At 67.1% G+C, this 56,429-nt stretch carries 53 protein-coding genes, 1 tRNA gene and 1 pseudogene (2 of these 55 only partly in view); 28 read left to right on the top strand and 27 right to left on the bottom strand.

The annotated features are described in order from the left end of the window. Window positions 1–350, bottom strand: the start of a protein-coding gene (locus VPH46_RS01595) for a FadR/GntR family transcriptional regulator (RefSeq protein WP_416608296.1). Its footprint begins 409 nt before the window's first position; only the first 350 of its 759 coding nucleotides appear in the window; the start codon lies at window positions 348–350; its stop codon lies beyond the left edge, outside the window. 103 nt (window positions 351–453) lie between these two features. Here VPH46_RS01595 and VPH46_RS01590 point away from each other — a divergent pair, with 103 nt between their 5' ends. The 3 genes from VPH46_RS01590 (at window position 454) to pncB (ending at window position 4,506) form a co-directional block, all read left to right on the top strand. Beyond that, window positions 454–2,019 carry an aldehyde dehydrogenase (NADP(+)) gene (locus VPH46_RS01590; RefSeq protein ID WP_416608294.1) on the top strand — a complete coding sequence of 522 codons (1,566 nt, stop codon included), beginning with the start codon at window positions 454–456 and terminating at the stop codon, window positions 2,017–2,019. A gap of 48 nt (window positions 2,020–2,067) precedes the next feature. After that, complete coding sequence (araD1, locus tag VPH46_RS01585) at window positions 2,068–3,060, top strand: AraD1 family protein (protein WP_239435601.1); 993 nt, start codon at window positions 2,068–2,070, stop codon at window positions 3,058–3,060. A gap of 141 nt (window positions 3,061–3,201) precedes the next feature. Continuing rightward, window positions 3,202–4,506 (top strand): nicotinate phosphoribosyltransferase, encoded by a 1,305-nt coding sequence (gene pncB, locus VPH46_RS01580; RefSeq protein ID WP_416608291.1) that lies wholly within the window; start codon window positions 3,202–3,204, stop codon window positions 4,504–4,506. 63 nt (window positions 4,507–4,569) lie between these two features. On the opposite strand, the gene VPH46_RS01575 is transcribed toward pncB, so the two are convergent. The 4 genes from VPH46_RS01575 to VPH46_RS01560 form a co-directional block, all read right to left on the bottom strand. After that, on the bottom strand, window positions 4,570–4,752 hold the full coding sequence (locus tag VPH46_RS01575) for a hypothetical protein (protein WP_239435603.1): 183 nt from the start codon (window positions 4,750–4,752) through the stop codon (window positions 4,570–4,572). Window positions 4,753–4,790: 38 nt separating this feature from the next. Next, a complete protein-coding gene (locus VPH46_RS01570; RefSeq protein WP_416608289.1) occupies window positions 4,791–5,309 on the bottom strand; it encodes a ferritin-like domain-containing protein in 519 nt (172 codons plus the stop codon). A 118-nt stretch (window positions 5,310–5,427) separates the two neighbouring features. Then, complete coding sequence (locus VPH46_RS01565) at window positions 5,428–6,588, bottom strand: diguanylate cyclase (RefSeq protein WP_416608287.1); 1,161 nt, start codon at window positions 6,586–6,588, stop codon at window positions 5,428–5,430. Window positions 6,589–6,708: 120 nt separating this feature from the next. Continuing rightward, window positions 6,709–6,798 (bottom strand) — tRNA-Ser (locus tag VPH46_RS01560). Between the two features lie 114 nt (window positions 6,799–6,912). Between VPH46_RS01560 and VPH46_RS01555 the strand changes: the two genes are divergently transcribed. The 10 genes from VPH46_RS01555 to mazG are packed head-to-tail and all read left to right on the top strand — an operon-like array spanning window position 6,913 to window position 15,758. After that, complete coding sequence (locus tag VPH46_RS01555) at window positions 6,913–7,935, top strand: lytic murein transglycosylase (RefSeq protein WP_416608285.1); 1,023 nt, start codon at window positions 6,913–6,915, stop codon at window positions 7,933–7,935. A gap of 10 nt (window positions 7,936–7,945) precedes the next feature. After that, window positions 7,946–8,794: an SPOR domain-containing protein gene (locus tag VPH46_RS01550; RefSeq protein WP_416608283.1), complete on the top strand. Its 849-nt coding sequence runs from the start codon at window positions 7,946–7,948 to the stop codon at window positions 8,792–8,794. 21 nt (window positions 8,795–8,815) lie between these two features. Continuing rightward, the gene (locus VPH46_RS01545) at window positions 8,816–9,985 is read left to right on the top strand and encodes a D-alanyl-D-alanine carboxypeptidase family protein (protein WP_416608281.1); all 1,170 of its coding nucleotides are present in this window, start codon (window positions 8,816–8,818) and stop codon (window positions 9,983–9,985) included. Further along, complete coding sequence (gene tmk, locus VPH46_RS01540) at window positions 9,982–10,605, top strand: dTMP kinase (protein ID WP_416608279.1); 624 nt, start codon at window positions 9,982–9,984, stop codon at window positions 10,603–10,605. The genes VPH46_RS01545 and tmk overlap by 4 nt, the downstream gene beginning before the upstream one ends. Further along, complete coding sequence (locus tag VPH46_RS01535) at window positions 10,602–11,612, top strand: AAA family ATPase (protein ID WP_416608277.1); 1,011 nt, start codon at window positions 10,602–10,604, stop codon at window positions 11,610–11,612. Before tmk ends, VPH46_RS01535 begins: the two co-directional genes overlap by 4 nt. A 9-nt stretch (window positions 11,613–11,621) precedes the next feature. Then, window positions 11,622–13,178: a methionine--tRNA ligase gene (gene metG / locus VPH46_RS01530; protein WP_416608275.1), complete on the top strand. Its 1,557-nt coding sequence runs from the start codon at window positions 11,622–11,624 to the stop codon at window positions 13,176–13,178. Beyond that, window positions 13,175–13,954: a TatD family hydrolase gene (locus VPH46_RS01525; protein ID WP_416608273.1), complete on the top strand. Its 780-nt coding sequence runs from the start codon at window positions 13,175–13,177 to the stop codon at window positions 13,952–13,954. The genes metG and VPH46_RS01525 overlap by 4 nt, the downstream gene beginning before the upstream one ends. Continuing rightward, window positions 13,951–14,715 (top strand): MBL fold metallo-hydrolase, encoded by a 765-nt coding sequence (locus VPH46_RS01520; RefSeq protein WP_416608271.1) that lies wholly within the window; start codon window positions 13,951–13,953, stop codon window positions 14,713–14,715. The genes VPH46_RS01525 and VPH46_RS01520 overlap by 4 nt, the downstream gene beginning before the upstream one ends. Then, a complete protein-coding gene (locus VPH46_RS01515) occupies window positions 14,712–14,960 on the top strand; it encodes a hypothetical protein (protein ID WP_416608270.1) in 249 nt (82 codons plus the stop codon). Before VPH46_RS01520 ends, VPH46_RS01515 begins: the two co-directional genes overlap by 4 nt. A 51-nt stretch (window positions 14,961–15,011) precedes the next feature. Continuing rightward, a complete protein-coding gene (gene mazG / locus VPH46_RS01510) occupies window positions 15,012–15,758 on the top strand; it encodes a nucleoside triphosphate pyrophosphohydrolase (RefSeq protein WP_416608268.1) in 747 nt (248 codons plus the stop codon). 17 nt (window positions 15,759–15,775) lie between these two features. Here mazG and hflX read toward each other — a convergent pair whose 3' ends face one another. The 7 genes and pseudogenes from hflX to dusB form a co-directional block, all read right to left on the bottom strand. Next, window positions 15,776–17,062: a GTPase HflX gene (gene hflX / locus VPH46_RS01505; protein ID WP_416608266.1), complete on the bottom strand. Its 1,287-nt coding sequence runs from the start codon at window positions 17,060–17,062 to the stop codon at window positions 15,776–15,778. Then, window positions 17,059–17,610, bottom strand: a pseudogene (hfq, locus tag VPH46_RS01500) (RNA chaperone Hfq); the annotation flags it as partial. The pseudogene hfq and the gene hflX, both read right to left, overlap by 4 nt. Window positions 17,611–17,647: 37 nt before the next feature. Continuing rightward, complete coding sequence (locus VPH46_RS01495; protein ID WP_416608264.1) at window positions 17,648–19,030, bottom strand: sigma-54-dependent transcriptional regulator; 1,383 nt, start codon at window positions 19,028–19,030, stop codon at window positions 17,648–17,650. Continuing rightward, window positions 19,027–21,258, bottom strand: coding sequence for an ATP-binding protein (locus VPH46_RS01490; protein ID WP_416608262.1), 2,232 nt, complete (start codon window positions 21,256–21,258; stop codon window positions 19,027–19,029). The genes VPH46_RS01495 and VPH46_RS01490 overlap by 4 nt, the downstream gene beginning before the upstream one ends. Before the next feature lie 89 nt (window positions 21,259–21,347). Next, window positions 21,348–22,790, bottom strand: a complete 1,443-nt coding sequence (ntrC, locus tag VPH46_RS01485; protein ID WP_416608259.1) for a nitrogen regulation protein NR(I) — start codon at window positions 22,788–22,790, stop codon at window positions 21,348–21,350. After that, complete coding sequence (locus tag VPH46_RS01480) at window positions 22,787–23,878, bottom strand: two-component system sensor histidine kinase NtrB (RefSeq protein ID WP_416608257.1); 1,092 nt, start codon at window positions 23,876–23,878, stop codon at window positions 22,787–22,789. Before VPH46_RS01480 ends, ntrC begins: the two co-directional genes overlap by 4 nt. 11 nt (window positions 23,879–23,889) lie before the next feature. Beyond that, window positions 23,890–24,888, bottom strand: coding sequence for a tRNA dihydrouridine synthase DusB (dusB, locus tag VPH46_RS01475; RefSeq protein WP_416608255.1), 999 nt, complete (start codon window positions 24,886–24,888; stop codon window positions 23,890–23,892). Window positions 24,889–24,980: 92 nt separating this feature from the next. On the opposite strand from dusB, the gene VPH46_RS01470 reads away from it, so the two are divergent. Genes VPH46_RS01470 through VPH46_RS01460 form a run of 3 tightly spaced genes read left to right on the top strand, consistent with a single transcriptional unit; the run spans window position 24,981 to window position 27,197 of the window. Beyond that, a complete protein-coding gene (locus tag VPH46_RS01470; RefSeq protein WP_416608254.1) occupies window positions 24,981–26,141 on the top strand; it encodes a bifunctional 2-C-methyl-D-erythritol 4-phosphate cytidylyltransferase/2-C-methyl-D-erythritol 2,4-cyclodiphosphate synthase in 1,161 nt (386 codons plus the stop codon). Next, a complete protein-coding gene (locus VPH46_RS01465) occupies window positions 26,138–26,656 on the top strand; it encodes a hypothetical protein (RefSeq protein ID WP_416608252.1) in 519 nt (172 codons plus the stop codon). Before VPH46_RS01470 ends, VPH46_RS01465 begins: the two co-directional genes overlap by 4 nt. 4 nt (window positions 26,657–26,660) lie before the next feature. After that, window positions 26,661–27,197 carry a CinA family protein gene (locus VPH46_RS01460; protein WP_132883859.1) on the top strand — a complete coding sequence of 179 codons (537 nt, stop codon included), beginning with the start codon at window positions 26,661–26,663 and terminating at the stop codon, window positions 27,195–27,197. Here VPH46_RS01460 and VPH46_RS01455 read toward each other — a convergent pair. Together VPH46_RS01455 and lipA are read right to left on the bottom strand one after the other, a co-directional pair. Then, window positions 27,122–27,619: a type II toxin-antitoxin system RatA family toxin gene (locus tag VPH46_RS01455; RefSeq protein ID WP_239434773.1), complete on the bottom strand. Its 498-nt coding sequence runs from the start codon at window positions 27,617–27,619 to the stop codon at window positions 27,122–27,124. The genes VPH46_RS01460 and VPH46_RS01455 overlap by 76 nt on opposite strands. A 5-nt stretch (window positions 27,620–27,624) precedes the next feature. After that, window positions 27,625–28,551, bottom strand: coding sequence for a lipoyl synthase (gene lipA, locus VPH46_RS01450; protein WP_132883857.1), 927 nt, complete (start codon window positions 28,549–28,551; stop codon window positions 27,625–27,627). 140 nt (window positions 28,552–28,691) lie between these two features. On the opposite strand from lipA, the gene VPH46_RS01445 reads away from it, so the two are divergent. Next, window positions 28,692–29,321 (top strand): carbonic anhydrase, encoded by a 630-nt coding sequence (locus VPH46_RS01445; RefSeq protein WP_125959639.1) that lies wholly within the window; start codon window positions 28,692–28,694, stop codon window positions 29,319–29,321. A gap of 3 nt (window positions 29,322–29,324) precedes the next feature. Here the strand turns inward: VPH46_RS01445 and VPH46_RS01440 are convergent, their stop codons facing one another. Next, window positions 29,325–30,098 carry a polyphosphate kinase 2 family protein gene (locus VPH46_RS01440; RefSeq protein ID WP_416608248.1) on the bottom strand — a complete coding sequence of 258 codons (774 nt, stop codon included), beginning with the start codon at window positions 30,096–30,098 and terminating at the stop codon, window positions 29,325–29,327. Between the two features lie 75 nt (window positions 30,099–30,173). Then, window positions 30,174–32,003, bottom strand: coding sequence for an aspartate--tRNA ligase (aspS, locus tag VPH46_RS01435; RefSeq protein ID WP_416608246.1), 1,830 nt, complete (start codon window positions 32,001–32,003; stop codon window positions 30,174–30,176). Between the two features lie 166 nt (window positions 32,004–32,169). Here aspS and rnd point away from each other — a divergent pair, with 166 nt between their 5' ends. Together rnd and VPH46_RS01425 are read left to right on the top strand one after the other, a co-directional pair. Continuing rightward, entirely contained in the window at window positions 32,170–33,345 is a 1,176-nt protein-coding gene (rnd, locus tag VPH46_RS01430; protein ID WP_416608244.1) for a ribonuclease D, read from the top strand. Then, a complete protein-coding gene (locus VPH46_RS01425) occupies window positions 33,342–33,647 on the top strand; it encodes an I78 family peptidase inhibitor (protein ID WP_416608242.1) in 306 nt (101 codons plus the stop codon). Before rnd ends, VPH46_RS01425 begins: the two co-directional genes overlap by 4 nt. On the opposite strand, the gene VPH46_RS01420 is transcribed toward VPH46_RS01425, so the two are convergent. From VPH46_RS01420 to VPH46_RS01405, 4 genes are read right to left on the bottom strand one after another with little or no spacing between them, the layout of a single operon-like run. After that, the gene (locus VPH46_RS01420; RefSeq protein WP_416608240.1) at window positions 33,625–35,154 is read right to left on the bottom strand and encodes a Ppx/GppA family phosphatase; all 1,530 of its coding nucleotides are present in this window, start codon (window positions 35,152–35,154) and stop codon (window positions 33,625–33,627) included. The two genes, VPH46_RS01425 and VPH46_RS01420, sit on opposite strands and share 23 nt — an antisense overlap. A gap of 3 nt (window positions 35,155–35,157) precedes the next feature. Next, window positions 35,158–37,281, bottom strand: coding sequence for an RNA degradosome polyphosphate kinase (locus VPH46_RS01415; RefSeq protein ID WP_239434765.1), 2,124 nt, complete (start codon window positions 37,279–37,281; stop codon window positions 35,158–35,160). Window positions 37,282–37,283: 2 nt separating this feature from the next. Continuing rightward, window positions 37,284–37,925, bottom strand: a complete 642-nt coding sequence (locus VPH46_RS01410) for a chromosomal replication initiator DnaA (protein WP_132883851.1) — start codon at window positions 37,923–37,925, stop codon at window positions 37,284–37,286. Continuing rightward, window positions 37,922–39,142, bottom strand: a complete 1,221-nt coding sequence (locus VPH46_RS01405; RefSeq protein WP_416608237.1) for a heavy-metal-associated domain-containing protein — start codon at window positions 39,140–39,142, stop codon at window positions 37,922–37,924. Before VPH46_RS01405 ends, VPH46_RS01410 begins: the two co-directional genes overlap by 4 nt. A 106-nt stretch (window positions 39,143–39,248) precedes the next feature. On the opposite strand from VPH46_RS01405, the gene purM reads away from it, so the two are divergent. Genes purM through VPH46_RS01390 form a run of 3 tightly spaced genes read left to right on the top strand, consistent with a single transcriptional unit; the run spans window position 39,249 to window position 41,836 of the window. Continuing rightward, a complete protein-coding gene (gene purM, locus VPH46_RS01400; RefSeq protein WP_416608235.1) occupies window positions 39,249–40,355 on the top strand; it encodes a phosphoribosylformylglycinamidine cyclo-ligase in 1,107 nt (368 codons plus the stop codon). Further along, the gene (gene purN / locus VPH46_RS01395; RefSeq protein ID WP_416608233.1) at window positions 40,348–41,196 is read left to right on the top strand and encodes a phosphoribosylglycinamide formyltransferase; all 849 of its coding nucleotides are present in this window, start codon (window positions 40,348–40,350) and stop codon (window positions 41,194–41,196) included. The genes purM and purN overlap by 8 nt, the downstream gene beginning before the upstream one ends. 10 nt (window positions 41,197–41,206) lie before the next feature. Beyond that, entirely contained in the window at window positions 41,207–41,836 is a 630-nt protein-coding gene (locus VPH46_RS01390) for a hypothetical protein (protein ID WP_416608231.1), read from the top strand. Window positions 41,837–41,904: 68 nt separating this feature from the next. On the opposite strand, the gene ndk is transcribed toward VPH46_RS01390, so the two are convergent. The 3 genes from ndk to VPH46_RS01375 form a co-directional block, all read right to left on the bottom strand. Then, window positions 41,905–42,327 carry a nucleoside-diphosphate kinase gene (ndk, locus tag VPH46_RS01385; RefSeq protein ID WP_125959627.1) on the bottom strand — a complete coding sequence of 141 codons (423 nt, stop codon included), beginning with the start codon at window positions 42,325–42,327 and terminating at the stop codon, window positions 41,905–41,907. 96 nt (window positions 42,328–42,423) lie between these two features. After that, window positions 42,424–42,864 (bottom strand): DNA polymerase III subunit chi, encoded by a 441-nt coding sequence (locus tag VPH46_RS01380; RefSeq protein ID WP_416608229.1) that lies wholly within the window; start codon window positions 42,862–42,864, stop codon window positions 42,424–42,426. Window positions 42,865–42,882: 18 nt separating this feature from the next. Beyond that, on the bottom strand, window positions 42,883–44,355 hold the full coding sequence (locus VPH46_RS01375) for a leucyl aminopeptidase (protein WP_416608227.1): 1,473 nt from the start codon (window positions 44,353–44,355) through the stop codon (window positions 42,883–42,885). Between the two features lie 175 nt (window positions 44,356–44,530). On the opposite strand from VPH46_RS01375, the gene VPH46_RS01370 reads away from it, so the two are divergent. From VPH46_RS01370 to rsmA, 4 genes are read left to right on the top strand one after another with little or no spacing between them, the layout of a single operon-like run. After that, the gene (locus tag VPH46_RS01370; protein WP_416608225.1) at window positions 44,531–46,774 is read left to right on the top strand and encodes an LPS-assembly protein LptD; all 2,244 of its coding nucleotides are present in this window, start codon (window positions 44,531–44,533) and stop codon (window positions 46,772–46,774) included. Window positions 46,775–46,833: 59 nt separating this feature from the next. After that, a complete protein-coding gene (locus VPH46_RS01365; protein ID WP_416608223.1) occupies window positions 46,834–48,222 on the top strand; it encodes a peptidylprolyl isomerase in 1,389 nt (462 codons plus the stop codon). 11 nt (window positions 48,223–48,233) lie between these two features. Next, on the top strand, window positions 48,234–49,256 hold the full coding sequence (pdxA, locus tag VPH46_RS01360) for a 4-hydroxythreonine-4-phosphate dehydrogenase PdxA (protein ID WP_416608221.1): 1,023 nt from the start codon (window positions 48,234–48,236) through the stop codon (window positions 49,254–49,256). Window positions 49,257–49,261: 5 nt separating this feature from the next. Then, window positions 49,262–50,089 carry a 16S rRNA (adenine(1518)-N(6)/adenine(1519)-N(6))-dimethyltransferase RsmA gene (gene rsmA, locus VPH46_RS01355; RefSeq protein ID WP_416608219.1) on the top strand — a complete coding sequence of 276 codons (828 nt, stop codon included), beginning with the start codon at window positions 49,262–49,264 and terminating at the stop codon, window positions 50,087–50,089. A gap of 6 nt (window positions 50,090–50,095) precedes the next feature. Here rsmA and VPH46_RS01350 read toward each other — a convergent pair whose 3' ends face one another. The 4 genes from VPH46_RS01350 to VPH46_RS01335 all read right to left on the bottom strand — a co-directional run bounded on the left by VPH46_RS01350 (window position 50,096) and on the right by VPH46_RS01335 (window position 54,157). Further along, window positions 50,096–50,617 (bottom strand): tetratricopeptide repeat protein, encoded by a 522-nt coding sequence (locus VPH46_RS01350; protein ID WP_125959620.1) that lies wholly within the window; start codon window positions 50,615–50,617, stop codon window positions 50,096–50,098. Window positions 50,618–50,651: 34 nt separating this feature from the next. Then, window positions 50,652–51,833, bottom strand: a complete 1,182-nt coding sequence (locus tag VPH46_RS01345) for an RsmB/NOP family class I SAM-dependent RNA methyltransferase (protein ID WP_416608217.1) — start codon at window positions 51,831–51,833, stop codon at window positions 50,652–50,654. Window positions 51,834–51,854: 21 nt separating this feature from the next. After that, entirely contained in the window at window positions 51,855–53,312 is a 1,458-nt protein-coding gene (guaB, locus tag VPH46_RS01340; RefSeq protein WP_416608215.1) for an IMP dehydrogenase, read from the bottom strand. Between the two features lie 65 nt (window positions 53,313–53,377). Further along, window positions 53,378–54,157, bottom strand: a complete 780-nt coding sequence (locus VPH46_RS01335) for an ATP-grasp domain-containing protein (protein ID WP_416608213.1) — start codon at window positions 54,155–54,157, stop codon at window positions 53,378–53,380. Between the two features lie 127 nt (window positions 54,158–54,284). On the opposite strand from VPH46_RS01335, the gene VPH46_RS01330 reads away from it, so the two are divergent. After that, window positions 54,285–56,102, top strand: coding sequence for a DUF885 domain-containing protein (locus VPH46_RS01330; protein WP_416608211.1), 1,818 nt, complete (start codon window positions 54,285–54,287; stop codon window positions 56,100–56,102). Window positions 56,103–56,199: 97 nt separating this feature from the next. Next, a protein-coding gene (locus VPH46_RS01325) for a response regulator (RefSeq protein ID WP_416608209.1) crosses the window boundary here: on the top strand, window positions 56,200–56,429 show its 5' end (the start). 478 nt of this gene lie beyond the right edge of the window; the window shows 230 of its 708 coding nt (coding positions 1–230); its start codon is at window positions 56,200–56,202; its stop codon lies beyond the right edge, outside the window.

The raw sequence follows: 56,429 nt of genomic DNA, 5'->3' as shown, positions 1-56,429 counted from the left end.
AACTGGATGTCCGGACTGCCTGCGAAAGCCCAGGCGACGACATCCGGATCCAGGAGGTTCCAGCGGTTGCGCGGCAGGACGCGGGTGCCCGCCTTGGGGCGGCTCTCTACCAGCCCCTTTGCCGTCAGGACCTGCACCGCCTCGCGATAGGCGCTGCGGGAAACGTCCAGCGCCTCCGAGAAGGCGATCTCCCCCGAAAGGGTGTCGCCCGGCGCATACTCGCCCGAGACGATCGCCAGGCCCAGCTTGTGTGCGATCGCGCCGCGCAGCCGGCGCCCGGTGCCGCGCGGCTGTCGCGCCGGCGTCTTTGCGCTCTCCGGCGCATCAGCCTCGCCCTTCGCATTGGTCATCCCTATCTCCCCCGCTAAGGCTGTGGTCGCGTTTTGAATGCCGAACGAACGATTGCCAAGCCGGCACCGCTTTAATATGTCCGAGTAAATAAGGAGCCACCCCATGACCAACGACACTGCAACCCTGAACCGGGCGAGTGACGCCGGCTTTCGTTCGATCTCGGCCGACACGGGCGAGCCCTTTGGAGAGCCGTTTGCCGTTCATGGTCCGGCCGACGTCGACGCGGCCTGCGCCGCGGCAGAAGCTGCGTTCGACGCGTATCGCTCGACGGACCGTGAGACGCGCGCCGCGTTCCTGGAAAAGATTGGCGAAGAGATCCTGGCGATCGGCGACGAGCTGATCGAGACGGCGATGCGCGAGAGCGGCCTGCCGCGCGCCCGCTTGGAGGGTGAGCGCGGCCGCACCGTCGGCCAGCTCAAGATGTTCGCCGGTGTCGTCCGCAAGGGTGGCTGGCTCGGTCTGCGCATCGATCCGGCACTTCCGGATCGCCAGCCGCTGCCGCGTCCGGACCTGCGCCTGCGCATGATCCCGCTCGGCCCGGTCGCAGTGTTCGGTGCCTCGAACTTCCCGCTCGCGTTCTCGACTGCTGGTGGCGACACGGCCTCGGCGCTCGCCGCCGGTTGCCCGGTCGTTGTGAAGGGCCACCCGGCGCATCCGGCAACGGGCGCGTTGGTCGCAGAGGCGATCCGTCGCGCGGTCGCCGCCTCCGGTCTGCCGGAAGGCGTGTTCTCGCACCTCGTCGGCCCCGGCAACGAACTCGGGTCGCAGCTGGTGCAGGACCCGCGCATCACCGCAGTGGGCTTCACCGGCTCGCGTGGCGGTGGCTTGGCGCTGATGAAGCTTGCACAGGCGCGTGAAGTGCCGATCCCGGTCTATGCCGAGATGTCGAGCATCAACCCCGTTCTGCTGATGCCGGAAGCGCTGAAGGCGCGCGGCGCGGCGCTGGGTACGGCCTTCGTCGGCTCGCTGACGATGGGCGCGGGCCAGTTCTGCACGAACCCGGGCCTGTTGCTCGCGATCGAAGGCGAGGGGCTGGATGCATTCGTCGAGGCGGCGAAGACCGCGCTCGTCGAGGCAGGCGCCAGCACCATGCTGACGCCCGGCATCCACAAGGCATATTCGGAGAGCGTCGAGAACCTTGCGTCGCATGCGCAGGTCGAGACGGTCGCGCGTGGCAAGGTGGGCGAGGGCGTGACCCAGGGTCAGGCCGCGTTCTTCTCGACCACGGCGGAGGCATTCCTGGCCGACAAGGCGCTGGGGCATGAGGTGTTTGGCGCCTCGTCGATCCTGGTACGTTGCCGCAACGAGGAAGAGCTGCGCCAAGTGCTCATGGCCGCCGAGGGACAGCTCACCGCCACGCTGCACATGGACGCGGGCGACGCGGAGCTTGCGGCGCGGATGGTACCGGTGCTGGAGCGCAAGGCAGGCCGCATCCTCGCCAACGGTTGGCCGACGGGCGTCGAAGTGACGCATGCGATGGTCCATGGCGGGCCGTTCCCGTCGACCTCCGACGGTCGCACGACCTCGGTCGGCAGCCTGGCGATCGACCGCTTCCTGCGGCCGGTGTCGTACCAGAACCTGCTGCCGGAGCTGCTGCCCGCAGATCTGCGCGACGGGGCGCAAGCAGGCCTGCCGCGTCTGATCGACGGCCAGCTCCACAACGATTGATCAATCCCGGCGACCGCAAACGCGGCGTTCAACTGGGGAGGAATTAGGATGACGTTGCGTTTGTTGCAGCATCGGGCGCCGGACGGCACGCGATCGGTGATCGCGGCCCAGGGCGACCGGGCGGCATTCGTGCCGGGGGTCGATAGTGTGCGGGCGCTCGCCGCCCGCGCCATCGCCCAAGGCACCAGCCTGGCGGATGCGGTCGCCGCATGCGGGGAGGGGGCTACCGTCGACCTCGCCGCGGAGTTTGAGGCCGGTCACCTGATCGCGCCGATCGACCATGAGGATCCGGCGCACGTCGTGATGACGGGCACCGGCCTCACGCACCTCGGCTCGGCCGAGGGGCGCGATAAGATGCACCGCGAGGCGGCCGCCGTCGAAAAGCAGACGGACTCCATGCGGATGTTCCTGGAAGGCGTCGAGGGCGGCAAGCCCGCAGCCGGCCAGGTCGGCCAGCAGCCGGAGTGGTTCTACAAGGGCGACGGATCGCAGCTGGTCGCGCCGGGCGCCCCGCTGTCGATGCCCGCCTTCGCCCAGGACGGCGGCGAGGAGCCGGAGCTTGCAGGCATCTATCTGATCGGTCCGGACGGTACGCCGTTCCGCCTGGGTCTCTGCCTCGCCAACGAGTTCAGCGACCATGTGACCGAGCGCCACAATTACTTGTGGCTCGCGCACTCGAAGCTGCGCCAGGCGTCGCTTGGGCCGGAGATCGTCGTGGGCACGCCGCCGTCGGACGTGCGCGGCAGCAGCCGCATCCTGCGCAACGGCGAGGTTCTTTGGGAAAAGCCGTTCCTGTCGGGTGAGGACAACATGTCCCACAGCCTGGCGAACCTGGAGGCGCATCACTTCAAATATGCGCTGTTCCGCCGCCCCGGCGACATTCACATCCACTTCTTCGGGACGGCCACGCTGTCGTTCACCGACGGCGTGAAGACGGAAACCGGCGACGTGTTCGAGATCGAAGCGGCGCCGTTCACGCTGCCGCTGCGCAACCCGCTCGCCCGCGACGCCGAGGCGCCGGTGACCGTTCGCGCACTCTGATCCAGCCTGCCCGGCCTCCGCGCTACCGCGGGGCCGGGCAGCCACTGCCGGTCGTCCAAAGGGCTTGCAGTCCGGGCGGTCAGCAGCGACGAGGGATGCAGCCCGCGCGGTATCGGTCGCGCCCTTGCACAGGATCCTTCGATGGTCGTCACGGACATCGCAACCCGCACGTACGACCATAATTTTCGGCTCGACCCGATCGTCCGCAGCCTGCTCGACACGGACTTCTACAAGCTGCTGATGCTGCAGATGATCCGGCACGTGCATCCGGACGTCGACGCGACCTTTTCCGTAATCAATCGCACCCACTCGGTTCGCCTGGCGGAGGTGATCGACGAAGCGGAGCTGCGCGCGCAGCTAGACCATGCTCGCACCATTCGCTTTGCGAAGAAGGAGTTGATCTGGCTCGCCGGCAACAGCTTCTACGGCACGGCACGGATGTTCAGCCCAGATTTCATCCGCTGGCTGGCCGAGTTCCAGCTGCCGCCCTATGTGCTGGAGAAGCACGACGGCCAGTATGCGCTGCATTTCGAAGGCCCTTGGACCCACACGACGATGTGGGAAATCCCAGCGCTGACCATCATCAACGAGCTACGCGCTCGCGCCGCCATGCGCGACAGGGGGCGGTTTGCACTCGACGTGCTCTATGCGCGCGCCAAGGCGAAGCTGTGGCAGAAGGTCGAGCGGCTGCGCGCGCTCCCCAATCTGGTTCTGTCCGACTTCGGAACCCGCCGTCGCCACGGCTTCCTTTGGCAACGCTGGTGCGTCGACGCCCTCAAGGAGGGACTCGGCGACCGGTTCATCGGCACGTCCAACGTGTTGCTGGCGATGGATGCCGACCTGGAGGCGATCGGGACCAATGCGCATGAGCTTCCCATGGTGGAGGCAGCCTTGTCAGACAGCGATGCGGAACTCGCCGGAGCGCCCTATCGCGTCCTCGAGCAATGGCGGCAGCATTATGGCGGCAACCTGCTGGTGGCATTGCCGGACGCGTTCGGAACGACGGCGTTCCTGGCGAACGCACCCGGCTGGGTAGCGGACTGGACAGGCTTCCGTCCCGACAGCGCCCCCCCGATCGCGGCCGGGGAGCAGATCATCGCCTGGTGGCAACGCCACGGCGTCGATCCCCGCAGTAAGTTGCTGATCTTCTCGGACGGCATGGACGTGGACACGATTGAGCAGGTCTACGGCCACTTCCACGGGCGCGTGCGGATGAGCTTTGGCTGGGGCACCAACCTCACCAACGACTTCCGGGACTGCGATCCCGATGGCGCGCACGGGCTCGAGCCGATCTCGCTGGTGTGCAAGGTCACGCGAGTAAACGGGCGGCCCGCGGTGAAGCTCTCCGACAATCCCGAGAAGGCGACCGGCGAGCCGGACGAAATCGCGCGCTACCTGCGCGTGTTCGGCGGGGCGGACCGCGTCGCGAGCGCGGTGGAGGTCTAGGCTGGGGCGCTGAGCCGTTCGCGTGCCGGACCCTCGGTGGAGGGAGCCGGCACGCGTGGCATGCTATTGCGCTTGCGCTGTATTCGAAGGCGCGATCTGGCCCGAAGGTCCTTCCTCGCTCATCTGCTTCGCGTGGTGGATGTTGTACCCCACGAAGATGATCGCCCAGATCGCCGCGATGATCAGCAGGATGATCGCGAGGCGCCGGAGGGGCGGTCCTTTTCGAGGATCGGGCGGCACGGGCATGATGAAGTCCTTCGGATCGGTAGGCGCAGGGGCGAGTCTTAGTGGCTGGCGTCCTCGCCGGCAGCGCGAAGGTCGACAAAGGTGCGCATCACCTTCGGGATACCGCCGATCACGAACGAAGCCATCGACTGCTCTTCAGCCAGCGACTGCTCGAGCAGCGCGGTGACGCTGCCAAACCCGCCGTCTTCGGCCAGGGTGATAAGACCGGTGTAGCTTGCGATTTCGAAGTTCTCGAACGCGAAGTTCGCAAAGCTGTTCTTGATGATCTCGTCGCCAGCCACCGTATGGCTGAGCGCTGCCAGATTGCCGGAGATGCTGAGTCCCAGGTCCTTCAGGTTGGAATGGCTTTCTCCGAGATCGGCAAGGATCTGCTCGACGCGGGAGATCTGCTGCTCGGTCTCGGCCCGGTGGCTGCGCAGCCGGGCTTCGATCTCGGGATAATGCGCGAGACGATCGAGCTGGCGGTCGATCAGCGCCAGAGCCTGATGCTCGACTGCGTGCACGTCGCGCAGGCCGGTGATGAACAGCGGACGGATGATCTTATTGACAGTTGCCATGGGCGTCTCCTCTCGGTTGCGCCTTCAAAGCGCGCGGGAGGAAGGAGAGGTTCCCTGGACCTGGGGCGAGTATGGTGCCGGAAAGCATTGGAACCCGCCACCGACGCCGACGATCGCGTCAGGCGCTGGCGAGAAGCGGAAGTGGCCGGGCGAACTCGATCCGGTTCCGACCCAAGGCCTTGGCCGAATAGAGCGCGCGGTCCGCGGCGGAGAGCAGGCTGGGCAGGTCCACGCCGTCGGCGCCCAGTTCCGCCAGTCCGACGCTCACCGTGGCACGGATGTTGCCGCTCTCGCCATGGACGGTGCCGGCAAAGCGTCGCGCTACCGCTTCGCCGATCTCGCTTGCCCGACTGCCATTCTGTCCCGGCAGCAGCGCCGCAAATTCCTCGCCGCCCAACCGCACCAGCAGGGTCCTGCTCCCGATCGTTTCCTGCGCGATCGCAGCAAAGGACTTGAGGACCTGGTCCCCGGCAGCGTGACCATAACGATCATTGATGGACTTGAAGTGGTCCAGGTCGAACGCGAGCAGCGAGGCGCACGTGCTGTCGGTCAGCATGGCAGCCCCGTCCTCGAAGAAGCGCTGCCGGTTGCCGAGTCCCGTGAGAAAGTCGGTGCGCGAGATTGCAAGGAGCTTGGCCTGCGCCTCTTCGCGGACGAGCGCCAGCAGTGCCATGGGCATCGCCATCGAGTAGAGCACGCCCTCGTACAGCGTCGCTTCCGCCAGCGACGGCAGGATCTCGTCGCCATAGATGCTCGCCAGCACCGGGAGCACGAGCGCTCGGAACGCGTAGAAGAGGGCATGCCCTCCGGCGATCGCGACCGGAATAGGGAGCGATCGGAGTGGCCGCAGCGTGTGGCTGCGCGCGAGCCGCCATGCGGTCAGCCCGCAAACCAGGGCAATCGGCAGCGCGGAGCAATAGTTCCAGAAGATCGATCGGGCGTCCGAACCGACGCTTGCCCATGCGACAGCGACGAACAGAAGAAGCGCCACGGACTTGCGCGCGTAGCGATGCCCGTCCAGTCGCTCTACGCCGTTCAGGACCAGCAGATATCCGGACAGGATGACGAGGTTGCTGAGCGCCCAGCCTATAGCACCCGGGAGATGGGTTCGCCCGATCGCGAGCCCGCACCCGACCGCCAGAACCGCGTACCCCGCAGCCCAGGTGCCGAGTTCGGCAGACCGCTCCGCCCTAGCCTGTCGTTCCCAAAGGGTCATCCCCGCACCGACGAGCAGCGTGCCGATCGCCAGACCGTAAAGGGTGAGAAGGTCCAATTGCATCTCGATACAGCCCCCTGAAGGCTGCAATAGCGCAATCGAGATGAAATTTCCACGCCCGTGGAACCGGATGGTCGCTGCCGCGTTTCGCGCGCCCGTCGGCATTGTTGCCGCCGTACATCGTGGCGGAGAGGGTGGGATTCGAACCCACGGTGAGCGTGAACCCACGGCGGTTTTCAAGACCGCTGCCTTAAACCACTCGGCCACCTCTCCGCACACAGCGCGCTTACGGCGGCTGGTCGGGTTTGTGCAAGCCTCTCGACGCTTAGGGGTTTCGCCCGGGCTCTCCGCTGTGGCACAGAGCCGCTTCACGTGCGGGAGCCGAGTATGCGTAGATGGGGCAAGGGGCTGCTCGCCCTTGCGGCGATGATGTCGATCAGCAGTTCGGCGGCAGCCCAGGACGAGGCGGGGTTCCAGGCCTATCTTCAGGGAGTGGCAGCAAAGGCACGTTCCCAGGGTGTGAGCGAGCGCGCGATCAGCGCCGTCCTGAACGGGCTCACCTACAATCCGCGGGTCGTGGAACTGGACCGCGGTCAACCCGGTGGGACCAGCAACAGCGTTCCCGCCTTTGCTCCGTACAAGGCCCGTCATGTCGACGCCGTCCGCATCAACCGCGGGCGCGAGGCGTATCGCGCACAGCGCCCGAAGCTGATGCGGATCGAGCAGGAGACCGGCGTACCCGAATCGATCATGGTCGCGATCTGGGGCCATGAGACCAACTACGGCGGCTACACCGGCAACTTCGACCTGCCGCGCTCGCTCGCGACCCTCGCCTATGAGGGGCGTCGTCGCGCGCTGTTCGAGCCGGAACTGATCGCGACCATGAAGATGGTCGACCGCGGGGTTCCGCGCGATAGCCTGAAAGGCAGCTGGGCAGGGGCGACCGGCTATCCGCAGTTCCTGCCGTCGATCTACCTTCGCCTCGCACGCGACGGCGACGGTGACGGCCGGGCGAACATCTGGACCAGCGCAGCCGATGCTCTGGCCTCGATCGGCAATTACTTCGTCAATGCCGGCTGGCGCCCCGGACAGCCCTGGGGTGTCGCGGTGAACGTTCCCGCCAACCTGAACCGGGGGTCGCTCACCTCGCCGACGCGGTCGCCGCGGTGCCCCCGCGTGCATGAGCGGCACACGCGCTGGCGGAGCATGGCCGAGTGGCGGCGCCTGGGCGTCGTCCCGCAATCCGGCCGCTGGCCCGACGACACCATCCAGGCGACGCTTCTCGAACCGGACGGTCCGGGGAACACCGCCTATCTCCTGACCGGGAACTACCGGGTGATCCTGGATTACAACTGCTCGAACTTCTACGCGCTGTCCGTGGGGCTGCTTGCCGATGAAGTCGCACGCTAGCGCGTTGGGAGTGCTGCTGCTGGCGGGGTGCGCGGCGAACACGCTGCCGCCCGCGCCGCAGCAGCCCCCAAGCGACCCCACGTTCTCTGCCACGCCGTCGACCTCCGAGGCTCGCTACGATGCTGTGGGCTGGACGAATACGACGGCCGCGCCGGATGTCGACGGCGCCGTGTTCGTCGTCCATCCGACGCTCGCTGCGGGCAGCTTCGTCGAGCTCACGCTGCTCGACGGCGGCCGCACGACGGTGATGAAGGTTGGCCGGAACGCCCCGGTGGCTCCAGGCTATGTCCTGGCCCTCTCGTCGGTTGCTGCACAAGCGCTCGGCGTCGGATCGGCGCCGGCGGCCGTGCGGGTAAGGGAGGTCGTGCCGCCAGCCCACGAGCGTGCCGCAGCCGAAGGGGGGAGCCTGACGCGGATGGATGCGCCACAGGTGCTGCTGACGGCGCTGCGCAAGCGTCTTTCGCCAGTGCCGGCCGCGGGATCCACGCCCGTGATCGGCGCGGTGACTCAGGCGCCGATATCCCCACAACCGCCGTCGCGTCCCGGGCCCAAGCCGATCGAGATCGTCGAGCTGCCGCCGAGCCAGGTTTCGCCGCTGCCCGCAGCGCCGGTTGCTCCGCCACCTACACCCGCCTCCAGCGTGCCCGCGACCGGCGCCTGGGCCGTTCAGGTGGCTGCGCTGTCGAACGCGACCCGCGCCGAGGCGCTGGCGCGCGAGCTGGGCGGCTTCACGCGACGTACGGGGGCGCTGGTCCGTGTACGCATGGGGCCGTATTCAACCAACGCGGCCGCCGAACGCGGGCGTGCGCAAGCCGCTGCGCGCGGCTATGGTGACGCAAAAGTTATTCGCAACGACTGACCTAAGGCCCTGGACCCTACGATGAAGAAGCTGCTTACCGCCGTCCTGCTTTCCGCCGTCGCCGTCACGCCGTCGGTCGCCGCTGCGCCCCCGTTCGAGACTCCGGCGCCCGTCGCCTATCTCCAGGACCTGTCATCGGGCGCCATCCTTTATGCCAAGGATGCAGACCGCCGCATGCCGCCGGCGTCCATGGCCAAGATGATGACCGCCTATGTGGCGTTCGACCTCATCAAGAAGGGCGAGCTGAAGCTCGACCAGAAGTTCCAGGTGCGCCCCGAGACCTGGCAGCGCTGGCACGGCCCGGCTGCGGGCTCGACCATGTTCCTGTCCGTGAACGAGCAGGTCAGCGTCGACGACTTGCTGAAGGGGATCATCACCCTGTCCGGCAACGATGCTTGCGTGGTCCTGGCCGAAGGCGTCGCGGGGACCGAAGAGGCGTTCACGAGCCTGATGAACCAGCGCGCCAAGGAGCTGGGGCTGACCAACAGCCACTTCGGCACGTCCAACGGCTGGCCGGATGAAGGCCGCACCTATGTCAGCGCGCGGGACCTGGCGACGCTTGCATCCGCGACGATCCAGAAGTTCCCCGACCTCTACAAGCGCTTCTATTCGCTGGAGAGCTTCACCTGGGGCAAGACGCTGGGCGCGGGCAGCGACATCACCCAGGCGAACCGCGATCCGCTGCTCGGGCGCGTCGCCGGCGCCGACGGCCTGAAGACCGGCCACACCGAGGAAGCCGGCTATGGTTTCACCGGTTCTGCCGAACAGAATGGGCGACGCCTGGTGATGGTGCTGGCAGGGCTGACGAGCTTCAACCAGCGCATTTCCGAATCGGTCCGCTTTATGGAGTGGGGCTTCCGTGCATGGCGTGCCCGGCCCATCGCGAAGAAGGGGAAGCTGGTCGAAGCCGCCGATGTCCAGCTGGGTGACAGCAGCACGGTTGGCCTTGTCGCGCCGCGCGACCTGACCGTCACGGTTCCGGCGGGCGCCGCCACCGAACTTGCAGGCACGGTAGTATATCAGGGCCCGATCAGGGCGCCGATCAAGGCCGGCCAGCATATCGCCGATCTCGTCATTTCGTCGCCGGGCATGGAGCCGCAGCGGCTGCCGCTGGTGGCCGAGAAGGACGTGGACGAGGCCGGCTTCTTCGGTCGCGCCTGGGCGGGCCTGATGGCGCTGTTCGGCGCTTGAGCGGTCTGTTCATCTCGTTGGAGGGCGGCGAGGGCGTCGGCAAGTCGACCCAGACCGCCCGCCTGGCTGCCGCGTTGGAGGCGCGGGGCCTGCACGTCGTGGTCACGCGCGAGCCGGGCGGCAGCGAGGGCGCGGAAGCGATCCGCGGCCTGCTGATGCAGGGCGAGGTGACGCGCTGGAGCCCGCATGCCGAGGCGCTTTTGTTCGCTGCCGCGCGGGCCGATCACGTCGAAAAGCGCATCCGTCCCGCGCTCGAGGCGGGGCAGTGGGTGTTGTGCGATCGATATATCGACAGCACCCGCGCGTATCAGGGCGGGCAGGGGATCGACGACGCGGCGATCCTCGCGCTGCATGCCTTTGGGTCGAAGGGGCTGCTCCCGGATCGTACCCTGCTGCTGTCCCTGCCCGAAGGGGCGGGGGAGGAGCGTGCGCTCGCGCGGGACCGTGGCATCGCGGATCGCTTCGGTGCCAGGGGACCCGAGTTCCACGCCCACGTTGCGGCGGCCTTTGAACGGATCGCTGACGGCGAAGCCGCGCGTGTCCGCCGTGTCGACGCGACGGGGGCGCCCGAAGCCGTGACGGCCCGCCTGATGGATGCGCTCGCCGACATCCTGCCATGATCGAACTCGTCGGGAATCGGGCCGCGCACGACGCCTTCTTCACGGCGGCCGAGCGGGGCGGGCTGCACCACGCCTGGCTCCTGGCGGGGCCGGAGGGGGTGGGGAAGGCGAGCTTCGCCCGCGTGGCGGCGAGCCGCCTGCTTGCGCATGCGCTCGATCCCCGGGTGCCGGTTCGCGGAGGCGCGCTTTCCGAAGAGGACCGAACCGCAGCGCTGATCGCGGCGGGGTCTCACCCGGACTATCGCGAGATGGCCCGCCAGCCAAAGGACCCGGCAAAGCCCGACGAGAACCTCGCCCGCAGCATCCCGATCGCGCAGGTGCGTGCACTCCAGCCGATGTTCGCGACCAAGCCGTCGCTCTCCGAACGGCGCGTGGTGCTGATCGACGCAGTCGACGACCTGGAGACAGCAGCTGCCAACGCGCTGCTGAAGAACCTTGAGGAGCCGCCCGCCGGCACGATCTTCCTGCTCGTCAGCCATGCGCCCGGCCGCCTGCTCCCGACGATCCGCTCGCGCTGCCGGATGCTCCGCTTCGAACGGCTTTCGGATGCGGAGGTGGCGACCGTCGTGCGGGCAGCGATGCCGGACGTGAGCGATCTCGAATGCGACGCACTGGTCCGCGGGGGCGAAGGATTGCCCGGTCGCGCGCTCGCCTTCGCCGGCCTCGACGTCGCAGCCCTGGAGCGTGCGATGGCGGCGATCGCCCGCGACGGCGATCCAAGCAACGCGCTGCGCGGCAAGCTCGCCAAGGCACTCGGCGGCAAGGCCGCGCAGCACCGGTACGAAGCGTTCCTGGAACGCGCCCCGAGCTTCATCGCCGCCAGAGCGCGTGAGCGCAGTGGCGTCGCCTTGCGCACGGCGCTGGGCGCCTATGAGGCGGCACGCGCACTCGCGGCGGCAGCGCCGGGCCTCTCGCTGGACGCACAGGCAACGGTGTTCGAGATGGGCGGCATTCTTGCGCGTCTCGCAGAGCAGGACGGGCTTCAATCGCGCGGAGCGATGCACTAGGGACACGGCATGGCCGAGCCCTATTACATCACCACCGCGATCCATTATCCCAACGGTAAGCCGCACATCGGCCACGCCTATGAGATGATCGCCGCCGACGCGATCGCGCGTTTTCACCGCCAGGCGGGCCGCGACGTCCGCTTCCAGACCGGGACCGACGAGCACGGCCTCAAGATGGTGCAGACCGCACGCAAGCGGGGCATGGAAGTGCGCGCGCTTGCCGACGAGATGTCGAGCCATTTCCATGAGATGGCGGACAAGCTTGACATCTCCTATGATCGTTTCATCCGGACTGTGGAGCCTGCACACTATGCGGCCAGCCAGGCGATCTGGCAGGCAATGGCCGATGCCGGCGACCTGTACCTGTCGCGCTACGAGGGCTGGTACTCCGTTCGCGACGAGGCGTTCTACGAAGAGAAGGAACTGACCGATGGGGAAGGGGGCGTTCGCCTCTCGCCCCAGGGCACACCCGTCGAGTGGACCGCCGAGGAGACCTGGTTCTTCCGGCTTTCCAAGTACCAGCAGCCGCTGCTCGATTTCTATGCGACGCATCCGGAGTTCATCCAGCCCGAGAGCCGGCGCAACGAGGTGCTGCGCTTCGTCGAGGGAGGGCTTGCCGACTTGTCGGTGTCGCGTACCAGCTTCGACTGGGGCGTGCCGGTGCCGGGTAGCCCCGGTCACGTCATGTACGTCTGGGTCGATGCACTGACCAATTACCTCACGGGCGCCGGCTATCCGGATGGTGGGGACATGGCGCGCTTCTGGCCCGCGGACCTCCACCTGATCGGAAAGGACATTGTCCGGTTCCACGCGGTCTATTGGCCTGCCTTCCTGATGTCGGCCAAGCTCGCGCTGCCGCGGCAGGTATTCGGCCATGGCTTCCTCCTCAACCGCGGGGAGAAAATGTCCAAGTCGACCGGCAACGTCATCGACCCCATGGCCCTTGCGGGGCTGTATGGTGTCGATGCGCTGCGATATTTCCTGCTGCGCGACATCAGCTTCGGCCAGGACGGGACCTTCTCGGACGAGGCGATCGTCACGCGTGCCAACGCCGATCTCGCAAACAGCTTCGGGAACCTCGCCCAGCGCACCTTGTCGTTCATCGCCAAGAACCTCGACGGCGTGCTGCCGTTGCCCGGCCGCAGTGACCCCGCCGACGACGCCTTGCTCGCCCAGGTGGCGGAGGCAGGCGCCGCATTCCGCGAAGAGTTCGCCGCCCTTTCCTTGGGCCAGGCACTGGAAAGCTGGATGCGGGGAGTGTTTGCCTGCAACCAATATATCGACGCACAGGCGCCCTGGTCGCTGCGTAAGACCGACCCCGAGCGGATGCATGCCGTGCTCGGTACGCTGGTGCGGGCCATCCGCGATCTCGCGATCCTGGTATGGCCGGTGATCCCCACCTCGGCTGGTCGTGTCCTCGACCAGTTGGGCCAAGATGCGCGCGATCATGCCGCGCTCGCTGACTTCGATTGGTATATCCGTGCGGCGGACGCGGGGTTACGCATTGCTCCGCCCGCACCGATCTTCCCGCGGCTCGTCCTGGAAGAGGCTGCGGTATCCGCATGAAGCTCGCCGACAGCCACTGCCACCTGAACTACAAGGGTGTCTTCGAGCAGCAGCCGGAGGTGCTGGCGCGCGCGCGGAACGCCGGCGTGGTGGCGATGCTCAACATCTCGACGCGCGAGAACGAGTGGGACGCAGTGATCGCCACTGCCGAGCGTGAGTCGGACGTCTGGGCGACCATCGGCATTCACCCGAACGAAGCGGACAGCTACCCGGAGGTCGATACTGAGCGGCTTGTTGCCCGTGCCGCCCATCCTCGCGTCGTAGGCATCGGGGAGACCGGGCTGGATTACTACTACGAGCACTCGGATCGTGCGCGGCAGCAAGCGAGCTTCCGCAGCCATCTTGCCGCCTGCCGGCAAACCGGCCTTCCGGTGGTGGTGCACACGCGGGATGCCGAAGCGGATACCGCGGCGATCCTGACGGAAGAGCTGGGGAAGGGGAGCTTCCCCGGCGTGATCCATTGCTTTACCGGCACTGCCGAGTTCGCGCGCCAAGCGCTAAACCTGGGCTTCTACATCTCCATCTCCGGCATCGTGACGTTCAAGAATGCGCGCGATCTCCAGGAAACGGCGCGCTGGCTGCCGCGCGAGCGCCTGCTGGTGGAGACCGACGCGCCGTTCCTGGCGCCGGTGCCGCATCGCGGACGCCCCGGCGAGCCCGCCTATGTCGCGGACACCTGCCGCTTCCTTGCGGAACTGCGCGGAGAGGACGTCGAGGGGCTGGCAGATACCACCCGCGCGAACTTCCACGCGCTGTTTGCGAAAACGATCGCGTGAAGATCCGCATCCTGGGCTCCGGCACTTCGTCGGGCGTGCCGCGGCTTGGCGGAGACTGGGGAGCATGCGATCCGACGGAGCCCCGTAACCGGCGCACACGCGTGTCGGCACTGGTCGAGACGGACACCACGCGCATCCTGATCGATACCGGTCCCGACATGCGGCAGCAGCTGCTCGACGCCGAGGTGACAGACGTTGATGCGGTGCTCTGGACCCACGACCATGCCGATCACTGCCATGGCATCGACGACCTGCGGCAGCTGTTTCATCTGCGCGGACAGCCGGTACGCGGCTATGCCCGTCCTGAGACACTGGCAGTGCTGCGGGAACGCTTCGGCTACGTCTTCTTCGGCCGCAATGGCTACCGGGCAACCGTCGACGCGCAGGAGCTCCCGGACCGGCTGCGGATCGGCGACATCGACATTTCCGTGACCGATCAGCCGCATGGGGCGATCCGGTCCGCAGGCCTTCGCTTCGAAAGTGGTGGTCGTTCCGTCGTTTACGCGACGGACTTCAACGAAGTGACAGACGCGATGCTTGCGCTTTACCGAGGGTGCGACCTGATGGTCGTCGATGCGCTGCGGGATGCACCGCATCCGACCCATCCGACGGTGGACGAGGCGCTGGCGCTGATAAAGGCGTGCGGTGATCCGCGAGCGGTGTTGATCCACATGGACCACAGCCTGGATTACCGGGCGCTGCTATCCCGGCTGCCTGCGCACGTCGAGCCCGGCTTCGACGGCTTGGAACTGGCCGCTTGAGCCTGGAGAGCAGCGCCGAGCTGCTCTGGGGCATCGGAGCGCTGGTGCTTGCTGTATCCGCGCTGATCGCCCGCCGGCCGAGCAGAGGTACGATTGTGCGCTCGTTGTTGGCGTGGCTGCTCATCGGCGCACTGATCGTTCTGGCGGTGGTGAGTGTGCACCATCTCAGTGGTACGGCTGAGGAGAACGAGGGCAGCACAGGCTCCGGTAGCGCAGCACTCGTTCTATATTCAGCCGCGCGTTAACATAATGCAGATTACCGGTCTGATGTATTCTTCGGAAGTGGGGTCGTTTTGATGATCGAGCGGTTGGTCAGGATCATGGCACGCCTTCGGGATCCTGAGCATGGCTGCGAATGGGATCGCGCTCAGACCTTCGCCACGATCGCGCCGTACACGATCGAAGAAGCCTATGAGGTTGCGGACGCAATCGCCCGCGGCGACGTCCCGGACCTAAAGGAAGAGCTCGGCGACCTGCTGCTGCAGGTCGTGTTCCACAGCCGCATTGCCGAGGAAGCCGGCCAATTCGCCTTGCCTGACGTGGTTGCGGCGATCAGCGACAAGATGGAGCGCCGTCATCCGCATATCTTCGGCGACGCCACGGCGAGCCCCGGCTGGGAAGCCATCAAAGCTGCGGAACGCGGCGCAAAGAAGACGAACGAAAGTGGCGGCGCGCTGGGCGGCGTTGCGCTCGGCCTGCCGGCGCTCAGCCGCGCCGAAAAGCTCCAGAAGCGGGCCGCACGCGTCGGCTTCGACTGGCCGGATGCGAGCGGTCCCCGTGCGAAGATCGACGAGGAACTGCTTGAAATCGAAGGTGCTCCGCCGACGGAATTGGAAGAGGAAGTCGGCGACCTGCTCTTCGCCGTCGTGAACTGGGCCCGGCACCTCGGAGTCGATCCTGAGGCAGCGTTACGGAGCGCAAATGCCAAGTTCGAGCGCCGCTTCGCTGCCATGGAGGCACATGCAGGACCGTCGTTTCCAGACCTGACCTTGGACGAAAAGGAAGCGCTCTGGGCCGCCGCCAAGACCGCTGAGCGCTCGTAAGTGAGACGGTTCCTCACTCAGCGTGTGAGGAACCGCTCATAGTCCGTTGGCGCCATGCGGACATCGTACAAGGCGCTTGAACCCTCCATCCAATGGTCGATTACCTCGCCATGGGCGTGCAGCCACGCCGCGCTGGCGCCGTCTTCCGGGGCCAGGGCGATGCGATAGCGCCGATGTCCTTGGGTCAGGCGATCGGCGATGGTGCGAAGGAGCGTGTCCACCCCCTCCCCGGTCAGCGCTGAGATTGCGACGACATCGTCGCGGCGCGACGCCTCGCCTTCAAGCTCCGTGCGGTCGTCGGCCTCCAGAAGGTCCAGCTTGTTCCAGGCTTCGATCCTGGGCGTGGCTTCGTCCACGCCGATCTCGGAGAGCACCGCCTCGACATCGTCCGCTTGAGCTTGGGTGTCCGGATGCGCGATGTCGCGGACGTGGACGAGCAGGTCGGCCGAAACGACCTCTTCCAGGGTCGCCTTGAACGCTGCAACGAGTTGAGTCGGCAGCTCCGAGACAAAGCCCACCGTGTCCGACAGGATCACCTTGTCCACGCCCGGCAGCGAGATTTGCCGAAGCGTTGGATCGAGCGTCGCGAACAGCAGGTTCTCTGCCATCACCTCCGCCCCGGTCAGCCGGTTGAACAGCGTAGACTTGCCGGCGTTGGTATAGCCGACCAGCGCGACGACAGGCCAAGGCGCCCGCTGCCGGCGATCCCGGTGCAGCCCGCGGGTGCGCGACACGCTCTCCAGCTCGCGCCGCAGCCGCGCCATGCGGTCGCGGATCAGGCGGCGGTCGGCCTCGATCTGCGTCTCACCAGGACCGCCCAGGAAGCCGAAGCCGCCCCGCTGCCGTTCGAGGTGGGTCCAGCTGCGAACAAGGCGGCCGGCCTGATAGTCCAAGTGGGCAAGCTCCACCTGCAGGCGTCCCTCGGCCGTGCGCGCACGTTCACCGAAGATCTCCAGGATCAGGCCGGTGCGATCGATGACCTTGCAGCCAAGGCCCTTCTCCAGGTTCCGCTGCTGGATCGGGGTGAGGGCGGCATCAAATACCGCGAGCTGCAAGTCCTGGTCGCGGACCGTTTCGGCGAGCGCGTCGACCTGCCCACTGCCGATCAGCGTGGCGGCGCGCGGTTGTCGTACGCGCAGGGCCACGCGCTCTTGCACTTCGACCCCGATTGCCAGCGCGAGCCCCGCCGTCTCCGCGAGACGAGCGTCGGCATCGCGCGCCGATCCACCCATGTCCGGGAGCACGATCAGCGCACGCGCGCCGCGCGAAAACTCCTCGACGTCGCGTTCGAACCCGCCGCTCAATCTGCGTCCGATCCGGCCTGTTCCTCGGCCAAGTTCAGCGGATGCGCCGGCTGGATCGTCGACACGGCATGCTTGTAGACCAGCTGCGAGACACCGTCGCGCTGCAGCAGCATGCAGAACAGGTCGAAGGCTGCAATCTGCCCCTGCAGCATCACGCCGTTGACCAGGAACATGGTAACGCTCTCGTGGTTCTTCCGCACCGCGTTCAGGAAAATCTCCTGAAGCAGCGCGTTGCGAGAGCTTTGCTCCGCAGCGGCAGCTACGATCGGGTCAAGATCGACCTGCCCTGCGGGCATGATGGTGGAAATGGCGTGCTTGTAGATCAGCTGCGACTGTCCGTCGCGCCGCAGCAGCACCGAGAAATTATCGAACCACGTGACGATGCCCTGCAGCTTTACGCCCTTCACGAGGAACATCGTTACTGGTGTCTTGGAGCGCCGAAGCGCGTTGAGGAAGAGATCCTGGAGCGAGCTCTGCTTCTCGGCCATGTCCTGCCCTTTGTTTTTGGCGGGTTCTCCCGCATTGCCCCGTCCCCGCGACGGTGCGGGGCTGACTTAGGACGCGGAAGCGGCCGCGTCCACCATGCTACTCGTCGCCGCGGGTTTCGGTGATCCCAAGCAACTTCAGTTTCCGGTGAAGCGCGGAACGCTCCATGCCGATGAAGCTCGCAGTGCGCGAGATGTTCCCTGAGAAACGCCGGATCTGCACCCGCAGATATTCCCGCTCGAACGACTCCCGGGCCTCGCGGAGTGGCGCCCCCATGATGGCATTGGCACCCAGTCCGCCGCTCCCCTCGCCGGGCGTACCGAGCACTTCCGGAGGAAGCAGGTCCACGTCGATCCGGCCAATGCGGTTGCCGGGAGCAAGGATCACGGTACGTTCGACGACATTGCGCAGCTGGCGGACGTTGCCCGGCCACTCATAGGATTGCAGCGCCACCATCGCATCGGGAGCGATCTCCGGCGTCGGCACCCGCCGCTCGGAGGCGTAGTGCGCCACGAAATGCTCCACCAGCGCCGGTATGTCCTCGCGGCGCTCGGTGAGCGCCGGGATCACGACCGGAACGACGTTGAGGCGGTAGTAGAGGTCTTCGCGGAAACGGCCCTCCGCAATCTCGTCCTGCAGGTTCCGCGCGGTGGCTGAGACGACCCGCACGTCCACCTTGACGACGCGCTGGCCTCCGACGCGTGTGAAGCTCTGATCGGTCAGCACCCGCAGGATGCGGGCCTGGGTCGCGATCGGCATGTCGGCGATCTCGTCCAGGAACAAGGTGCCGCCATGCGCCTGCTCGAGCAGACCCGGGCGGACGAGCTCACCGCCCTCCTCCACCCCGAACAGCTCTTCTTCCACGCGCTCGGGCGTCATCCGCGCGGCGCTCACGATCACAAAGGGCGCAGCGGCGCGCTGGCTCCAGCCATGAAGCAGGCGGGCCGCGACTTCCTTGCCGATGCCGGGGCCGCCGGTGATCAGCACGCGGCTGCCGGTGGAGGCCACGCGCTTGAGCGTCGCGCGGACGGTATTGATCGCCGCGGAACTGCCGGTGAGGTCGTCCTCACGACCTGCCGAAGCACGCAGCGAGGCGACCTCGCGGCGCAGCCGCTCGGTTTCGGTCGCGCGTTCTACCAGGAACAGCAGGCGCTCTGCCTCGAACGGCTTCTCGATGAAGTCGACGGCACCGCGACGGATCGCCGCCACCGCAGTGTCGATGTTGCCGTGGCCGGAGATCACCAGCACAGGAAGCGTGGGGTCCCGCTCTTTGATGACGTCGAGCAGTTCGAGCCCGTCCAGCCGCGAACCCTGCAGCCACACGTCTAGCAACACCAGTGACGGACGCCTTGCGGCGATCGCCTCCAGCGCTGCATCGCTATCGGCAGCACCCCGCGTTTCATAGCCCTCGTCTTCCAGCACACCGGAGACGAGATCGCGGATGTCGGTTTCGTCATCGACGACAAGAATATCGAGCTTCATGAGCGGAGTGTTCCGTTACGGGTAAGCATTGCCTGGCGTTGAGACTCTTCGGGGGCGGTATAGCCCGAAGCTGCCCCCTCTCCCTCCAGTGCTGCAAGGACGTTCAGGTCGAGTGTGATGGTGACGACGGTGCCGCCCCCGGGACGATCGCCGAAGCTGATGCTGCCAAAATGCTCCTCGACGATCTTCTTGACGATGGCGAGGCCGAGGCCCGTGCCCCGTGCACGCGTGGTCATGTACGGCTCGACGATCCGATCCCGCTCCACCGGAAGGCCGATCCCGTTGTCGCTGACCGTCAGCTGCAACTGATCAGCGCCGATTTCCTGGAGGCTGACGCAGACCTCCCCCTTGGGGGAGTTTTCCGGCCGCCCCTCAACCGCTTCGACGGCATTCTTGACGATGTTCGTGAGTGCCTGGCCGAACTGGCGGCGATCGCAGACAACGGGCGGAAGTCCCTCCTCGGCGACCAGGGTGAAGGTGATGTCGGGATGGGCAACTTCGTGCAGGAACACCGCTTGGCGCGCGATGTCGAGCATCGACTCTTCATGGAAGACGGGCTTGGGCATGCGGGCAAAGGACGAGAACTCGTCGACCATCCGACGCAGATCGCCCACCTGCCGCACGATCGTATCGGTGAGCTTTGCGAAGGTGCCGTCGTCATTTTCGATCTGCCGGCCATATCGCCGCTTGAGCCGCTCGGCGGCGAGCTGGATCGGGGTGAGCGGGTTCTTGATCTCGTGCGCGATGCGGCGCGCCACGTCCGACCAGGCGGCGCGCCGCTGGTCCAGCAACTGCTGCGTGATGTCATCGAAGGTCAGGATGAAGCTGCCATCGTCCCGCGTGATCTTGACGGCCAGCGTCTTCGCCTCTCCCCGCGCCTGCAGCTGGACGATCGCCTCCCGGGCGTCCCCCGCGAGCGTCGCATCGAGTTCGGCAGCCACGGCAGCAAGCGGTTTTCCGACTGCCGCGGCCGCATCGACCCCCAGCAGATTGGCAGCAGAGGCGTTGATCACCCGGATGGCGCGATCGGGCCCGACCGAGATGACGCCGGCGCTGACGCCGGACATCACCGCCTCAATGAGGGCGCGTCGGCTGTCGATCTGTTCGTTCGCCTTCACCAACGCGCTCGTCTGCTCGTTCAGCCGCTGGGTCATCAGGTTGAAGGCGGTTGCGAGGGTGCCGATCTCGTCCATCCGCCGCGGAATGGCGACGCGCGCGGTCAGGTCGCCGCCCGCAACCCGGTCTGCGGCTTGCACCAGTTCGCCAACGGGGCGCACGAGGCGATCCGCCACGACCAGCGCCACCCACACCGCGAGCCCCACGATCATCAGTGAGATGACGAACAGCGAGATATTGAACCGCAACTGGATCGAGCCGGATCGGCCGAGAAATGCCTGGTAACTCTTCAGCATCGTCTCCGCACGACCGGACAAGGCCAGATATTTGGTCATGTCCCACTCGCGCCCGCCGTACAGGTACAGGTTGTCGACGCCGGGGATGCGAGTGACCGACCGCGAACGACCGTTCTTGATGTCCGTGATGGCGTCGCTGTTCGACAGCGCGCGGACCCGGCTCATGTCGAACTCCGTCGAGAGATCGCGATCCGTGGGGTTGTAGAAGAGCTGTGTCTGGAGTTCTCCCTTGGGAGAGATGGAGAAGATGACCGCTTCCGACAGGTTCCGGTAGTAGGCCTGCTGCGCAAAGAACTGCTGCACCTCCAGCTGGTCCGTCGGATACTCCCGGAGGACCGGGCCGAGGTCACCCGCCATGGTCACGACTTCGTTGCGAACGTAGCTGAGGATCTGCCGGTAGCTTTCCTGCGTCAGCGCGCGGGCATCGACCAGCATGCTGCGCGCCTGGTCGGAGAACCAGAACTCCACGCCCGTCTGGAACAGCAGCGATGCGAAGATGGTGACCAGCAGCATGGGGACGCTTGCCAGCAACGAGAACATCGCGACGAGGCGCACGTGCAGCGCGCCGCCGCCTCCGATTGACGCTGCGCGCTTCTTGGCCGCGCGACGCCCCAGCAACACCAGCAGCGCCATGCAAGGCAGCAGGTTGGAGACGAGGAGCAGCGCCATCACCGGAGGGGTGAGCAGATGCTGCCGCTCGCCTCCGGACAAGACGAAGTAGCTGCCGACACCCACCGCAATGGCGATTGCCAGAACGCCGAACTCTATGGCTGGAACGAAGCGCGTCGGGAGCGTGAAGCTCCGCCTGTTCTCCATCCTCGCGCCATTGACCATCCGCCATGGCGTACAACGTTACTGTTGCCGAGAAAACACATATTCGTCCGCGTCGGACGGATGGAGGCTGCTCAGCGGGGGAGCGTTCGGGCCATCCCCGGCTCGATCGCCAGGTCATCCAGGCGCTTGCGCAGCGTGTTGCGGTTGATGCCCAGCGCCCGCGCAGCCCGCAACTGGTTGTTGCCGTGCCGCTCCAGCATCGCCTCGATCAACGGACGCTCGACCTCCGCGATCACCCGATCGTAAAGGGTGCCGTCGTCCAGCGCCTGCGGGCTATCGTTGGCGAGGCGCCGGAGAAAGGCGCGGACCGCCCCGTCGATCGCCCCTTCCCCCTCGGCAGGCGCAAGGCTGCGCGTACCGTCGCCGAAGGAACCGCGGAGTTCGTCGGCGCTGATCCGCTCGTCCCGTCCCAGCACTGCGCAGCGCCGCATCAGGTTCTCGAGCTCGCGAACGTTGCCCGGCCAATCATGCCCCTCCAGCGCGGCGACGGCGTCTGCGGAAAGGGACCGGCGCGGAAGTCCTTCCTCCGCTGCGCGATTCAGGAAATGCCGAGCAAGCAGCGCTATGTCCTGCCGCCGCTCCCGCAGCGCCGGCAGGGCAACCGGCACCACGTTCAGACGATAGAACAAGTCTTCGCGGAACGCATTCGCCTGCACCAGGGACGCAAGATCCCGGTTGGTTGCCGCCACGATGCGAACGTCGGCGCGGATGGTCCTGGCACCGCCGACGGTCGTGAACTCACCCGATTGCAGCACGCGCAGGAGGCGCGTCTGCGCCTCCATCGGCATGTCGCCGATCTCGTCGAGAAACAGCGTACCGCCCGCGGCCCGCTCGAACTTGCCAGCGACGCGCTGAGCAGCGCCGGTAAAGGCACCGCGCTCATGCCCGAACAGCTCCGCTTCGATAAGCTCTCGCGGGATCGCCGCCATGTTGAGCGCGATGAAGGGCGCCCGACGTCGCGGTCCGAGGTCGTGCAGGGCGCGGGCGACGAGTTCCTTGCCCGTTCCCGACTCGCCGGAGATCAGCACTGTCAGGTCGCTGGAAACCACCCGGGCGATCACCCGATATACGTCCTGCATCGCGGGCGAGCGCCCGATCAGCGGGAGATTGGCGTCGATGGCCTCGCCCGGATCCGCGGGTGCGCTGGTACGCCGAGCGAGCGCCGCCTTCACCGCCATTCCGAGCACGTCCAGGTCGAAGGGCTTGGGAAGATAGTCGAAGGCACCGGCCTCGTTCGCCCGCACCGCCGTCGTCAGCGTATTCTGCGCAGAGAGCACGATGATCGGCAGGCCGGGGTGCTCGGCCCGCAGCTTGGTCGCCATCTCCAGCCCGTCTCCATCCGGCAGGACGACATCGGTGATCAGCACGTCCGGCAGCGCAGCCCCGATCTCCGCCCGAAGCTGCGTGAGGGAGGCAGCGGCCGAGACCCGATAGCCGTCGCGCCGCAGCGCCTGCGCGATGACGGTGCGAATGCTCGCGTCATCGTCCACGACCAGAACGGAGGCGTCGATCATGCGTCGGGTGCTCTCGGCAAGAGGATACGGAAGACGGTGGAGGGCGGCTCGCCTTCGCGTGCGTAGCGGATCACGCCGCCGAGCTCGCCGACCAGTTTCTCCACCAGCGGCAGCCCGAGTCCACGTCCCTCCCGCTTTCCGGAGACAAAGGGTTCGAACAGATGCTCCGCGAGATCGGGAGGCGCGCCAGGACCGTTATCGATCACGCACAACTCGATCGGCAGCGGCCGGCTTGGTTTGCCGCGCCCCCCGCTCACGGAAACGCCATGCCGGTATGCCGTCGCCAGCGTGATCCGGGGTGCCGCCGTCTCGCCTAGCGCCTCGGCAGCGTTCTTCAGGAGGTTGAGCAACAACTGCACAAAGGCGTCGCTCTCGAGCAGCACGTCGGGAAGCGAGGGATCGAACCGCTCCTCGATGAGAATCCTGCTCGCGAACCCGGCGGCAGCGATCTGCCGCGCATGCGCGATCAACGGATAGATGTTGCGCGCTTCGAGTGTCCGAGGCCGCTGGTCGGTGAAGTCCTCCATCCGATCGATCAGAGCGGCGACCCGGTCGACCTCCGCCGTGATCAGGCTGGTGAGCTCCCGCCGCTCGTCCTCCTGCCCCACCTGCGCAAGCAACTGCGCGGCGCCCCGGATCCCCGAAAGCGGATTCTTGATCTCGTGCGCGAGCATCGCGGCAGCGCCGATTGCCGCCCGGGCTCCACCTCGGTCCCCCGCACTGGCAAAGCGGCGCGACGCCCCTTCCGGATGGATGGTGACGATGCGCCAACCCGGCTGCTCCGGCAGTGCCCCCTCGACATAGTCGGCGCGCACCGGCCCTGTGCGATCGAGCACGAGTTCAACGTCATATGCGGCGAATCCGTGCCCGTCGCGGCGTGCCGCGGGTTCGGCCGGGAGGCGGACAAGCAGATCGACCGGCTGGCCCTGCATCGCGCGTTCCGAATGGTTCAGCAGGCTCTCGCAGGCGCTGTTCGCATGCGCAACGGTTCCATCCGGTCGCACCACCAGCGCCGCCACCGGCAACGCCGCGAACCAGTCCGCCGGACCCGGCTCTCCGATGGACGGTGCGGCAGTGCCGCTTGTCATGTCGATACGGCTCAAGCAGCCGCGCGAGAGCGCCAGGGGGCGTAGAACTCGGCCAGCATCCGCCGGACGACGGCCGGATCCGCCTCTTGGTTCACCTTGTTGCGGAACTCGGCAGACCCATGCAGGCCGCGCGTGTACCAACCGATGTGCTTGCGCATCATGTTTACACCCACTTCGGTGCCATAATGCTCCAGCATCATCTCGTAATGCTCTGCAATCAGGAGATATTGCTCGTCGAGCGTCGGATCCGCCCGCTCGGTTCCGTCCGTCAGCGCGTCCATCGCCTGCCGAAGGAGCCACGGGCGTCCATAGGCGCCGCGACCGATCATCACGCCATCGGCGCCGGACTGGTCGAGCGCCTTTCGCGCATCCTCGACGGAGCAGATGTCGCCGTTCGCGATCACCGGGATCGACACGGCGTCCTTCACGCTGCGGATGAACGCCCAGTCCGCCTCGCCCTTGTACATCTGGTTGCGGGTGCGGCCGTGGACCGTCACCATCCGCGCGCCGAGATCCTGGGCAATCCGGGCGAGTTCCGGCGCGTTGAGGCTGCTGTGGTCCCAACCCATCCGCATCTTGACCGTGACGGGCAGCTTCACCGCCTTCACCGTCGCGTCGATGAGTGCCGCGGCGAGCTTCAGGTCGCGCATCAACGCCGATCCGGCGTCGCCGTTCGTCACCTTGCGAACCGGGCAGCCCATGTTGATGTCGATGATCGCCGCGCCACGCTCCTCGCTGAGCTTCGCGGCTTCGGCCATCTCCGCGGGCGTGCAGCCGACCAGCTGCATCGACACCGGCTCTTCGGCCGGATCCCACGCTGCCTTCTGGATCGACTGGCGAGTCTCGCGAATGGCCGCCTGGCTGGCGATCATCTCGGTGACGTTGAGACCGGAGCCGTATCGGCGCACAATACGTCGGAACGGCAGATCGGTCACGCCCGTCATGGGCGCGAGGATCACCGGCGCGGAGACGGTCACGGGACCGATCTGGATGGGAGCGAGGGTCTGCATCGGATGTGCCTGAAAAACGGGCAGCCTGTACGCGACTGGGCCGCACTAGGCAAGGCTGGCGGCGCGCAGCCGCTTGCGCTAACCGGCGCCGCATGAACGGCCATCGCACGGTCGCGCTGATCGTCGCCGCAGGTCGTGGCGAACGGTCCGGCAGCGCGCTTCCCAAGCAATTCGCATCGGTCGCCGGTCGGCCGATGGTGGCGCACAGCCATGCCGCCCTCGCCGGCCACCCTGCTATCGATCACGTTCTGGTGGTGACCGGTGCCGATCAGGTGGAGGCGCTGGAAGCCGCTCTCGGCCCGGTGCCCCACGTCGAAGGCGGCGCCACGCGCCGTCTGTCGGTGCTCGCAGGTTTGGAGGCGATCGCGGCAACGGGGGGCGCCGACCGGGTGCTGATCCACGATGCGGCGCGTCCGTTTCTGAACGCCGACGTCATCGACCGGCTGCTGAGCGCGCTGAATGCTGCGCCGGGGGCGGTGCCGGTGCTGCCGGTGGCGGACACCGTCGCACGGGCCGTCGGCGATGCACTAGGCGAGGTCGTACCGCGCGAAGAACTGGTGCGTGTCCAGACACCGCAGGCATTCGCCTTTTCCGCTATTCTCGCGGCGCACCGCGGCTGGGCTGCGGAGGTCGAGCCGACAGATGACGCACAACTGCTGCGCGTCGCCGGAGGCAAGGTCGTGCCGGTGATGGGAGATATCATGCTCGAGAAAGTCACCTATCCCGGCGACTTTGCCGCGGCCGAGGCGCGCGCTGCGGTCCGCTTCCGCGTCCGCAGCGCCACCGGCTACGACGTCCATCGACTCGAGGCGGGCGAGGAACTGTGGCTCGGCGGCATCCGGATCCCGCACGATCGCGGCCTCTCCGGCCACAGCGACGCAGACGTGGGGCTCCATGCCCTCACCGACGCGCTGCTGGGGACGATCGGTGCCGGCGACATCGGCACGCACTTTCCCCCCAGTGACCCGCAGTGGAAGGGGGCTGCATCCGACCGTTTCCTGGTTCATGCCGCCGACCTGATCCGCGCGAAGGGCGGGATCATCGACTTCGTCGACCTGACGCTGATCTGCGAGGCTCCGAAGATCGGACCGCTTCGCGAGGCGATCCGCACCCGGATCGCAGACCTGCTGGTGCTTTCCGAGGACCAGGTGAGCATCAAGGCAACCACCACGGAGCGGCTGGGCTTCACCGGCCGCGGCGAGGGCATCGCCGCCCAGGCGATCGCCACCGTCCGGATCCCGGAGGCAGGATGAAGCCCTTTTTCTCAGCGGCGCTGGCTGCGCTACTCGCGACGGCAGGAGCCGCGCAGGCGCAGACCAACGCCTGTGTCACCCGCGCCGAAGCGGAGGCGCTGGTACTGTTCGTCGCCCCCGACCTGATCCGACAGACGGGGCAGCGTTGCGCGGCCGCGTTGCCGGCGACGGCCCTGCTGCGGCAGACGAGCGGTGCGCTTCTCTCGAAATATGAGGCCGAGTCCGAGCGTGCGTGGCCGGAGGCTCGCAAAGCGCTGCTCAAGATCGCTGGTCCGGACGTGAGCCAGATGCTCGACTCCGCCTTTGCCAAGCCAATGATCGGAGCGCTGGTCGCGCCCCTCGTCACGGGCGACCTGAAGGCGAAGGACTGCCCCACCGTGGAACGGGCGCTGACGCTGGTGCAGCCGCTCCCGGCTCGTAACACCGCCGCACTGCTCGTGCTGTTCGCGCAGGCCGACGCCGCAAGCCCGCGCCCGATGATGCGCTTGCCGGTCTGCCCGGCCGGCAAGGAATAAGAAGATGGATACTATTCTCCCCTCCCCGCTCGTTGAGGCCGCGCGCCGCGTGGTCGAGGAAAACCGTGCTGCCGGCCGCCGCATTGCCGTTGCGGAAAGCTGCACCGGCGGCCTCGTCTCTGCGGCGATCACCGCCATTCCCGGCTCCTCCGAAGTGTTCGAGGGCGGGCTGGTTACCTATTCCAACGAACTGAAGGCGAAGGTGCTGAACGTCAGCACCGACGTTCTGGAGACGTTCGGCGCCGTGTCGATCGCGACCGCCTGGAGCATGGCACAGGGTCTGATCGAAGTGACCGACGCCGATGTCGGCGTGGCGATCACCGGTGTCGCCGGGCCCGGCGGCGGAACGGAGAAGAAGCCGGTGGGAACGGTGGTGTTCGCACGCGCCGAGCGCGGCGGCGATCCCCAACACGTGATGGCGGACTCGCGCCATTTCCCCGCGGCAGACCGCGGGGACGTGCGGCTTCAGGCAGCGCTGTGGGCGCTTGAGCTGCTGCTGCCGGGCGTCGGGCTCGAGGAGGAACTGCCCCCCGCGCCGTAAAGCACGGCGGCGCGTTCCTCGAAGGCGCCGATCATCTTGCGAAGCGCACGATCGAACACCTGCCCGGCGAGAAGTTCAAACATGCGGTTCTTGAACGCGAAATCGACGCAAAAGTCGACCAGCGTGCCGCCCTGCCCGTCCGACCGGAACTTCCAGTCGTTGTTCAGATACTTCAACGGCCCATCGAGATAGTCGACGCGGATGTGGCCCGGCCGCTCCTTGGAAACCTTCGAGGTGAAGGTCTCACGCAGGCCCTTGAAGCCGACGACCATGTCGGCGACCATCTCGCTTTCGCTGTTCGAGCGGACACGCGTCGCGCTCACCCAGGGCAGGAACTCGCCGTAGCGACCAACGTCGGCGACGAGTTCGAACATCTGTTCCGGCGTGTAGGGCAGATGGCGCGTTTCAGAATGGCGCGGCATCGCGTTCAGCCCCGCGCCACGCCGAGCTTGGCCTCGCGTGCGGCGCGCATCTTCTCGAAGTCGTCGCCCGCATGATAGCTCGACCGCGTGAGCGGCGAAGAAGCGACCAGCAGGAATCCCTTCGCGCGCGCGATCGCGGCATAGGCGTCGAACGCCTTTGGCGTCACGAACTCAGCCACCTTCGCATGCCGCGGCGTCGGCTGGAGGTACTGACCCATGGTCAGGAAATCGATGTCGGCCGAACGCATGTCGTCCATCACCTGGTGGATCTCCAGGCGCTCCTCGCCCAGTCCCAGCATCACGCCCGACTTGGTGAAAATCGACGGATCGAGCTTCTTCACGCTCTCCAGCAGCCGCAGCGACGCGTAGTAGCGCGCGCCCGGGCGGATCGTCGGATAAAGCCGCGGCACCGTCTCCAGATTGTGGTTGTAGACGTCCGGCCGGGCGGCAACGATCGCCTCGACCGCCGCCTCATGCTTGTTGCGGAAGTCAGGCGTCAGGATCTCGATGGTCGTCGTGGGGTTGGCGTTGCGGATCGCCTCGATCACCTTCACGAACTGCTTCGCACCGCCATCCGGCAGGTCGTCGCGATCGACCGAGGTGATGACGATGTGGTTCAGCCCCATCTGAGCGGCGGCATCGGCGACGTTCTGCGGCTCCATCGGATCGACGGCGCGCGGCATGCCGGTCTTCACGTTGCAGAAGGCGCAGGCCCGGGTGCAGGTGTCGCCCAGGATCATCACCGTCGCGTGCTTCTTGGACCAGCACTCGCCGATGTTCGGGCACGCCGCTTCCTCGCAGACGGTCGTCAGGCTCTTGGACCGCATCAGCGCGCGCGTCGCGGCGAAACCGGCCGAAGTCGGCGCCTTGACGCGGATCCAGTCGGGCTTGCGTTCGCGGGGCGGGCGGGCGAGCGGCGTCATCTCGTTCATGGGCGCCAGATAGCGCTCGCGGGGCGCTCCCACAACCGCCGAGCGCCGCAAGTGAGCTTGCCCTGGGCGCACGCGAAAGGCCGCGCGCAGAAATCGTTTGTTACTCGCCTCGCCCCGCGGGCTTTGATAGTCCGGCCCCTATGACACGCATGACCGACCTCATCGAAGGCTATTACCGCTTCCGCGGCGGTGAATGGCAGGAAGAACGCGAGCGCTGGGCGGAGCTCAAGACGGGCCAGTCCCCGCGGGTGATGATCATCGCCTGCTCGGACAGCCGAGTCGATCCGGCGACCGTGTTCGGCACCCGGCCCGGCGAAGTGTTCGTGGTCCGCAACGTGGCGAACCTGGTGCCGCCGTTCGAAGTCGGCGGCGGCCGCCACGGCGTTTCCGCGGCACTCGAATTCGCCGTGACCAAGCTCGAAGTCGAAGAAATCCTCGTCATGGGCCACGGTGCCTGCGGCGGCGTCAACGCAGCGCTTACCCGTAGCCTGGAGCATGCTGCGCCCGGCGAAGGCGGCTTTGTCGCTCACTGGATCGACCTCCTCGACGAAGCCCGCGACCGCGTTCTCGCGCAATATGGTGACGGCCCTGAGGGCCAGGCCGCGCTGGAGCAGGAAGGCGTCCGCGTCTCCATGGCCAATCTGATGACCTTCCCGTTCGTCAAGGAACGGGTCGAAGACGGCCGCCTGAGCATTCATGGCGCAGTGTTCGCGATCGCCGACGGCAAGCTGCGCGTCCGCGACGAGAACGACGTCTTCTCGGCAGCCTGACCGTTAACCGCCGGCGAGTTGGTCCCTGAGGGTGGCCAACTCGCCGGTCAGCGGCGGCGGGTCCATTGGGACCGCCCTTTCCAGTCGCTCGGCGATCGCGGTGAGTGCCGCGATCCGAGCGGCTTTTTTGTTGTTTCCGTCGATCGCGATCCATGGCGCCTGCGGGGTGTCGGTGCGGGCGAACATGTCCGCCATTGCCTCCAGATAGTCCGCGCGCCGGCTGCGGTTGTGGAAATCGTCTGGCCCCGTTTTCCAGCGTTTCCAGGGATCATCGATCCGGGCGCGCAGCCGCTCGTCCTGCTCCTCCTGCGTCACATGCACGAAAAGCTTCACCAGCGTAGTGCCGGACGCGACCTGCTGCGCCTCGAACGCGTTGATCTCGCCATAGGCGCGCTGCCATGCGTCGGGGGTAGCGAGCCTCTCCACCCGCTCCACCAGCACGCGTCCATACCAGCTGCGATCGAACAGCGCGATCGAGCCCACCGGCGGAAGATCGCGCCAGAACCGCCAGAGGAAATGGCGGGCGCGCTCTTCGTCGGTCGGAGCCGCGACGGGATGGACCCGAAAGTGCCGAGGGTCCCAGCGGGCCGTCAGCCGCTGGATGATCCCACCCTTGCCCGCAGCATCCCAACCTTCGAACATGACGATAGCGGAGCGGCCATGCACGATGTGCGCGACCTGGATGTGCTGGAGCCGCTTCTGAAGCGCCTTCAAATCCTCGTCATAGTCGCCATGGTATTTGGCGCCGGTCTCGTGATCGGAAAGGCAGAGGGTCATGCCGCTACAAGCGCGCGAGCCCCCGTGCCGTTCCGCACGCCCGCCGGCGCACCATACGCGCCGGCGAGCTCGAGATCAGCCTGCCGCCTTCGGCGCCACGACTTCGGCGGTGTCCTTCTTCGCCGTGTCCGCGGTCACCCGGATGTTGAGCTCGCGCAGCTGCTTGTTCGAGACGAAGCTCGGCGCGCCCATCATCAGATCCTCGGCCTTCTGCGTCATCGGGAAGGTGATGACCTCGCGGATGTTCGGCTCGTCGGCCAGCAGCATGACGATGCGATCCACGCCCGGTGCCGAGCCGCCGTGCGGCGGGGCGCCATACTTGAACGCGTTGATCATGCCCGCGAAGTTCGCGTCGACGTCCGCCTGCGAATAGCCGGCGATCTCGAACGCCTTGTACATGATTTCCTGACGGTGGTTCCGGATCGCGCCCGACGACAGCTCGATGCCGTTGCAGACGATGTCATACTGATAGGCGAGGATGTCGAGCGGGTCCTTGCTCTCCAGCGCCTCCAGCTCGCCCTGCGGCATCGAGAAGGGGTTGTGGCTGAAGTCGACCTTCTTGGCGTCCTCGTCATACTCGAACATCGGGAAGTCGACGATCCAGCAGAACTCGAAGCGGCTGTCGTCGATCAGGCCGAGCTGGTCGGCGACGCGGGTGCGGGCAAGGCCCGCGAGCTTGGCGGCCTGCGCTTCCTTGCCGGCGGCAAAGAACACGCCGTCGTCCAGCCCGAGGCCCAGCGCCTCGGCGATCTTGGCCATGCCTTCCTCGCCGTGGTTCTTGGCGATCGGGCCGCCCCACTCGCCGCCCTTGCGGGTGGCATAGCCCAGACCGGCGAAGCCCTCCGACTGGGCCCAGCTGTTCATGTCGTCGAAGAACTTGCGGCTCTTTTCGGCCGTGCCCGGTGCCGGCACCGCGCGCACCACGTCGCCCGCTTCCACGATCGACGCGAAGCGGCCGAAGCCCGAGCCCTTGAAGAGCTCCGACACGTCGGTGATGATCAGCGGGTTGCGAAGGTCGGGCTTGTCGTTGCCGTACTTCAGCATCGATTCGCGGTACGGGATGCGCTTGAACGGCAGCGCGCTGACGGTGCGGCCCTTGCCCTGCCAGTCGGCGAATTCCTCGAAGACGCCGTGCAGCACCGGCTCGATGGCGGCGAACACGTCGTCCTGCGTGACGTAGCTCATCTCGAAGTCGAGCTGGTAGAACTCACCCGGCGAACGGTCGGCGCGGGCATCCTCGTCGCGGAAGCAGGGCGCGATCTGGAAATAGCGGTCGAAGCCGGCGACCATCAGCAGCTGCTTGAACATCTGCGGCGCCTGCGGAAGCGCGTAGAACTTGCCCGGGTGGACGCGGCTCGGCACCAGATAGTCGCGCGCACCTTCCGGCGACGAGGCGGTGAGGATCGGCGTCTGGAACTCGGTGAAGCCCTGGTCGATCATGCGACGGCGAAGCGACGCGATCACCTGCGCGCGCAGCATGATGTTGGCGTGCACCTTCTCGCGACGCAGGTCGAGGAAGCGATAGCGCAGGCGGATGTCCTCGGGATATTCCGCGTCGCCCGCCACCGGCATCGGCAGTTCCTGGGCCATCGACTGGACGGTCACGGCGCGCGCGAACACCTCGATCTCGCCGGTGGCGAGGTTCGGGTTCACAGTCGCCTCGCTGCGGCGCTTCACGACGCCGTCGATGGTCACGACCGATTCCGCGCGCAGCGACTCGAGCGTCGGCAGCGCCGGCGAATCGCTGTCCGCGACGATTTGGGTGATGCCGTAATGGTCGCGAAGGTCGATGAAGAGCACACCGCCGTGGTCGCGCTTCCTGTGCACCCAACCCGACAGGCGGACTTCCTGGCCGTCGTTGTCGGCGTCCAGCTGGCTGCAGTTGTGCGTACGATAGGCGTGCATAGTGCAATCTCTAGATTGCGCCGCCCAGCGTGAGCCGGGATTTCGCAAGCACGACGCTCTGAACGCGAAATCCCCGGCCCATGCTGAAACGGCGAGGAAAGGCAGGCCCGCCGCTTCCCTCCCCATCCCCCTTTTGTCAACCCGCAGCACCGCCTATGGGCATGCGATGCACATCCATCCGTTGATCACCGACAGCGCCGCCCTTGCCGATCTGTGCGCACGTCTCGCCACTGCCGACTATGTCTGCGTCGACACCGAGTTCATGCGCGAGAACAGCTATTATCCAGAGCTGTGCCTGATCCAGATCGCCGACGACAAGGAAGCCGCCGCGGTCGACCCGATGGCGCCGGGCATCGACCTCAAGCCCCTGCTCGACCTGCTGGTCGAGAACGAGGACGTGCTGAAGGTCTTCCATGCTGGCGGGCAGGACCTGGAGATCGTCTACAACCTGACGGGCAAGACGCCCCACCCGCTGTTCGACACGCAGGTCGCGGCGATGGCGCTCGGTCAGGGCGAGCAGGTCGGCTACTCCAATCTCGTCGACGCCTATCTGGGCATCACCGTCGACAAGGGCGCGCGCTTCACCGACTGGAGCCGCCGTCCGCTCGACAGCCGGCAGCTGGATTACGCCATCGCCGATGTGACGCACCTGTCCAAGATCTTTCCCAAGATGCTCAACCGCCTCCGCAAGACCGGGCGCGGCGACTGGCTCGACGAGGAGATGGAGCGGATCGGAAATCCCTCCAACTATTTCAACGATCCCGATCTCGCCTGGCAGCGCATCCGCATCAACAGCCGCAAGCCCGAGGTGCTCGGCCGCCTGAAGGCGCTGGCCCGCTGGCGCGAACACGAAGCACAGGGCAAGGACCTGCCCCGCGGCCGCATCGTGAAGGACGAGACCATCGCCGACCTGGCCGGCAACCCGCCGAAGAAGCAGGCGGACCTTGCCAAGGTGCGCGGGCTCTCGGCCACCTGGGCGGGGAACGACATCGGGGGCCGCCTGATGGCGGCGTTGGCGGATGCGACGCCGCTCCCCGCGTCCGAGATGCCCGCCCGGGACGAGCGCGGGCCATCGCTGGGCAAGGAAGGGGCGCTCGTCGCCGACCTCCTCAAGCTGCTCCTGAAGATCCGCGCCCGCGACATCAACGTCGCCGCCCGCCTGCTCGCCCGTTCCGACGAGCTCGAAGCGCTGGCGGCGGGGCAGCGGGACAAGCTGCCCATTCTTCAGGGATGGCGCTATGAAGAGTTCGGGCGCGACGCCCTCGCGCTGGTGGAGGGCCGCATGGCGTTCTCGGTCGGAGGCGGCAAGCTCAAGATGACGTTGACGGAGACTGCAGAATGATCCGGTATCTCTTCCCGCTGGTGGCGCTTGCCGGCTGCACGCCTACCGTCGCGACGCAGGAGCCGTCGGCCCCGCCCGAGGCGGGTACCCTCGGCGAGGGTTTGTGCAAGATCGAGCCGCTCGCCGACCTGGTCGGCTCGCCCGCAAGCTCCGACCTGGCAGCGGAAGCGCTGCGCCGTTCCGGAGCGCGCGCGATGCGGTGGATCGCTCCCGACAGTGCAGTAACCATGGACTTCCGGCCCGACCGCCTCAACGTCGACATCGACGCCGGCGGCAAGGTCACTCGCTTCCGCTGCGGCTGACGGCGCTCCCTGCCGCGGCTTCCAGTCCGAAGGCCGCGGCAAGCGCTCGGTGGCGCTTTTCGACGGCCTCACCGTACAAGGCAGCATCCACCGGCGCGTAGCGCAGGAGAATGGCACGGCCGGCGCGTTCCAGACGCGTTCGGTTGAGCGGCGCTCCCAGGCCGCCGCTCAACCGTTGGCCCAGCCGGATTGCGAGCCCCCACCGCCGCGCCGTATCCAGCATCTCGGATCGGGCGAGCGTCGGGAGCGGTGCCGGCGAATCGCTTCCGCCCCCCAGCGCGGTGTGCAGCGCTTGCGCCACCAGCGCGCGGCCAGCCGGATCGATCGCCACCCATTGGCCATGCAGCGCGATTTCCACGCCGCGTTCGGCGCGGAAGTCCGGGTTGGCATGCCAACCGACATCGGCAAGGAGGCATGCGGCGTGGCGGAGCCGTGCCAGATCCGCGGGCTCGTCGGCGAACAGCGGTGCGATCCACTGGTTCAGCAGGTCGCCATGTTCTTCGAACCGCGAGAGCCGGCGACCTTCCTCACGTGCAGCCGCCAGCAGCGGATCCTCTCGCCGCGCTTCCGGATCGAGCGCCTGGTAGAGCAACCCCTCGCGAAGACCGAAGGAGGACGTCACGGTGCGTTCGCAGCCTAGGCCCGACAGCACCTCTGAGAGCAGCGCGGCTGCGTCCCCGAGCGTCGGGATCCGGCCCGAGGACAGGTTCGGCACCGCCTTCAGGTCCTGTTTGCTGGCGGTCGTCAGCATCGCCCCCAGCGTGCGGATGCGCGCCGCAGACATGGCATAGCCGTTGACGATCGGCAGCGGATACCGCGTCAGGTGCATGTCCCATTGGGTGAGTCCCCGCCAAGATCCTCCGACGAGGTAGAAGGGCAGTCCCGATCCCCGCCCCGCCCAGCCGCTGTTCTTCAGCACCCCGGCGATGTGGCGCGCCAAGGCGTCCTTTCCCTTTTCGCGGATGGCGGCGATCCGCAGGACACCCAAGGGGAAAGATGCCCGCTCACGCACCTCTCCGCCGGAGACCCGGACCAGTTCGAGGCTGCCGCCGCCCAGATCTCCCACGATGCCGTCCGCGTCGGGAAACGCGGACAGCACGCCATACCCCGATCCGATTGCCTCCGCTTCGCCCGGCAGGATCTCGACCTCAAGGCCTTCCGCCGCGGCAAGCGCGATCAGGTCGGACCCGTTGCTCGCGTCGCGGACCGCGGCAGTAGCGACGGTGCGGACTTCCGGAACCGCCATCTCCCGCGTCAGCCATGCAAAGCGCGCGAGGGCCGTTGCGGCCATCGCCATCGCCTTTCGATCGATGCTCCCAGTGCGGCTGAGGGAGCCGCCCAGGCCGGCCAACACTTTCTCGTTGAAGAGCACGGAGGGCAATCGTGGCGGCCCATTGTAGACCACTAGGCGAACGGAGTTCGAGCCGATGTCGATGATTGCGTTCCGCGCGGTCACGGGCGCGGCAGGCAACGCCGCAGGCGCGCGAAGGAGAGAAAGCAGCGCCATGGGTCAACCGTCCTGTTCGGTGAGATGCTGTCGCAGCGAAAGCTCCTGGGGCATGGTATCGTCGAGCGCCGCCCCACGCCCGGACAACGAGGGATTGGTCATGAAATAGCGGTGCAGGTTGAAGCCTGGGCCATCCACTTCCACCCGCTTGTAGCTGCCGTCCGGCCCCAGTTCCCAGCTCTGCTCCTCGTCGATCAGGTTGGCGAGCAGCACCTGGTCGAGCACCTGCTCGTGCACGGTGGGGTTGGTGATCGGCAGCAGATACTCCACCCGCCGATCAAAATTGCGCGGCATCCAGTCGGCCGACGAGATGAACAGCAGCGCCTCGTCGTTCGGCAGGGCGCTGCCGTTGCCGAAGGCCCAGATGCGGCTGTGCTCCAGAAAGCGGCCGACGATCGACTTGACGCGGATATTCTCCGACATGCCGGGAACCCGCGGCCGCAGGCAGCAGATGCCGCGGATCACCAACTCGATCTGCACCCCGGCGCAACTCGCCTCGTACAGTTTGTCGATCACCCTCGGATCGACCAGCGAGTTCATCTTCGCCCAGATCGCCCCCTCTCGACCCGCCTTCGCATGGCAGATCTCTTCCTCAATCAGTTCGATGAGGCGATCGCGCAGGTTGCGCGGCGAGATTGCGAGTCGCTCCAGATGTGCAGGCTCAACATAGCCGGTGATATAGTTGAACACCTGCACGGCATCGCGCCCGATCATTGGATCCGCCGTGAAGAAGCTCAGATCCGTGTAGATGCGCGCGGTGACCGGATGATAGTTGCCGGTGCCGAAATGGCAGTAGGTCCGCACCCCGCCGTCCTCGCGCCGCACGACCATCGAGATCTTCGCGTGCGTCTTCCAGTCGATGAAGCCGTAGACGACCTGGACGCCAGCGCGCTCGAGCGCCGATGCCCAATAGAGGTTCTGCTCCTCGTCGAACCGCGCCTTGAGCTCCACCACCGCGGTCACGGACTTACCCGCCTCTGCCGCCGCAATCAGTGCGCTGACGACAGCAGACTGCTTGCCCGCCCGATAGAGCGTCTGCTTGATCGCGAGGACGTCCGGGTCGGCAGCCGCCTGCTTCAGAAAGGCGAGCACCACATCGAAGGTCTCGTAAGGATGATGGACGACGATGTCCTTCGCCCGGATCGCTGCGAAACAGTCTCCGCCGAACTCCCGGATACGCTCCGGGAAGCGCGGACTGAACGGCGGAAACTTGAGCTCCGGGCGATCCTCCTCGACCAGGAGTGAGAGATCGCCGAGACCCAGGAAGCCACTCTTCTCGATGAGCAGCGCGTCGCTGCCCCCGAGTTCCTCCTTCAGGACGCTGAGCAGGCCGTCGCTGATCCCGCTTTCGACCTCCAGCCGAATGACACGTCCGCGCCGGCGCCGCTTAATTGCGGAGCGGAAGTAGAGAACCAGATCCTCCGCCTCTTCCTCCAGCTCGATATCGCTGTCGCGCAGCACGCGGAAATCGGCGGAGGCGCGAACTTCGTATCCGGGAAAAAGCAGCGAGGAGAAGCGCTTGATCAGCGTTTCTATCGCGACGTATCGGGCGGGCGTGCCGGGCAGACGGACGAAGCGCGGCGCCGCCGCCGGCAGAAGAACCAGTTCCCGCACCCGCACGCCATCGGCAATGCGGACGAGGTCGAAGATCACGCTCAAACCCTGGTTCGGGATGAACGGGAACGGGTGGGCCGGATCCAACGCCTGGGGCGTGATCATCGGAAACAGCTGTTCCTGGAAATGGCGGCGCAGCCACGCCTCCGCCTCGCCTGCGATCGCGTCGCTTTCAAGGACGAAGATGCCCGCCTCCCCAAGCGCTTCCGCAAGATCATCCCAGATCCGCTGCTGGCTCGCCACCAGCGCCGCCGCATCCTCGACGATCGCGGCAAGCTGTTGCGCTGGCGTGAGGCCGTCAATGGACTTGAGTTCGACGCCCTGCATCACCTGGCCCTTCAGGCCGGCAACGCGCACCATGAAGAACTCGTCCAGGTTGCTCGCGGAGATCGAGAGGAACCGCAGCCGTTCCAGTAGCGGATGCGCCGGGTTGCAGGCCTCCTCCAGCACCCGCCGATTGAACGCCAGCCAGGAGAGTTCGCGATTGAAATATCCTTGGCCGGTTTCCGTCACCTTCAAGCTCCCTCTTGTTCCACGCCTGCTGGCGGCGCGTTCGGAACCAGTCCCGCATTCGTCAGGACTGGCCGCGCCGTCGTGATGGAGAGGCGACGGTTCTGGCGCACCATCGCATCTTCCTCCAGCGCTTCGACAACGCCGAGGATGCTGATGTAGCTCCGTTCCACCCGGCGCGTGATCCAGTCGATCAATCCCGGTCCCGCGACGAGCTCCCGTCGCTCGAACAGATAGTCGAGCAGCGAGGCCACGAGCCGCGCGTCGGGAAGCCCCAGCGTCAACACCGGTGTTGCGCCGATCCGCGACCGGAGATCCGGGAGGCGAACGTCCCAGGCGGGGGGGGGCGCATCCGCGACCACCAGCAACGGTCGTCGTTCGGCCTGCGCACGGTTCCAGGCATGGAAGATATCGACCTCGCTCTGGCGTTCGGCATCATCGATGACGGTCCCACCGGTGCGCAGTGCGAAGAGCCGAGACAGCAAGGAACGACCGGACTTGCGGGGGCCGACCAACAGCGCGGCCATCACGGGCCAGGTGCCCCAATGTTCCAGGTGCTGGACGGCGTGCGCGTTGATGTCGCTCACCAGAAACTCGTCCGCCCGCGCGCCCACCGGCTGACCCAGCGGCAGGTCGAGCTGCATCATCCGCCGGTCGGTGCCGCCGGTGCGGCCGAGGGAGTGGGCGAAGGGGTGCCGGCGGCTCGGCGAATGCGCAGCACGCCCCCGCCCTGCGTCACCTGCCAGCCGCGCGCCTGCAAGGCCGCAGAAAGCACGGCGGGATCGCCGTCAAAGACGACTCGCATCACGGACACGCCACCCAGCGCGAGACTGGTGGTGACTGCGGAACGGACGCCGGCGATCGCGCGGACCGAAGCCTCCGACGATGCGAGCGCAGCAACGCCGGGCGTATCGAACTGGATCGAAAGCGTCGTGCGACCCTCCGGCGTGGTCGTGGCGACCTCCGGTCCCAGGTCCGCCGCCCCAGGCGCGGGTACGTTCACGGTCGGAAGTGGTTGGCCCGGCGGCGGTGCACTGAGCGCTGCATCGGTGCGCAAGGCGCCTTGGCGGAGCGCCTGCTGATAGGCCGCATCGATCCGGCGGACGCCTTCATCCAGCAGCGCGGGTAGCGCGTCGGTCCGCTCGACCCGCAGGGTGAACCGGGTGAGCACATGATGGTCGGGACCATAGCCTGCGGAGAAGTCGGCGATCACCGGACCGCCCGGCCATTGGCGCCGCAGCTTCACCTGCGGGATCAGGACGTCGGCTGCGCCATATTGATCGAGAATGGTGCGCCACCAGCCGCGGCCGCGGCGGCTTACCTGGCCGCCGTTCACCAGCAGCGCGTCGGGCCCGGTGCCGGTCAGCCGGACATAGTCGATGACGCTGTTGCCGGTGCGGAAGCGTGCCCACGCCTCCTGCCAGGGCGTGGCCCGCTCGAACACCGTCGCCGCGCCCCCGGATTCCTGAAGCGGTACGACCAGCAGCGCGGGCGAGCGGAGCGTCTCCCCGGCGACGCCGAGGATGGAGCCCGCGCGCCCACGATTGAACAGCACGCCCAGCTTTGCGACGTAACGGTTCGGTCCGATCTGCTCATTTTCGATGACGATTCCGCTCACCAGCGAGTCGAGCGCCGAATCGGAAAGCGAGCCCGGACGACCCGTCAGGCGCCGTGACAGCATGTCCCAGCCCTTGCGCTGCGCCAGCCGCCAGCCTGCGGTTCTCGCGGCTTCGGCATTGGGGCCGGCTACATCGACGGAGACGCCGGAAACCTCGAAACTACCGGAACTTGCGATGGGCGCGACGCCGCGGCCGCTGTCCTCGATCTGCGCGATCACGGTACCGCCGGTAGCAAGCAGCGCCACCAACAGGCCGGCACGCAGAGTTCGGGAAAAGCGCAAGCAAGGCATCGGCCGCCTTTTGACGAAGCGGGCGTGGAAATCCAAGCAGGATATGGCTAGTCGGTCGCCCATGAGCACCGAAGATGCGGGCGCGACGCCCTATACCTACGCCGGAGCCGGCGTTTCGATCGCCGCGGGCAATGCCCTGGTACGGGCCATCGCGCCGCTGGCGCGCTCGACCCGCCGCAGCGGGGCGGACGCCGACCTGGGCGGGTTCGGCGGCATCTTCGATCCGAAGGCGGCCGGGTTCAAGGATCCGCTCCTGGTGGCAGCGAACGATGGTGTCGGCACGAAGCTCAAGCTCGCGATCGAGCACAACGCCCATGATGGCGTCGGCATCGACCTGGTGGCGATGTGCGCCAACGACCTGATCGTCCAGGGCGCCGAGCCGCTGTTATTCCTCGACTACTACGCCAGCGGCAAGCTGGAGCCCGAGGTCGCCGAGCGCGTGATCGCCTCGATCGCAGAAGGCTGTCGGCAGGCAGGCTGCGCGCTGATTGGCGGGGAGACGGCCGAGATGCCGGGCATGTATGCCGCGGGCGACTATGACCTCGCGGGCTTTTGCGTCGGCGCGGTCGAGCGCGAGCAGTTGCTCACCAAGGGCCGTGTCCAGGTCGGCGACGTGATCCTGGGGCTCGCCTCCTCCGGCGTTCACTCGAACGGCTTCTCGCTGGTTCGCCGTTTGGCTGCCGACAAGGGCTGGAAGCTCGATCGGCCCGCCCTCTTCGACCAGGATCGGCTCCTGATCGACGCATTGATGGCGCCGACCCGCATCTACGTGAAGAGCCTGCTGCCGCTGCTGCGCGAGGAGCGAATCCACGGCTTGGCCCACATCACCGGCGGCGGCCTGCTCGAGAACATCCCGCGCGTGCTGCCCGACGGCTGCCACGCCCGCGTCGACGCCGACGCCTGGGAACAGCCGCGCCTGATGGCGTTCCTCCAGGCGCAGGGCGCGATCGAGCCGGAAGAGATGGCGCGGACCTTCAACTGCGGCATCGGCATGGCCGTGCTCGTCGCAGCACAAGAGGCGGACGGTATCACGGCAGCGCTGGAAGAAGCGGGCGAGCAGGTTTTCCGCATCGGCACGGTCGAAGCGGGTGACTGCGGTTGCACCGTGGTTGGAAGCGCCGGCACCTGGAGCGGGCGCAGCGCGTGGACGGCGACCCACCTTGGCTGAGAACGTCCGCCGCAAGCTCGGCATCCTCATCTCGGGTCGCGGCTCGAACATGGCGGCGCTGGTTGAGGCGGCCCACGCCCCGGATTGCCCGTTCGAAGTCGCGTTGGTGGCGAGCGACAAACCCGAAGCGGCCGGCCTTGCCTGGGCGGCCGAACAGGGCGTGGCGACCTTCGCGCAGAGCCCGAAGGGGATGCCGAAGGCCGAGTATGAAGCCCGCATCGACGCCGCACTTCGGAATGCCGGCGTCGAGTTGATCGCGCTGGCCGGCTATATGCGCCTCCTGTCCCCGGCGTTTGTGGAGCGTTGGGCGGGACGCATCCTCAACATCCACCCCTCGCTGCTGCCGAAGTACAAAGGGCTGGACACGCATGTCCGGGCGATCGAGGCGCGCGACGCGGTCGCCGGCTGCTCGGTGCACCTGGTGACCGAGGAGCTCGATGCCGGCACCGTGCTTGGTCAGGCCGAAGTACCCGTCAACCTCGGCGATACTGCCGAGGCACTTGCCGCACGGGTGCTGGTAGAAGAACATCGACTGTACCCACGGATCCTGGCGGAGTTCGTACGCAGCATGGCCGACACCCCCCTTGCCCGCGTCCGCAGCGTCGCGCTCGCCCTTCCCGAAGCGGAGGAGGAAAACGAAGGCGACACGTCGAGCTTCTCTGTCGACGGGACTGTCTTTGCGCGGATTACCGGCGACGGCGCCCTTGCGACCCGCAGCGAGAGCGGCTGGCGCACGCTCACACTCACCGAGGATGCCGATTGGACGGTGATCGGTGACGCGATCGCACGGGGCTGGGAGCTGTCTGCGCCCCAGGCATTGCTGGAGGCCGGCGGACGATGAGCGAACTCGGATGAGCGAGAAGCCGCGCAAGCGCTGGCGCTGGTTGACGCTGGCGGAGATCGTCGGCGTCGTCGCACTGGTCATTTCGGCGCTGACGCTCTGGAACAACGTCTCGCTGCGCAAGGACAGCCAGATCGAGCGCGAGGAAGAGGTGGCACGCCAGCGGGCGGCCACGGATGCCAGGGCACATGTCGCCCGGCTCGTGACGCTTGTCGGAACCCCGGGAAGCGACGGAAGCAGCCTGGAACTGAGCGATGCGAACCACAGGATCGAGCGGATCGAGGTTCAGTTTCCGCCCTCCCTCAAAGTGCCGTCGAAGGACGGCGTGCTGGATACCCGGATAGACGCGGAATGGATCGCGGAGCCGGTGCTCAAGCTCACCGATGGCGGCGCCGATACGATCCAGGGGCGCCTGCCCATCCGCATCGACAGCCACTATTGGGACGCAGACGTCCAGCGCGAGGACAGCGCCATCTATGAGCTGGTTTTCGCGACGGAGGGGCGCCTGCTGGGTGGCAGGACGCTGAAGCTGCAGGGGGTGGCGCTGAAGCAGCGGCATCCTGGGAGCAACTCGGCTGCGCTACTCGACCGGCTTTGGACGGCGGAACGGCGCCGCCTGGCCATTCCCACAAAGAAATAGGGCGCAGCTCCGTTCGGAGCCGCGCCCTCAATTCCGCTGGATCGCCGCCCATGCGGGCGGCGCCCCGATCAGCCGACGATTTCTTCCGGCTTGAAGAAGTAGGCGATCTCGATCGCGGCGTTCTCTTCCGAATCCGAACCATGAACCGAGTTCGCTTCGATCGACTCGGCCAGCTCCTTGCGGATCGTGCCCGGCTCGGCGTTCGCAGGGTTGGTCGCGCCCATGATGTCGCGGTTGCGCTTCACGGCGTCCTCACCCTCGAGCACCTGCACGACCACCGGGCCGGAGATCATGAAGGAGACCAGGTCGTTGAAGAACGGGCGCTCGCTGTGCACCGCGTAGAAGCCCTCGGCCTGTTCCTTGGTCATCTGGATGCGCTTGGACGCGACGACGCGCAGGCCGGCTTCCTCCAGCATCTTGGTGACGGCGCCCGTCAGGTTGCGGCGGGTTGCGTCGGGCTTGATGATCGAAAACGTGCGGGTCGCGGCCATGGCCGTACGGCTCCTTGAGATGATGGCTTGTTGGAAAGTCGCGGCTCCCTAGTCTCCATGCCGCTTTGATGCAAGCCGGAGCACCCCCGGCGCGGGTCAGGCCGCCTGTTCCCAGCGGCCGTTCTCGCCCTGCTTCCAGTATCGGCGCGAGACGTCGGCCCGGTCGCCAAGCGTACGCCATGCCTGGCGAGCCTCCACGATCCGTTCGTCGTCGAAGAAGTGGAAGGCTCGCTCGAATGCCAGCGCGCCGTCGCGCCATAGGCCGTCCGCAAGCGCGATGTTGCGGGCGCCGTTCGTGGGCTGGATGTCGCCCGCAATCAGCACAGGCTGGCGAGCGTCGCCCGGGCCACCCGCCTGTGCGTGCGGCAAGAAGCTTTCGGGCGCATAGGCCCACAGGCATCGGTCCAGCGCCTGCCGCGCCTCTTCATGCTCGGACACCACCAGCAGGCGACCGCCCCCCGCCACCACCCGCTCGGCGATGCGCGGCAACGCGCGCTCGAGCGGAAGCTGGGTAAGATGGTAGAAGTCGACCTGCATGGCGGTGGCGCGTCGCGATCAGCCTTCGAACTGGTCGCGCACGAAGCGGTCGAGCACGCGGACGCCAAATCCGGTCGCACCCTTGTCCCAAGCCACGCCGGGCTTGTCGGCCCAGACCATGCCTGCGATGTCGAGGTGCGCCCAGCGGACCTCCGGCTCGACGAAGCGGCCGATGAACTGGGCGGCGGTGATCGAGCCCGCGCCCCGGCCGCCGATGTTCTTCATGTCGGCGATCGGCGAATCGATCAGCTTGTCATACGCCGGCGACAGCGGGAATCGCCACAGCTTGTCGCCCGTCGCCTTGCCGGCGGCCAGCAGCTCGTCGGCGAGCGAGTCGTCGTTGGCGAACAGGCCGCCATGCTCGTTGCCCAGCGCGATGATCATCGCCCCGGTCAGCGTCGCCAGGTCGACGATGGTCTTCGGCTTGTGCGTGCGCTGGACCCACGTGATCGCGTCGCACAGCACCAGACGGCCTTCCGCGTCCGTGTTGAGAACCTCGATCGTCTGGCCGGACATGGAGGTGACGATGTCGCCGGGGCGCTGGGCGTTGCCGTCGGGCATGTTCTCGACCAGGCCGCACACACCGATGACGTTGGCCTTCGCCTTGCGCAGCGCCAGCGCCTTCATGGCGCCTGCCACGGCACCCGCGCCGCCCATGTCCCACTTCATGTCTTCCATGCCGGCACCCGGCTTCAGCGAGATGCCGCCGGTGTCGAAGGTCACGCCTTTGCCGACGAACGCAACGTCGACGTCGCCTTCGCCCTTCCCGTTCCAGCGCATGGTGAGCAACTGCGCCTCACGCACGGAGCCCTGGCTCACGCCGAGCAGCGCGCCCATGCCCAGATCCCGCATCGCGGCTTCATCAAGCACGGTGATCTCGACGCCGAGCTCCTCGAGATGACGGCAGCGCTCGACGAAGCTCTCCGGGTACAGCACGTTCGGCGGCTCGCTCACCAGGGTACGCGTGAGCGCCAGGCCACCCGTCAGCGCCTTGGCATCGGTCCAGGCAGCGTCGATCCCTTCCGGCGCGCCCACCACCTCGATCCGCTCCAGCGTCGGGCGCGCGCTTGCCGGCATGCGGGTCCGATAGACGTCATGGCGCCAGCTCCGCTGCTCGGCTGCGGCGAGCAGCCGCGCAACGGCGGTGGCGCCGGCCGTCGAGAGCGTCGAGAGGTCGATCACCAGCGCAGGGATGCCGGCGGTCAGGAAGCGCGCGGTCAAGGCGCCGCCGGCGCGTTCCAGGTCCTGTTCGGTGCCGCTGCCGGTGCCGAGCAGGATCACGCGCGCAGCCCCGTTCCCCTGCGGCACGAAGATCTCGGCGATCGTGCCGGGTTCCCCATCGAACCGTGCGCCCTCGGCTGCTCCCCGCACCAGTGCAGCCGTGGCGCTTTCCAGGCCCGCGTCGCCGAGCGAAGCAATGCCTGCTTTCCCGACCGGCAGCACCAGCGCCGCAGCATCTGCGGGCCGCGAGGAGATGAAACGGATCTGCATCGATAATGTCCCTGTGGTGGAATCGGGCGCCGGACGGCGAGCCGCACCCTTAGGCCAGGCGCGGCACGCACGCAAAGCGACTGGAGGGCGATTGCGGTTCCCGAAAGCGGATGCGATAGGGCCGGTTCATGGATCGCCCCGCGAGCCGCGGCCGCCGCATGGAGAGTAGTTCTAGGTGAAGCGTAGCGTCCTCCTCCTGTCCGGCGCGGTGCAGTTCTGGCTGGCGTTCGGCGGCGCCTCCGCCATGGCGCAGGATCTTCAGGACCGGCCGGTGCCACCGCCGCCGCCCGAAGCCGCGGCAGCGCCAGCCTCCGAGGATGAAATCCGCTTCACCGCGGACCGGCTCGACTATGACACCGAGGCCGATGTGGTCACGGCGACCGGCGACGTGCGGATGTTCCGCCAAGGCGACCGGCTGCGCGCCGACCGGGTCAGCTGGAACCGCAAATCGGGCCAGGTCGTGGCCGAGGGGAACATCGCGGTCACCAACCCGGAGGGCGACACGGCCTATGGCGATCGCATCGAGCTGACCGACTCGTTGAAGGACGGCCTGATCCAGAACATGCTGGTCGTGCTGGACGAGGGCGGCCGGATCGCCGCCCAGCGCGGCAGCCGCGACGCCGGCGGCGTGATCCAGGTCGAGCAGGCCGCCTACAGCCCGTGTGCCGTGACGGATTCCGAAGGCTGCCCCAAGCAACCCTCGTGGCAGATCACCGCCGTTCGGGTGACCTACAATCCGACGGATCATCGCATCCGCTACTCCGGCGCGCAGCTGAAGCTGTTCAATCTGCCGGGCATTCCCCTCCCCGCGTTCAGCCATTCGGTAGGTGGCGGGAGCGCGGGCGGCGTGCTCACCCCATCGTTCCGGATCGACCGGGTGAACGGGGTCGAGGTGGCAGTCCCCTATTACTTCGCGCTCGCGCCGAACCGCGACCTGACCATCACGCCACACATCTTCACCTCGGTTCTGCCGATGCTGGAGGCGGAATACCGGCAGCTCACCGAAACCGGGGCGCTGCGGGTGATCGGATACGGAACCTATAGTCGCCGGAGCGACGAGGTTCTGGACAGCGGGGAGACGGTGAACAGCGAGCGCTCCTTCCGCGGCTATATCGACGCTGTGGGCAGGTTCCAGCTCGATCCCAACTGGAGCGTGAGCGGATCGCTGCGCCTTCAGACCGACGACACGTTCCTGCGTCGGTACGACATCTCCCGCGAAGACCGGCTCCGCAACAACCTGAAGGTCGAGCGGATCGACGAGAATAGCTACCTCTCGATCGATGGCTGGGCGGTGCAGACGATGCGCACCGGGGACAACCAGAAGATGCAGCCGATCGCCCTTCCCGCGATCGACTATCGGCGGCGGATCGAAGGAATCGGCGGGGGCGTCCTGCAGCTTCAGGCGAACTCACTCGCGCTGTTCCGCAAGGAGGGCCAGGATACGCAGCGCGCCTTTGCATCCGCGCAGTGGGATCTGCGGCGCATCACGGACTGGGGGCAGCAGATAACGTTGACCGCCTATGCCCGCGGGGACATCTACAACGCGAACGATACGCTGGAGACGATCGTCGCCAGCTACCGCGGCAACGAGGGCGTGAGCACGCGCGCGATCGGCGCCGTCGCCATCGACGTGCAATGGCCCTTCGTCGGAGAGGTCTTCGGCGGTACCCAGCGGATCACGCCGCGATTGCAGGCGGTGGTGTCGCCGCATGTCGCCAACCTTTCGGTTCCGAACGAAGACGCGCGCGCGGTCGATCTCGAGGACTCCAATCTCTTCGCGCTCAATCGCTTCCCCGGCTACGACCGGTTCGAGGACTCGACGCGGTTTACCTACGGCATCGACTACGCGCTCAACCTGCCGGGCGTGGAAATCAACGCGACCGTGGGGCAAAGCTATCGCCTCTCGAACCGTGAGACGATCCTTCCGGATGGCACAGGGTTGGATGATCGCCTGTCCGATATCGTCGGGCGGACCGAGGTCCGTTTCCGCGACTTCGTGCAGTTCACGCACCGCTATCGTCTCGACAAGGACGGACTGGCCGTGCGCCGCAACGAAGTCGACGCGACGATCGGCTCGCGCAAGACGTACCTCCTGCTGGGCTATCTCCGGCTGAACCGCGATATCGATGCGGTCGAGGACTTGCTGGACCGCGAGGAGGCTCGAGTGGGCGCCCGGGTGCAGTTTGCACCCTTCTGGTCCGTGTTCGGCTCCGCGACCGTCGATCTTACCGACCGCAGCGAGGACGTCCTCTCCGCGGCGGACGGCTTCGATCCGATCCGGCACCGGATCGGCGTCACCTATGAAGACGATTGCCTGCGGCTGGGCGCCACCTGGAAGCGGGACTATCAGGACAACGGCGATGCGCGCGGCGGCAACAGCTACTTGCTGACGCTGGCATTCAAGAACCTGGGCCGCTAAGCCCCTGTTCAGGGACGTGCGGGCAAGGTGAGCGCTGGATTGTGCCCCTGTCGCGCCGGATGGTTGATGAGGTTGAACACCAGGTGATCAAGAATTTCGTGAACGGGCGCCGCTTCCGGAATGCCGCCACGCTGCTGCTGCTCGCCGGTGCGGCGACCGCATCGACGCTTTCTGCACAGGTCGTGCCCGACGACCAGGCGAGCCCCGCGGCGAACCTCAACCTTCCTCAAAATCCGACCATCTTCGGCAAGCAGGATCCGAACGTCCGCAAGGCTACGGCGATCGTCAACAATGCGGTTCTGACCGGTACCGACGTGGACCAGCGCATCGCGCTCGTCGTGGCGCTCAACAACATCAAGCTGAGCCCGGAGGATCGCGACCAGCTGCGCCTGCAGATCGTCCGCCAGCTGATCGACGAGACGCTGCAGATCCAGGAAGCCAAGAACAACGACATCACCGTCACGACGACGGAGATCGACCAGGGCTTTGCCCGCGTCGCGCGCAACTTCAAGCGGACGCCGGACCAGATGCGTGCCTACCTGCGCCAGGTCGGTTCGTCGGAAAAGTCGATGAAGCGCCAGATCGAGGGGGAGCTTGCCTGGAGCCGCCTCCTGCGCAGCCGCGTGGAGCCATTCATCAACGTCGGTGACGAAGAGGTGAAGGCGATCCTGGACCGCCTGGAAGCGGCCAAGGGCACCGACGAGTATCACCTGAAGGAAATCTATCTTTCGGCCACGCCGGATCGAGAGGCGGAGGTGATCGACGCGAGCCGCAAGATCATCGAGCAGATTCGCAAGGGTGCACCGTTCGAGTATTTCGCCTCGAACTTCTCCGAAGCGTCGACGCGTGCGGTGCAGGGAGATTTGGGCTGGATCCGCCTTGCCACCCTGCCGGCGCCGCTCGCCCAGGCAGCGCAGGGCATGGAAGTGGGCCAGATCGCAGGCCCGATCCAGACGCCGGGCGGCTTCTCGATCTTGTATCTGACCGACAAGCGCCAGGTACTGATGGCCGATCCGCGCGACGCGCGCCTCAGCTTGCGGCAGCTCACCAAGAACTTCCCCGCGGGCACGAGCCAGGCACAGGCGACGAAGCTCGCCGCACAGTTCGCAGAGGCGACCAGCAAGATCCGCGGCTGCGGCGAAGTCAGCAAGGTCGCGAGCGACCTCGGCGTGGAAGTCGTGGACAATGACTCGGTGCGCGTCCGGGACCTGCCGCCGGCGCTTCAGGACCTGATGGTGAAGCTGCAAGTCGGCGAAGCCACCCAACCGTTCGGTAGCCCGAGCGAGGGCGTGCGGGTGCTGGTGCTGTGCGGCCGCGATGACAGCCGCACCGCCAGCCTGCCCTCCGCTGAAGCCGTCCAGCAGCAAGTCGAGCAGGAGCGCGTGAACCTGCGTGCCCAGCGCATGCTGCGCGACCTGCGTCGCGACGCCATCGTGGAGTATCGCTGATCCCTAGCGCGATGCCTTCCAGCCAGCGGCCGCCCGAGCTTCCCCCGCTGGCCGTCTCGATGGGCGATCCGGCCGGGATCGGGCCGGAGATCATTGCCAAGGCCTGGAGCGCGCGGGCGCCGCATATGCTCCCGCCGTTCTTCGCGGTCGGCGATCCGCGCGCGGTGTCGCAGGTCTGGGATGGCCCCGTCGTTGCCATCAGCGACCCGCATGAGGCGACTGCCGCGTTCGGCAACGGGCTTCCGGTGATCGCGGCGGCGGATGCTGGCGAGGTCGTTCCCGGGGCGCCCGACATCGACGGTGCACGGTGCGCGCTTCAATCGCTGGAGCTGGCGGCCGGCCTCGCCCGATCGGGAGCCGCCAGCGCGGTGATCACCGGGCCGGTTTCCAAAAAGCAGCTGTACGACATCGGGTTTACCTATCCCGGCCAGACGGAGTTCGTGGCGGAGCGGTGCGGCGTCGCGCATGAGAACGCAGTGATGATGCTCGCCGGCCCTACCCTCCGGGTAGTTCCGATCACCACGCACATCCCGCTGCGGAGTGTTGCGAATACGATCAGCATCGAGTTGATCGTCGCCAAGGCGCGCGCCACGGCTCGGGGCCTCCAGCGGAACTTCGGCATCCTGAAGCCGCGCCTGGCCTTCGCCGGGTTCAATCCGCATGCCGGAGAAGGTGGTGCGATTGGTAGTGAGGAGATCGACTTCCTGATCCCCGCCATCGAACAGCTTCAGGCAGAAGGCATCGACGCGGTCGGCCCGTATGCAGCGGATACCATGTTCCACCCCCGTGCGCGCGCACTCTACGACGTGGCGCTGTGCCTCTATCACGACCAGGCGCTGATCCCGATCAAGACCCTCCACTTCGATGAGGGCGTGAACATGACCCTCGGCCTCCCCATCGTACGCACGTCGCCGGATCACGGCACCGCGTTCGGGATCGCCGGACGCAATGAGGCGGAACCGGGAGCGATGATCGCAGCGATCCGCATGGCTGCACAGGCCGCAGCCGTGCGGCGCACCAGCGCCTGCCAGTAGCATCCATGGACACGCTGCCCCCGCTCCGGGAGGTTATCCGCCGCCACGGTCTGAGCGCAAGCAAGGCGCTCGGCCAGAACTTCCTGTTCGACGGGCAGCTTCTGGCCCGGATCGCTCGTGTGCCAGGTGATCTCGCCGGGCAGGCAGTGCTCGAAGTCGGCCCTGGGCCAGGCGGGCTGACCCGCGCTCTGCTCGCTGCCGGAGCAAAGGTGACGGCGATCGAGCGCGACCATCGCTGCATCCCTGCCCTCCAGGAGCTGTCCGAGGCCTACCCGGGCAAGCTCCGGCTCATCGAGGGGGACGCGCTGGAGATCGACGCGCCGGCGCTGTTCGAAGGCCGCCCGCATATCGTCTCTAACCTGCCGTACAATGTCGGCACGGCGCTGCTGATCGGCTGGCTCTCGTCGGAGTGGTCTCCCTGGTGGCAGAGCCTGACGCTGATGTTCCAGAAGGAAGTCGCCGAGCGCATCGTCTCGCAGGCAGGTGAGGAAGCCTATGGCCGACTGGCAGTCCTCGCGCAGTGGCGATCGACGGCGCGTATCGCGATGCCGGTGCATCGCTCCGCCTTTACCCCGCCGCCCAAGGTGATGTCCGCCGTGGTGCACATCCTTCCTGCCGAGATGCCGGAGGGTGTGCGATTGGCGACGCTGGAGCGGATCACCGCTGCCGCATTCGGGCAGCGTCGCAAGATGCTTCGGCAGAGCCTGAAGCCGGTCGCCGGCGCACTCGACGCAGCCGAGCGCATCGGGATCGACGTCACCCGGCGTGCGGAAACGGTCCGGGCGGAGGAGTTCGTTGCCCTGGCGCGGGCGCTCGACGCGCCGGCGAGCTGATCCGTCTTACGGCTTGGCGGGGGTCGCCGCCGGTGCCTGGGCAGGCGTGACCGATTGCTGCGCGGTAGCGGTTGCCGGCGGCCCCTTGCTGATCGCAGCGGCGAGGGCCGTCGCGTCCGTGCAGTCGTTGCCGCACAGCTTCCGGATCTTCGCCAGATTTTCCTGCGCCTTCACCATGGCGCCCTTCGCCACCAGCGCCTCACCCTGCCCGCGTAGCGCCCGCAGGTCGGTCGGCTCCAGTGCCAACGCCTCACGGTAGAGCCGGATCGACTGCCCGGGCAGCCCGCGGGCCCGCGCGATCTCCGCCAGCACGTTGAAGGCCTGTCGGTTGCGCGGGTCGACCGCCAGCGCGGTTTCGATCAGACCCGCTGCCCGGTCCAGCTGTCCGGCCGCGCGCGCGGCCTCCCCCTGTTGCAGCAACGCCATCGACCGCGGGTTGATCTGGTCGTCCGGACGCTGGCCGCTCAGCGACGTGGAGATGCTGACGAGCGCCAGTGCAGCTGCCGCCGTCAGAGTGGTGAGGCGCATGATCTTCTCCGTTAGCGTCACGAGTGCACGGCTATCATGCGCGCACCAGCCTCGCGACAAAAAAGCCGTCTGTGCCATCGTGCGCGGGCGTCAGGCGGCGCCCGTCGCCATGCCGTCGGCCGACGGCGGCTTCGATCGGCGCAGCCGTCCAGCCAGGGTGCCGGCTCAGGAAGGCTGCGATCTGGTCCCGTCCCTCTGGGTCCAGCAGAGAACACACGACATAAGTAAGGGCTCCGCCAGGGCGTACCAACTCCGCGGCGACGTCGAGCAGCCGAGACTGCACCTCCGCGAAGCGGGCAAGCCGCTCAGGCGTCAGCCGCCATCGCGCCTCGGGATTTCGTCGCCAGGTCCCGGTGGCCGAGCAAGGCGCGTCGACCAGCACGATATCGGCGCTTCCGTGAAGGTCTGCCAGTCCTTCGGCTTCGCGCTTGGGGTCGAGCAGCCGGGTTTCCGCGATGGTGACACCCGCTCGTGCGGCGCGTTCGGGAAGTCGGGAAAGCCGCGCGCGATCGGTATCGCTCGCCACGATCCGTCCGCGGTTCTCCATTGTGGCCGCCAGGGAGAGGGTCTTGCCGCCCCCTCCTGCGCAAAGATCCACGACGCACGTGCCGGGCTCCGCACCTGCGAGGCTGCCGACGATCTGGCTGCCCGCATCCTGCACTTCGATGCGGCCTTCCCGCCATGCGGGCAACGGCTCGACCGGGGCGTCTGTCCCCAGCCTGAGCGCGTCCGGTGCAAACGGCAGCGGCTCCCCGCCGATCTCCGCCTGTACCGAGGCGCGATCCGCCTTCAGGCGGTTGACCCGCACGTCGACGGGCGCCCGCTCCAGGAGCGCAGCGACTTCGTTCGTGTCGAGCCCGGAAGCCGCGAACGCCTCGATCAGCCACGCAGGCGCGAGCGCCGCCTCCGCCTCGGGTTCATCCGCCTGGATCGGAGCCGGTCCGTAGCCGGAACCGTCGAAGCACTCGGCCAATTCTGGACGGCCACGCGCCAGCGCGACCATCGCCGCACGGCCGCTCGCCGGCCGCTCCCCGAAGCTGCGGATCGCTTCGTAGACAAGCCCGCGGACCGCCCGCCGGTCCTTGGATCCGGCGTAGCGCCGGGCCGCAAAGAAGCGCTGGGCGACCGTGTCGGCGGCCGCACCCCCGCTGCGAGCCGCCTCTATCACGGCATCCAGCAAGTCGATTGCGGCCTGCGCCCGCGCAGCCGGTGTCACGGCAGCACCCTCGTCGTGCAGTCAGCGGGTCGGATAGTTGGGCGCTTCACGCGTGATCGTCACATCATGCACATGGCTCTCGCGAAGCCCCGCGCCGGTGATACGAACGAAGCGCGCGCGCTGCTGAAGCTCCGGGATCGTGTGCGAACCCGTGTAGCCCATCGCCGCCTTCACGCCGCCGACCAACTGGTGGATCACGTCGCGCGCCGGGCCCTTGTAGGGCACCTGCCCCTCGATGCCCTCCGGCACCAGCTTCAGCTGATCCTTGATGTCCTGCTGGAAATAGCGGTCGGCCGATCCCTTCGCCATCGCGCCGACGGAGCCCATGCCGCGGTACGACTTGTAGGCGCGGCCCTGGTACAGAAAGGTCTCGCCGGGCGCCTCTTCGGTGCCTGCGAGAAGCGATCCGATCATCACCGCGGATGCGCCGGCAGCCAGCGCCTTGGCCACGTCGCCCGACGTGCGGATGCCGCCGTCCGCGATCACGGGCACGCCTGACTTGCGGGCTTCCTTGGCCGATTCCATCACCGCGGTCAGCTGCGGCACACCGATGCCCGCGACCACGCGGGTGGTGCAGATGGAGCCGGGGCCGATCCCCACCTTGATGCCGTCGGCGCCCGCATCGATCAGCGCACGGGTCGCCTCGGCCGTGGCGACATTGCCTGCGATCACCTGGACGGAGTTCGACAGCTTCTTCACGCGTTCCACGGCGCGCGCGACCTCGCGGTTGTGGCCGTGCGCCGTATCGATGACGATGAGGTCGCACTCGGCATCCACCAGGGCGGCGGTACGCTCATAGCCCTTGTCGCCGACGGTGGTCGCGGCTGCCACGCACAGCCGGCCGGCGGCGTCCTTGGTGGCCGAAGGATAGGTGACCGCCTTCTCGATGTCCTTGACCGTGATGAGGCCGACGCAGCGGTACGCCTCGTCGACGACCAACAGCTTCTCGATGCGACGCTGGTGGAGCAGGCGGCGCGCTTCTTCCTGGCTGACGCCGGCTGGGACCGTCGCGAGATTGTCGCGCGTCATCAACTCGGAGATCGGCTGCGCCGGGTTCTCGGCGAACCGGACGTCGCGATGGGTGAGGATGCCAACCAGCTTGCCCGTCGGGTCCGTCACCGGGATGCCGCTGATCCGATGGCGCTCCATCAGGAGCCGCGCTTCCGCGAGCGGTGCGTCTGCCAAGATGGTGATCGGGTTGACCACCATGCCCGACTCGAAGCGCTTGACCGCGCGCACCGCGGCGACCTGTTGCTCAATGTCGAGGTTGCGATGGAGGACGCCGATGCCGCCGAGCTGGGCCATCACGATCGCCATGTCCGCCTCGGTCACGGTATCCATTGCCGAGGACAGAAAGGGGATGTTGAGCGCGAGGCTGCGGGTCACCTGCGTCCGCGTGTCCGCCTGGCTGGGCAGAACGTCGGATTCCGCCGGGTACAGGAGAACGTCGTCGAAGGTGAGACCGAGAGGGATGTCCATGGGGGCGCCAGATCCTGCGGGAGTCGAAGGTTGGCGGCCCATGTAACCAAGGTCATGCCGCCGCGCTAGGGGGCGATTGGCGCCAGCGCATCGACGTGCGCCTGGAGATAGGCACTGACTTCGCCGACCAGCGAGCCGCCGAAGCGCGGGTTGATCTCCAGGATCTGCGGGCGCCCGTCCTCCAGCTTGTAGTTGAAGCAGCAGGTACCCTCGTACTCCATCGCGTCCAGGACGGCACAGCAGAGCGATAGCGCGTCACCGGGATCGGCAGGCACGACCGCCTTGGCTCCCTGAGCCCCGCCTCGCACGGCCAGAGGCGTTCCCATGTCGTATCGGTAGCAAAGCTGGAAACGGACATGCCCGTCGATGCGCAGCAGGTGCAGGACATATTCGTCGGCGCCCGACACCGCCCGTTGATGGAACGAGTCTTCCGGGATGGCGCCGATCGCCGCCGCCTCCGCGGCATCGCGCACCATCACGCAACCTGCCCCGAAGTTTCCGTGGCGGGACTTGCGGATATAGGGGAAGCAGTCCGGCTCGGCGTCCAGCAGCGCCGGGACGTTCTCTCCGAAGCCGTGCTCGATCAGCCACTCGTTGCATGCGAGCTTGTCGTCGCACAGTGCCACGAGCTCCGGACTCGGCAGCACCGCGCGGCGGACGCCGTCGAAGTTCGCTGGGCGTGCCTGCGCAATCTGCGCGACGCTAAGCGGCACCACCAGATCGAAGCCTGCGAAGTCCGCAGAAGCGAGGTACGCGAAGCTCGGCTCGAACCGCGCACGGTCGATGAACTGGGCGATTGCCGGCGCTTGCGTGGAATGCTCGCCGAACAGCACGCGGCGGATCATGGGTGCGCCGCCAGGCGGCGGGCGAGATGGGCTGTCCTCATGGCGCTGTCATGCTAGCAAAGCCGCTCAATTCCAACCCGGGGCCAATGTCGCTGCCCCGGACTTGTCCTGTCCTTGAGGAGCCCGCATGACCCTGACCCGCCGCGAACTTCTGGCTGCCGGGGCGGCCGCCGCTGCGACCCAGGCTCTGCCGGCGACCGCTTTCGCCGCCACGGGAGCCGACGCCGCGGCGGAAGCGCTGTTGTCGCAGATCGCGGAATCCCTGCTGGCGGATATGCCCGAAACGGCATCGGGACTGGGGATCGACACGGGCAAGCGGGCAGCGCTCAAGTCCAGGCTCGGCGACCGCTCCCCTGCGGGTCAGGCGAAGCTGCGCCAGCACCTCACGGATCATGTGCGTCGCCTGAAGGCAATCGACCCGGCGCAGCTCTCGACGGCCACGCGTACCGATGTGGACGTCGTTCGCACGGCGTTCGAGACTGCGCTTGAAGGCTTCGCCCAACCCTATGGCGACGTCGCGGTCGGGGGCTGGCGCAACACGCCCTACGTGGTCGTGCAGAACGTCGGGGCATATCTGGACACCCCACGCTTCCTGGACAGCGATCACAAGATCGAGACCCGGGCGGATGCAGAGGCATTCGTCGCGCGGGTCAACGCCTATGCCGATCAGCTCGACGGCGAGACCGAGCGCCTGCGCGCTGCGACGGCGCTGGGCGTGATCCCGCCCGACTTCCTGCTCGACAAGACCCTGGCACAGATCGGCAAGAGCCATGCCGGGACGGTGACCGAATGGGATATCTACAAAAGCTATGCCAGCCGCACCGCCAAGATCCCAGGTGCGGACGCGAAGGCTGTTGCGCAGCTATTGGAGCAGAAGGTCCGACCCGCGCTGCTTCGCCAGGAGGCGGCGCTAAAGGATCAGCGGACAACGGCGACCAGTGACGCCGGCGCCTGGAAGCTTTCGAACGGCGATGCCTACTACGCCTGGGCGCTCCGGGCCTCGACGACGACCAACATGACGCCCGATGAGGTCCACACCATGGGCCGCGAGGAACTCGCGCGGCTTCAGGCGGAGATGGATACGATCCTGAAGCCGCTCGGCTACACCAAGGGCACCGTCGGCGAGCGGATGACGGCGCTTGGCAAGGACCCGCGCTTCCTGTTCCCGAACGACGACAAGGGTCGCGAGCAGATCATCGCGCTGCTGACCGACCGCATCCAGGACATGCGCGCCCGCATGCCGCGCGCCTTCCACACGCTGGTTCCCGGTCGCGCCGAGGTGCGCCGTATTCCCCTGGTGGAGGAAGCGGGCGCGCCCGGTGCCTATGGCGGACCGGGCTCGATCGACGGCAGCGTTCCGGGCAAGCTGTGGATCAACCTGCGCACCACGGAGATTTGGCCCCGCTACGCGCTTCCCACCCTTTCCTATCATGAAGCGATCCCCGGGCACGTCTGGCAGGGCGAATATACGTTCCGCCTGCCGCTCATTCGGTCGCTGCTCGGGTTCAACGCCTTCTCCGAAGGCTGGGCGCTCTACGGCGAGCAGCTTGGCGACGAGCTGGGTGTCTACGAGAAGGATCCCGTGGGGCGGCTCGGCTATCTTCAGTCGATCGCCTTCCGCGCCTGTCGTCTGGTGGTCGACAGCGGCCTCCACGCGAAGCGGTGGACGCGCGAGCAGGCGATCCAGTGGTTCGCCACCACCAACGGCTCGACCGTGGAGGAGGTAAGCGGCGAAGTGGACCGCTATTGCTCCTGGCCCGGCCAGGCCTGCGGCTACAAGGTCGGGCATTCGGAAATCAACCGGCTTCGGCGCGAGGCGCAGCAGGCGCTTGGCGACCGCTTCGACTTCCGCGGGTTCAACGACGCGGTGATCACCGGCGGCGGCGTGCCCATGACCGTGCTGGAGCGAAACATCGACGGCTTCATCGCCAAGGCGCGGGGGTGACCCCGCGCACGCGCCGGCGTCACGATGCCGTCGAGGTTGAGCCTCCCACCTCTTTGGGATACCGCCGGGGCATGGCAGCGAAACCAGGGGACCAGCGATGACGGCGACGATCGCGCTCGTCGATGACGATCGCAACATCCTGACCTCGGTCTCGATCGCCCTTCAAGCGGACGGATTCTCGACGCGCGTCTATTCGGACGGCGAGGCGGCGCTGAAGGCGTTGATCGACAACCCGCCGGACCTTGCCGTGCTGGACATCAAGATGCCCAAGATGGACGGGCTCGAGCTGCTGCGGCGCCTGCGCGAGAAGAGCCAGATCCCGGTGAT

Source organism: Sphingomonas sp. MJ1 (PH-R8) (assembly GCF_048058635.1).
GTDB lineage: Bacteria > Pseudomonadota > Alphaproteobacteria > Sphingomonadales > Sphingomonadaceae > Sphingomonas.
Note: the sequence above shows the minus strand (reverse complement) of the source record. Positions and strands in the feature narration are given on the sequence as shown.

Bases quoted from the DNA above. Each gene is read 5' to 3' on its own strand.
- VPH46_RS01590 (WP_416608294.1), top strand. From the start codon at position 454: ATGACCAACGACACTGCAACCCTGAACCGGGCGAGTGACGCCGGCTTT.
- araD1 (WP_239435601.1), top strand. From the start codon at position 2,068: ATGACGTTGCGTTTGTTGCAGCATCGGGCGCCGGACGGCACGCGATCG.
- pncB (WP_416608291.1), top strand. From the start codon at position 3,202: ATGGTCGTCACGGACATCGCAACCCGCACGTACGACCATAATTTTCGG.
- VPH46_RS01575 (WP_239435603.1), bottom strand. From the start codon at position 4,752: ATGCCCGTGCCGCCCGATCCTCGAAAAGGACCGCCCCTCCGGCGCCTC.
- VPH46_RS01570 (WP_416608289.1), bottom strand. From the start codon at position 5,309: ATGGCAACTGTCAATAAGATCATCCGTCCGCTGTTCATCACCGGCCTG.
- VPH46_RS01565 (WP_416608287.1), bottom strand. From the start codon at position 6,588: ATGCAATTGGACCTTCTCACCCTTTACGGTCTGGCGATCGGCACGCTG.
- VPH46_RS01555 (WP_416608285.1), top strand. From the start codon at position 6,913: ATGCGTAGATGGGGCAAGGGGCTGCTCGCCCTTGCGGCGATGATGTCG.
- VPH46_RS01545 (WP_416608281.1), top strand. From the start codon at position 8,816: ATGAAGAAGCTGCTTACCGCCGTCCTGCTTTCCGCCGTCGCCGTCACG.
- VPH46_RS01535 (WP_416608277.1), top strand. From the start codon at position 10,602: ATGATCGAACTCGTCGGGAATCGGGCCGCGCACGACGCCTTCTTCACG.
- metG (WP_416608275.1), top strand. From the start codon at position 11,622: ATGGCCGAGCCCTATTACATCACCACCGCGATCCATTATCCCAACGGT.
- VPH46_RS01525 (WP_416608273.1), top strand. From the start codon at position 13,175: ATGAAGCTCGCCGACAGCCACTGCCACCTGAACTACAAGGGTGTCTTC.
- mazG (WP_416608268.1), top strand. From the start codon at position 15,012: ATGATCGAGCGGTTGGTCAGGATCATGGCACGCCTTCGGGATCCTGAG.
- VPH46_RS01495 (WP_416608264.1), bottom strand. From the start codon at position 19,030: ATGAAGCTCGATATTCTTGTCGTCGATGACGAAACCGACATCCGCGAT.
- VPH46_RS01490 (WP_416608262.1), bottom strand. From the start codon at position 21,258: ATGGAGAACAGGCGGAGCTTCACGCTCCCGACGCGCTTCGTTCCAGCC.
- ntrC (WP_416608259.1), bottom strand. From the start codon at position 22,790: ATGATCGACGCCTCCGTTCTGGTCGTGGACGATGACGCGAGCATTCGC.
- VPH46_RS01480 (WP_416608257.1), bottom strand. From the start codon at position 23,878: ATGACAAGCGGCACTGCCGCACCGTCCATCGGAGAGCCGGGTCCGGCG.
- dusB (WP_416608255.1), bottom strand. From the start codon at position 24,888: ATGCAGACCCTCGCTCCCATCCAGATCGGTCCCGTGACCGTCTCCGCG.
- VPH46_RS01470 (WP_416608254.1), top strand. From the start codon at position 24,981: ATGAACGGCCATCGCACGGTCGCGCTGATCGTCGCCGCAGGTCGTGGC.
- VPH46_RS01465 (WP_416608252.1), top strand. From the start codon at position 26,138: ATGAAGCCCTTTTTCTCAGCGGCGCTGGCTGCGCTACTCGCGACGGCA.
- VPH46_RS01460 (WP_132883859.1), top strand. From the start codon at position 26,661: ATGGATACTATTCTCCCCTCCCCGCTCGTTGAGGCCGCGCGCCGCGTG.
- VPH46_RS01455 (WP_239434773.1), bottom strand. From the start codon at position 27,619: ATGCCGCGCCATTCTGAAACGCGCCATCTGCCCTACACGCCGGAACAG.
- lipA (WP_132883857.1), bottom strand. From the start codon at position 28,551: ATGAACGAGATGACGCCGCTCGCCCGCCCGCCCCGCGAACGCAAGCCC.
- VPH46_RS01445 (WP_125959639.1), top strand. From the start codon at position 28,692: ATGACACGCATGACCGACCTCATCGAAGGCTATTACCGCTTCCGCGGC.
- VPH46_RS01440 (WP_416608248.1), bottom strand. From the start codon at position 30,098: ATGACCCTCTGCCTTTCCGATCACGAGACCGGCGCCAAATACCATGGC.
- aspS (WP_416608246.1), bottom strand. From the start codon at position 32,003: ATGCACGCCTATCGTACGCACAACTGCAGCCAGCTGGACGCCGACAAC.
- rnd (WP_416608244.1), top strand. From the start codon at position 32,170: ATGCACATCCATCCGTTGATCACCGACAGCGCCGCCCTTGCCGATCTG.
- VPH46_RS01425 (WP_416608242.1), top strand. From the start codon at position 33,342: ATGATCCGGTATCTCTTCCCGCTGGTGGCGCTTGCCGGCTGCACGCCT.
- VPH46_RS01420 (WP_416608240.1), bottom strand. From the start codon at position 35,154: ATGGCGCTGCTTTCTCTCCTTCGCGCGCCTGCGGCGTTGCCTGCCGCG.
- VPH46_RS01410 (WP_132883851.1), bottom strand. From the start codon at position 37,925: ATGATGCAGCTCGACCTGCCGCTGGGTCAGCCGGTGGGCGCGCGGGCG.
- purM (WP_416608235.1), top strand. From the start codon at position 39,249: ATGAGCACCGAAGATGCGGGCGCGACGCCCTATACCTACGCCGGAGCC.
- VPH46_RS01390 (WP_416608231.1), top strand. From the start codon at position 41,207: ATGAGCGAGAAGCCGCGCAAGCGCTGGCGCTGGTTGACGCTGGCGGAG.
- ndk (WP_125959627.1), bottom strand. From the start codon at position 42,327: ATGGCCGCGACCCGCACGTTTTCGATCATCAAGCCCGACGCAACCCGC.
- VPH46_RS01380 (WP_416608229.1), bottom strand. From the start codon at position 42,864: ATGCAGGTCGACTTCTACCATCTTACCCAGCTTCCGCTCGAGCGCGCG.
- VPH46_RS01375 (WP_416608227.1), bottom strand. From the start codon at position 44,355: ATGCAGATCCGTTTCATCTCCTCGCGGCCCGCAGATGCTGCGGCGCTG.
- VPH46_RS01365 (WP_416608223.1), top strand. From the start codon at position 46,834: ATGGTTGATGAGGTTGAACACCAGGTGATCAAGAATTTCGTGAACGGG.
- pdxA (WP_416608221.1), top strand. From the start codon at position 48,234: ATGCCTTCCAGCCAGCGGCCGCCCGAGCTTCCCCCGCTGGCCGTCTCG.
- rsmA (WP_416608219.1), top strand. From the start codon at position 49,262: ATGGACACGCTGCCCCCGCTCCGGGAGGTTATCCGCCGCCACGGTCTG.
- VPH46_RS01350 (WP_125959620.1), bottom strand. From the start codon at position 50,617: ATGCGCCTCACCACTCTGACGGCGGCAGCTGCACTGGCGCTCGTCAGC.
- guaB (WP_416608215.1), bottom strand. From the start codon at position 53,312: ATGGACATCCCTCTCGGTCTCACCTTCGACGACGTTCTCCTGTACCCG.
- VPH46_RS01335 (WP_416608213.1), bottom strand. From the start codon at position 54,157: ATGATCCGCCGCGTGCTGTTCGGCGAGCATTCCACGCAAGCGCCGGCA.
- VPH46_RS01330 (WP_416608211.1), top strand. From the start codon at position 54,285: ATGACCCTGACCCGCCGCGAACTTCTGGCTGCCGGGGCGGCCGCCGCT.